The following is a 56,690-nucleotide window of genomic DNA, read 5'->3' as shown; positions in this document are numbered from 1 at the left end:
TCCTGGCCATCGTCGGTGAGGTTGGTCTCGTCAAGCACCTCGGCGGTGTCCTGGGCGTCGTAGTCGGTGTCGGTCGGCATGGCGGCACTCCTGAACTCGCGAAGGACCCCTGCGCCTTCGCCGCCCGGATTCAATCCGCCGCCTGGTTTGATGTTCCGTGACGTTCAGCTGAAAGGTAGCGCGTAGCCCTTGTCAGTCAGGCGCTGGACCATCTGGTCGCGCTTCGCCGGCCAGTCCTCCGCCAAGAGGCCTAGTCCGACGACGTCGGCCGGCGCGCCGTCCTTGATCACGTGATGACGAAACAGCGCCTCACGCTGGAAGCCATAGCGCTCATGCAGCTTCCAGACGCTGTCGTTCGACAGCAGCACCTCGCACCATAGCTTGTCGAAACCCAGAGTCTTGAAGACGTATTCGATGACCCAGAACTCGATATAGGAGCCTACGCCCAGGCCACGAACCGAGGGGCTGGCCAGATAGTAGGCCCAGGCGCAGCGGCGGTTGCGGCGGTCGATGTCGGCGAGATTGGCCAGGCCGACCGGCTGGCCATCGACCTCGATCACCCAGTAACGGCGGCGGCCGTCGCCGACCATGCCGCCGAACCAGCCGTCGTGCTCTGCAGGGCTGATCTGGTGGTCGGAATACATGAAGGCTGCGACTTCTGGGCCGTTGCGCCAGTCCAGCAGCCGCTGACGGTCAGTCTCGACAACGTCGCGGAGCACCACGGTGTGCAAGGCGGTCATGCGCGGCGATCTCCCCCCATTTGGATCAGGTCTGGTCGCCCGGCGACGAACGCGCGCACCTCGTTGGATGTGAAGGCCGGATTGGCGGCGTGGAGGCCATCATACACCGCCCGGACGAAGTCCAGATCGTCGGGGCGATCGACCGTCCAGCGCACGTCGCCGTCGTCGGCCGCCTGTTCCAGGCCCGCGATCTGGAAGCGGCCGGGATGGCGATAGAGGAAGGGGGTGACGTGCTCGCGGTCATACGGATCGACGGTTTGGCCGGCCGCGATCTTCAGGGCCGCCGCCTCGAAGATCTCGACGTCCAGGCCCTTGGGATAGCTGCGGCGAGTGGGGGTGTTGGAGGTGTAATCGGCGCCCGAGCGCAGATGCAGCTTAAGGGTCTCGTCAATCAGTTGGGGATCGGCGAGGGGGCAGTCGGCGGTCAGGCGAACCACCGTGCGCACAGGGCCGAAAGCGTCGATTGCGCCGATGAAACGGCCCAACACGTCATCCAGGGATCCGCGAAACACCGGTACGCCGGCGACTTCAAGGCGGGCGGCCAATGGGTCGTCCGTGGGCTGATCGGAGGTGGCGACCACGATCCGCTGGAGCTGTTCGCATCGCCGCAGCCGCTCGATCTGCCGCAGGATCATCGGCGCGCCCGCGAGATCGGCCAGCACCTTGCCGGGTAGCCGCGTCGACGACATGCGGGCCTGGAGAATGGCGAGCGGCAAGGGCGTTCCCGAACGTGGCCTTGGTCTTGTCGCCAGGGCGCGGTTGTCATCTAGGGGTGAAATACGGTTGGCGTGAGGCAGCTACACCATCGGGAAGCGCGCTTTGAGGGCCACGCCGACCTTCTGCATCGTGGGGTCCCAGTCGTTGTAGTCCGAGGTGATGAAGCAGCGGGTCTGTGGGTACCAAGGATAGGTCTGCGCTCCCAACCGCGTCCAGGACGACGCCCCGGTCAGCATCCAAATCGGCGCGCCGCAGGCTCCGCCCAGATTGGTGGTGGCGTTGGAGAAGCCAACGATCAGGTCCATGGCGCAGCAGAGGGCCGCGACGTCGTCTAGGTCCTGCTTCAGGTCAATGCCCGGCGGCTGCCAGATGTCGACGCCGAACTCTTCCCGGGCCAGGGCGATCTCTTCGGAGCAGTCGCCATATTGCAGGTTGACGAAGGTGACTCCCGGCGTCTCAAACACCGGCCGCCACAGCATGAAGGGCGAAAACTGCCGGGCTCTCTCGCCGTTCAGCTTCAGGCTCTTCCACAGCAGCCCGACCTTTGGACCCTTGGGGGCGTTTGTCAATTCCCGCCGCCAATGCTCGACGCGGGCGGGATCGGCGACCAGGAAGTTGAGACGGTTCGGGAAGGAGGCGACGGTGGGGCGGAAGGTTTCAAGCAGCGTTCCCATGGGCGTCCACAGGTCGATCGCGCTCCAGTCCTCGATTTCTGGCGCACCCCGATAGACCCGGCCTTCGTAGGAGACGGTGCGGTGCGGGGTCACGGTAATCTGCGGGAAGGAACGCTGGAACAGCGGGACCAGACGCCGCTCGACCGCGATCGACAGCTTGCCCTGCGGGCCGAGGGCCTCGATCACGTCGGGCAGCATGTTGGCGAACATCACCTCATCGCCCAGGCCCTGTTCGGCGCAGATCATCAGCGACTTGCTGGCCAAGTCCATGCCGGGTGACCAGCGCTCGCCCTCGATGGTGAAGCGGGGGGCCTCAAGCAGGTCCGCGGAGAAACGTCCCTCATATTCCTTCCAACCTTCCGCCACCCGGCCCAAGGCCAGCAGGATTGTGGCGCGGCCGAACTTCATCGTCGCGAGGTCCTCGGCCGACTCCGCCACGGAGATGGCTAGTTCGCAGTCCGTGAGCGCGCCTTCGACATCGCCGAGGTCGATCTTGGCATAGGCGCGATTGTGGTAAGCCTTGCCAAATTCCGGGGCCAGCCGGAGCGTCTCGTCAAAGAAGGTCACAGCGGTCACGCCGTCGCCCAGGCTGCACATGATCGTGCCCAGGGTGTTCCACAGCAGCGGCTGGGCGGGATGTTCGTTGATCGCCGGACGCAGCACTTCGATGGCGTCTTCGCAGCGATTGAGGTCGCGCAGGGCGCAGGCCAGGTTGTTGACGCCCTCCAAATCACCGGGGCGAGCCTGCAGGTAGTGCATGAAGAACTTGGCGGCGATCTCCGGCATGTCCATCCGGAAGGCCAGGCGCCCTAGGTCGCCAGCCACGGCCCCGTGATTGGGCAGCAATTTGAGCGCCGCTTCATAGCAGCGCATCGAGCCCGCGAAATCGCCGGTCTTCTCGCGGGCGATGCCCAGAACATGCCAGGCCACGCCCAGCTTGTCGTCGCGTTCCAGGGCCTGAAGCGCCAACTTCTCGCCCTTGGCGAAGTCTCGGTTCTGCATGGCATGGATCGACTCGGCCAGCAGGGCGGCGACCTCGCCGTTGCGGACGTCGCTGGTCTGGCGATCGAGACGCGCCAGGGCCTCGGCGGACGCCGAGTCGCCGATCGTCGAGATCCGAAAGCCGAGATTGACGGCCTGGGCCACGGCTTCCTGGGCCATCGCCAGGGCGCTGGCCGAGATCTGCGTGTCGCGACTGAGAGACATGATTGAGGCCTTGGCGATTGGAGAGAGTCATCCTCTGGGTCAGTATGCTTAATTGAGTCCTAAGCTGCGTCGCACGGTCGCAGGCTTGGCAATGAGACGTTAACCGCCTCCGCCTAGCTTCTGGCCTGAAACCGTCATCGCGACGGATAGAGGCGACATGGCAATGCAAGAGGGAGCGGCCCTGTGCCATTGAAGCTGTCGCTGAAACCCGGCGAAAAGTTCGTGCTGAATGGCGCGGTGGTCCAGAATGGCGACCGTCGCGGCGTTCTGGTGCTGCAGAACAAGGCGTCGGTGCTGCGTGAAAAAGACATCATGCAGCTCGACGAAGTCGTTACGCCGGCGCGCCACATCTATTTCCCGGTCATGATGATGTATCTGGACGAGGCCAACGCCGAGCGTCAGTACGAAGAATTCGCGACCCGCCTGAACGAGTTCATGGGGGTCGTGCGCAATCCGGTCGTGTTGAGCGACTGCATCGCTATTTCCAAGCACGTCATGGCGCGCGAGCACTACAAGGCGCTCATGCTGAGCCGCAAATTAATCGAATACGAAGATGAGAGGTTGGGGCATGTCTCTTCGGGCGTACCAGCAGACGGCGACGCGGACTGAAAACCCGCGTGAGATGGAGTACCGTCTGTTCGGCCAAGTGACGCGCGCCCTGATGGCCGCGTCGGAGGCGCCGGTGGACGATCTCGCAACGCGCATCGACGCGCTCGACTGGAACAGGCGCGTCTGGTCGGCGCTGGCGACCGACTGCTCGCTGCCGGAAAACACCCTGCCGATGCAACTGCGGGCCAGCATCATTTCGCTCAGCCTCTGGGTCGGACGCCACTCCAGCGCGATCATGCGCAAGGAGGAGGATTTCGAACCGCTGATCGAGATCAACCGCATGATCATGCAAGGCCTGGCCGGTCGCGCCGACGCGGCCTGAGGCCGGAAGGAGGGTGGTTTGCGCCCCCTCGAAAAAAACGTTCCGGTAAAACCTGCCGCCCGGTGAATTCTGCATTCGCCGGGCGGTTTCGTGTCCAAAGCTTGGCTAGAAAATAACGCTTAAAATCAACGACTTATGATTTTATCGAGCCTGGCGCCAAGTGGCCCACTGCTTGCGATGAGTTCCGTGGGCAAACGCCCGACCGGCAAAACGCCGGGGCACTCCTCCCAAAATGGCGAGCAACCACCATGATGAACTCGATCAACACCAATGCCGGCGCCATGACCGCGCTGCAAAACCTGAACTCAACCAACTCGGAGCTCCAAACCACTCAGCAACGCATCAACACCGGCAAGAAGGTTGGAAACGCCAAGGACAACGGCGCGATCTGGTCGATGGCCAAGATGCAAAGCACGACGTCGCAATCGCTGAATGCCGTGAAGGATTCCCTCCAGCGCGGCCAGTCGACGATCGACGTGGGCCTTGCCGCTGGCGACACCATCACCGATCTGCTCGGCAAGATGAAGGAAAAGGCCCTGGCCGCTTCCGACACCTCGCTGAACACCTCGTCGTTCAACGCCCTGGTTTCCGATTTCACCTCGCTGCGTGACCAGATCACCAAGGCTGCCACCAACGCCAAGTTCAACGGCGTCAGCCTCGTGGACGGCACCACCACCAAGTTGCAGTTCCTCAGCAACTCGGACGGCGTCGCCTACACGGTGAACGCGAAGACCCTGTCGCTCGTCGGCCTGGGCCTCACCGCGACTTCGTCCTTCACAACCGCCGCCGCCGCCAAGACCATGATCGCCACCATGACCACGGCCATGACGACCGCGACGAACAAGTTGGCGAACCTGGGCACCAGCTCTGTCGGCCTGGACATGCACTTGACCTTCGTGGGCAAGCTGCAAGACAGCCTGGACGCCGGCGTGGGCAACCTGGTTGATGCCGATCTGGCCAAGGAAAGCGCCAAGCTGCAGTCGCTGCAGACGAAGCAACAACTGGGCGTGCAAGCTCTGTCGATCGCGAACCAAACGCCGCAGTCGATCCTCTCGCTCTTCAAGTGATCGGCGACTAGGCTCAAGGAAGCGATCAAAGCCGGGCGGCCTTCGGGCCGCCCGGCATTTCTTTTTGAGGGATCAACGGTCGTCTAGTTTCTCCGGCCCAGGCCGCATTTGCCCGGCAAGATTTACCCACTCGGACCTCTTGTAGGCAGATGTTGCCGAGGCAAGACCATGGTAAATAGACTTATAACGCAGGGATTTCATGAGCTTGCGTGGATCTGCCTACCCGGCAGGTTTGGCTCGGTAATTGCTTTCTGTTCCCATGAGCAAAACGCTCCCGGCAGTCAAAATGACGTCGGATGCCTTGAATAGGACGACGACCATGGGTCTCAATAGCATCAACACGAACTCGGGCGCGATGATCGCCCTGCAAAACCTGAACACCACGAACTCGGAACTGCAGGTTACGCAACAACGCATCAATACCGGCAAGAAGGTCGGTAGCGCCAAGGACAACGGCGCGATCTGGGCGACTGCCAAGGTCCAATCCTCGTCCGCCTCCTCATTGAACGCCGTCAAGGACTCGCTGCAACGCGGTCAATCGACGATCGACGTGGCCCTGGCCGCCGGCGACACCGTCACCGACCTGTTGGGCAAGATGAAGGAAAAGGCCCTCGCCGCGTCCGACACCTCGCTGAACACCGCCTCATTCAACGCCCTGGCCGCCGACTTCACCTCGCTGCGCGACCAGATCACCAAGGCCGTCACCAACGCCAAGTTCAATGGCGTGAGCATCGCCGATGGTTCGACCACAAAGCTGACCTTCCTGGCCAACTCGGACGGTTCGGGCTTCACCGTGTCGGCCAAGACCATCTCGCTGGCCGGTCTGGGCATGAGCGCGACGTCGACCTTCACCACCGCCGCGGCCGCCAAGACCATGATCGCTACGGTCACCAACGCCCTGGGCACCGCGGCCAACAAGCTGGCCTCCTTGGGCACCAGCTCCACCGGCCTCGACACCCACCTGACCTTTGTCGGCAAGCTGCAAGACAGCCTGGACGCCGGCGTCGGCAACCTGGTGGACGCCGACCTGGCCAAGGAAAGCGCCAAGCTGCAGTCGCTGCAAACCAAGCAGCAACTGGGCGTGCAGGCGCTGTCGATCGCCAACCAGTCGTCTTCGTCGATCCTGAGCCTGTTCCGATAGGAACGAAGATGGAGGCGGGTCTTCGGGCTCGCCTCCGCCTTTCTCTCGCGCTTCCGCGCTAGGGGAGGGATCACCAGAGGAGCCGCCCTAACCCGGCCGCGATAGGAGTCATGGAAAACAAAGTCGCGTTGACGCCCATTCTATCGGAGTCGTCCACGCCCCCCTCGACTATCGTTCCGACCGTCCCGGCTTTGCCCGCGAGCGGCGTTCTCAAGTCCGCGCCAAAGGAAGCCGCGGCCGTGGAAAAGCTGGCCGTGGCCGATGGTCCCCGACCGGGAGATCTTCGCCTAGTGATCGAGCAGGACGCCAAGACCGGCACCTACATCTACAAGACAGTGGATCGGCGGACTGGCGACATCCTGCAGCAGTTCCCGCGCGAAGACGTCCTGCGCTTCAAGCAGGCCGAGCACTACGGCCCGGGCGAGGTTTTCGACGGCCTGACCTGAAGGGTCACGCCGCCCTCTGTCATGATCGCCGCGACCTGGCGTCGCAGGCGAAACATGGTTTACGCGCGTTAACCATATTCTTACTCCCTGAGCTTCAATCTGGTGGCCGACCTGCTCGGCCGCCGAATCGCGTTCCGAGCCCCATTGGCAAGAACCGCCGTTCGGAGACCGTGATGACGCTTAGCGTGAACACCAATCAGCCCGCGCTGATCGCTCTGCAAAACCTCAACAAGACCAATGACGAGATGTCGGGCGTCCAGAGCCGGATCAACACCGGGCTCGCGATTTCCAGCGCTAAGGACAACGCCGCCGTCTGGTCGATCGCTCAGGACCAGCGGGCCGACCGCTCGGCGCTGTCGGCTGTGAAGATGAGCCTGGACCGCGCCACGTCGATCACCGACGTGGCCCTGGCCGCCGGCGAATCGGTCTCCGACTTGCTGACGCAAATGCGTGAAAAGGTGGTCGCGGCCAAGGACACCTCGCTGTCGACCTCGTCGCGCAAGGCCCTGAACGCCGACTTCCAGGGGCTACTGAAGAACCTGACCCAGGTGGTCAACAGCGCCGCTTTCGACGGCGCCAACATCCTCAACGGCAGCGAACCGGCCAATATCACTTTCCTGGCCGACGCCGACGCTGTGGCATCGATCACGCTGAACCTGCAGAACCTGTCGCTGGGTGGGACGATCAATACACTGGCGGCGACCGACAACATCACCACCACGACCTTGGCCGCCTCGGTGCTGACCAAGCTGGACGCCTCGCTGAGCGCTGTGAACCAGGCCGTCGGCTCGATTGGCTCGCAAGCCAAGCAGATCGACGCCCACAATACTTTCATCTCCAAGCTGAACGACGTGCTGGAAAGCGGCGTGGGCAACCTCGTCGATGCCGACATGGCCAAGGAAAGCGCGCGATTGCAGGCGCTTCAGGTCAAGCAACAGCTTGGCGCGCAGGCGCTTTCGATCGCCAACCAGGCTCCGCAGATTATCCTGTCGCTGTTCAAGTAACGGCGGCTAGGCCGACGCTCCGGACAAAGGTAGAGTTGCCGACGGCTCAGTAGGGGGAATCGGCAGGGCATGATCGAGCTTCGCGATCTGACGGACGGCGATGAGGCCGTCCTGTTCCAGTGGCGGGGCGAGCCCGAGGTCGACCGCTGGATGTCCGACGCGGCCTTTCCCAGCCGCGAGGCGCACGCCGCATGGTTCCAGGATCTCCGCACCGATCCCGACATGCGGGGCTGGATGATCGAACGGGCCGGCGCGCCCTCTGGCCTCCTCACCCTGACGGGCCTGCTGAGCCATCATCGCAGGGCCGGCTGGAACTGGTTTCTCGGTTCGGCCGAGGCTCGGGGCAGGGGCGTGGGCCGCGCCGCCCAGGTGTTGGGCCTGGACCGCGCCTTCGGCGAGCTGGGTCTGCACAAGGTGTTTGCCGAGGTCATGGCCGACAACGACGCGGCCCTGAAGGCGCAGGCCGCTTCCGGCTTTCGCCGCGAAGGCTATCTGCGCGGCCACGTGCTGAAGAACGGCGAGCCGCGCGACGTGGTGCTGCTGGGCATACTGGCCGAGGAATGGCGCGAACTGGGCGGCGCTGTGCGTCGCTCACTCGCCGACGCCCACCTGATCGCGGCCTGAATTCATACCTCTTAACGAAACGTAAGTCCTGATCCCCCACAATGGGACCAAGGGGCGTATTGCGCCCGTTGGAACCCGCTGTGATCAGTTTCGATTCCGGTCTGCTGCTCGGATATTACCAGGCGAAGTCCGCTGGTCAGGCCTCGGGGACGTCCGCGACCGGCGTCTCCTCGTCTTCCGCCTCCAATACCTCTGGCAAGAAGCCGGTGCCCAGCGCGCCCTGGACCGGGAAGGCGGGCGAGCCCAGCGGATTGGTCAAGGCCGCGCTGAACGGCCGTAAGTTCGTCGACGAAGGCGCGGCCCTGGCCGCCGCCCCGACGATCACCGGCGACTACAAGAAACTCTTCGCCACCTACCAGGCGCTCAACACCCTGTCGGCGATCGCCAACCGGTCGGGCGAGAAGAATGTCACCGACAGCGAGATCAAGCGGCTGCAGACGGTGTTCGCCAAGGGCTTGAGCGACGTCAACAGCTACATCCAGAACCTCAGCACCGACGCCATGCGCCTGACGACAGGCGCGGTGATGACCAGTGACAAGTCCAGCGTCGGCGTTCCGAAGAACAATTACGCCTACGTCACCAACACCCTCTACAGCGGCCAGGTCGATGACGAGGTGCCCACTTTCAAGGGCAATGTCAGCTTCACGATGGACGTCAAGAAGTTCGGCGTCACCACGAGCCTGACCATGGATTTGTCGGAGATGGGCGCGACGCCCCGCACGATGTCCAACGTGGTGACCTTTTTCAACAGCAAGCTCGACGCCGCTGGATTTGAAACCACCTTCGCGGTCGAGCGGACGGTGGGGGCCGAGCGGACGACAACCGTCAACGGCCAGAGCGTCAAGTTGCCGCCCACCGGCGACGACTTCGCCCTGCGCATCCGCGGCGATTCGACCGAGGCCCTGACCTTCGCCGCGCCCGCGCCAAAGCCTGCCGTCTACATCACCACGGCGGCTGGCAATCCGGATCCGGACAAGGACACCAAGACCGACGACGCGGTCATCGAAAATACCCTGACCAAGTACGGCCCCGGCACGGCCGGCCAAGTGGGGACCAAGATCTTCTCCGACACGCTGGAAGGCACCGTCTCCACCGTCCACAAGACCATGACTGGGCCCGACGGCTCGCTCTATGTGCTGGCCGATGTCGATGGCGCGACCAGCAGCCAGACGATCAAGGGCGATCAGGACGTCGCGCTGCTGAAATACGATTCCGTCGGCAAGTTGCTCTATGCGCGCACCCTGGGCGCCACCAGCACCGCCACCGGCTACAACATGGCGATCTCCGACACCGGCCAGGTGGCGATCGCCGGCTCGGTCACCGGCAAGCTGTCGGGCGCCGCCGATGGCCCGATCAATTCCGACAGCGCCGGTACGCTGACCGACAGCTTCGTCACGCTCTATAACGCCAAGGGCGATGAGACATGGACGGTCCGTCGTGGCGGCATGCTGGAGGACGAGGCCACCGCCGTGGCCTTCGGCCAGGACGGCGTGGTCTATGTCGGCGGCCGAGCCAAGTCCGACCTGCCGGGTTCGGCCAATGGCGCCACGCAAGGCGGCTATGACAGCTATCTGACCGGATTCGCCGCCGACATCACCGGCGCGCCCAAGGCTCTGTTCACCACCCATTTTGGCGGTGAAAACAACGACACGGTCTCGGGTATCGTCGTCAACGGCACGCAGGTGATTGTCGCCAGCAACGAAGGCAGCGAGGCCATGCTTCGCAGCTTCGACGTCTCCACCAGCATCGTCACGGAAGACCGCACGGCGCTGAATGACAAGGAAGTCTGGGTCACCGCGCCGGTCACCTACACCAAGGCCGCCACTTTCACCGCCGGCGCGACCCGCGACCTGGGCACGCTGCAGGGCGGCAATATCGCCGGCCTGGCGATCGACAACGGCCAGCTCTATATCGGCGGCTCGACCACCAACGGCGCCCTGACGATCAACAACAAGACCGCTGCCGCGTCCGGCGGCTCGGACGGCTTCGCTGCGCGCGTTTCGCTGGACCTGACCAGCACCGCCCAGGACGCCCTGGCCTATTACGGTGGCGCGGGCGACGACACCGTCACCGGCATGGCCGTGTCGAACGGCCAGGTCTGGCTGGTCGGCGCGGCCGGCAAGGACCTCGGCGGCCAGGCGACGGTCGGCGACAAGGACGGCTATGTCGCCCAGTTGGACGTGGCGGCGGGAACGGTCTCCTGGCAGCAGCGCCTGACCGGCAAGGACGGCTACGCCACCCCCACCTCGATCGCGGTCGACGCGTCCGGCGCCAGCAGCCTGGACGCCTTCGGCCTGCCGCGCGGCGTGATGGACTTCACCCAGTCGGACAAGATCGTCTCATCGACCTCGGCGCGGGCAGGCGACACCTTCCAGATCCGCACCCGGGCGCGCGGCGCGCTGACGACAATCAAGATCGACGCCAACGACACCCTCGACACCCTGGCCGACAAGATCCGCAAGGCCTCGGGCTTCGCCGCCAAGGTCGAGTCCGTCAGTTCCGGCAATAGCCGTAGCCTGCGGATCAGCCCGTCTCAGACCACTTCGACGGTCGAAGTCCTGCCCGGCAAGGGCGGCACGGACGTGCTGGAGGCGCTGGGCCTCAAGCCGGGCATCGTGCGCAACACCAAGTCCGACCACGGCCAAACCATCTCGGCCGACGGCAAGGGCCCGATCTACGGCCTGTCGCTGGACACCACCCTGGACCTCAGCGACGACAACGGTCGCAAGGCCGCGTCCGCGGCTATGACCAAGGCCCTGTCGGCCGTGCGCACCGCCTATCGCGAAATGGCTGACACCGCCAACGGGGTGAAGCGCGCCGACGCGACCGCCTCATCGGGCGCGACGACCGGTAAGGTCCCGGCCTATCTGACCGCCCAGGTCGCCAACTATCAGGCCGCCTTGAACCGCCTGACCGGCGGCGGCTAGCGCGAATTCACCGGATCCGAACTGGCTCTTGACCGGTTCCGGGCCGCTTCCATTCGCCTTGGTGCCCCGCCGGACTTGAAAGCGTCATCCTCGCGTCGTAGCCAGGGATCATGGAAGTTCTCAAAGACCGACGCGTGTTGTTGGGCGGCGCCGCCGTGGCTCTGGTGCTGGGCCTCGCCATCGCCTTTGGCGTGATGCATGGCAGCAAGTCCTCGACCGACGATCCCCCCGCCGCCCGCAGTGGCCTGGTCGTCGAGACCGGTCGCGCCGATGAGACCAGACTGGACGCGACCCGCCCGCTGCGTTGCTTTGTCGGCGGTCAGTTCGTCGGCGAGACCACCCTGGCCGAATGCGCCAAGAAGAACGGCGTGGCCACCGGCGCTCTCGACGTCGGCGTCGACGAGACCGGCGCCCTGGCGGCCGCCGACCAGGCCGGCATGGTCCTGACCCCACTGCCGCCGCCCGCCGAGGCCCCGACCGTACCGGCTCCGTCGGCGACCCCCGTCATCCCGATCCCCGTCGCCGCGTCCGGCGCGCCGCTGGCTGTCTGCTGGCGCTATCAAGGCAGCGAGTGGCGCAAGCAGCCGGGCGAGATCACGCTCAACGCCTGCGCCCAGCAGCTCTACAGCGGCAAGTGCGAAAGGCCCGGCGGCGCCACCTATGGCCGTTGGGGCGACGAGACACTTCGCCTGGTGCCGGGCCACGTGGAGTCGTCGTCCGACAACCGCAGCTTCCATCCGATCATCGAACAGGGGCCAGGCTGCTCCATCCCGTCCGCGTAGAGAGACTTAAAGACCATGCGCTTGCTTCCCGTCGCCGCTGTCTCCTTGCTCGCCGCCGCCACGCTGCTGTCCGGTTGCGACAAGCGCACCTCCGCGCCGTTCGAGGCCGGGGTCTGTTTCCACGTCGCCGAGCAGAAGGACGGCACGCTGAAGTACAATCCGGTGGCCAGCAACGTTCCCAGCATGGAGCAGTGCGCCGCCGACCTCGAGGGCATGCGCCTGCGCTTCCTGCGCCTGGGCAGCCAGAACCGCGAGCTGACGGGCGCCTATCAGGGCAAGTTCATCTTCGTCCAGAAGGAAGGCATCTATCTGGGCGACACCTATGAGGGCTCGCGGTTCATGTCGCTGGTCCGCACGGGCGATGGCCGTTTGGCCGTGCCGGGCGCCATTCGCGAAGTCCAATAATGCGGGCTGACGCGGCGAGGCGGTGGATAACCCGCCTCGCTCCACAGGAACGTTTGCAGAACAAAGCTTGATTTTGCTTTCAGGAACTCGTTAACGTTCTCCCCAGATTTCGGCGCATAGGGTCGCCGGGCGAAAAACGGGAACTGCGTCCATGGCAGGCAGCGTCAACAAGGTCATCCTGGTGGGAAATCTCGGGGCCGACCCCGAAATCCGCACGCTCAGTTCAGGCGACCGCGTCGCTAACCTGCGTTTGGCCACCTCGGAAAGCTGGCGCGACCGCACCTCGGGCGAGCGCAAGGAGAAGACCGAATGGCACCGCGTGGTGATCTTCAACGATAATCTCGTGAAGGTCGCCGAGAGCTATCTGCGCAAGGGCTCGACGATCTATATCGAGGGCGCGATCCAGACGCGTAAGTGGGCCGACGCTTCGGGCGTCGAGAAATATTCCACCGAGATCGTATTGCAGAAGTTCCGCGGCGAACTGACCATGCTCGGTGGCAAGGCCGACGGCGCAGGCGCCTCGGGTGGCGGTGACCCGGGCTATGACAGCGGCTACGGCGGCGGCGGCGGTGGTTCGAGCGGCGGCGCGCCGCGCAGCCAGCCCAGCGGCCCGCGCGAGAGCTTCTCGGCCGACTTGGACGACGAAATTCCCTTCTAATTTTCCTCTAGAGTCACGTTGTAATAAGTGGCCGCTTCCCATTGGAATCGGCCACTTTTTTATTGCGTCTGCCCACTTGTAATCAGTCGACTTAGCGTGGGTAAAACCCAGCACGGTCGAGTGTAAATGAAAGGGCTCAACGACCATTTGCGTGTTCGTGCCACAAAGGGGGTGCGAGCGACTCCGGTCGTTCTCGGCCCCGGGCCTAGGCGAGCATGCGCTGGCTCGGCCGGCGATGAACGTCGCTGGCCGAGCCCAGGTGTGGCAGCTGTCGTCGCCCGCCGGGCGACGCGAGAGGATGTCCGGCTCTGTCCTGGGTGACCATCGGTCAAAACCCCGATCTCGCGGCTGGAGGCTTCAAGGCGCCCGCGTCATCCGGCGGGGTTCGCGGGCCTTCGCCGGATCACCAGATTGCGGATTTCAGTCATGTCCTCCATGGCGAACTTGACTCCTTCGCGGCCCAGCCCCGAGTCCTTGACTCCGCCGTACGGCATGTTGTCGACCCGGTAGCTGGGTACGTCGCCGACCAGGATCCCGCCGACTTCCAGCACGTCCCAGGCGCGCATCACCTTGTGGATGTCTCGGCTGAACACGCCTGCCTGGAGGCCATAACGGCTGTCATTGACCTCGCGCAGCGCGTCTTCAAAATCGCTGAAGCGGGATAGCACCGCGACAGGGCCGAACGCCTCCTCGTCCCGGACCTTCAAGCCGGGCCGGACTCCCTCCAGCAGGGTCGCCTGCAGCATCGCGCCTTCACGACCGCCGCCGCAGAGCAGAGTGGCCCCCGCGTCGCGGGCTTCATTGATCCAGCCTTCGAGGCGGCGCGCTTCCTTCTCGTCGATCATCGGGCCGATGAAGACCTTCGGGTCCTGCGGATCGCCAGCGACGAGCACGCGGGTCTTCTCGACGAGGAGGTCGCGCAGGGCGTCGTAGATGTCGTCGTGGATCAGGATGCGCTGCACGCCGATGCAGGACTGGCCTGACTGGTAGAAGGCGCCGAAGATGATCCGGTCGGCGGCGTCCCGCAGGTCGGTGTCGCGGTCGACGATCACCGCCGCGTTGCCGCCCAGTTCCAGCACCACCTTCTTCTTGCCGGCCTTGGCCTTGAGCGCCCAGCCCACCTCGGGCGAGCCGGTGAAGGACAGCAACTTCAGGCGCTCGTCGGTGGTGAACAGGTCGGCCCCGTCGCGGGTGGCGGGCAGGATCGAGAACGCGCCCTTGGGCAGGTCGGTCTCGGCCAGCACCTCGCCAATGATCAGCGCGCCCAGGGGTGTGCGCGAGGCCGGCTTCATCACGAACGGACATCCCACCGCCAGGGCGGGCGCGATCTTGTGCGCCGCCAGATTGAGCGGAAAATTGAACGGCGAGATGAACGAGCACGGCCCGATCGGCACGCGCTTCCACATGCCCTGATAGCCCTTGGCGCGCGGCGAGATGTCCAGCGGCTGGACCTCGCCGGTCATCCGCACCGACTCTTCGGCGGCGATGCGGAAGGTGTCGATGAGCCGGGTCACCTCGCCCCGGGAATCGTTGATCGGCTTGCCCGCTTCGATGCACAGGGCATAGGCCAGTTCGTCGAACCGTTCCTGGAAGCGAGATACGCAATGGGCCAGCACCGCCTGACGTTCATAGGCGGCCATCTCGGCCATGGGCCGGGTCGCCTCGACCGCCGCTGCAATCGCCTTGTCGATGGTCGCCGCGTCGGCCAGGGCGACCCGGGTCGCCACCTGGCCCGAATATTTATCGGTGACCTCCAGATCCTGGTTCGGAGTCTTGGCCTCGTTCGCCAGGTACAGGGGATAGGTCGATTTCAGGGATGGCATGGGTCGCTCCGATGGGTTGGTGCTTAGGTCAACGCTGCAGACCGTCGCCGCGACCCGGACGACATCGTACATTCGGCGGATTTTAACCCAACCGACCCGCCCAGCGTCCAGACTGCATTGTCCTGCTCCGGGTCGCGATCACGGTCAAGATCGTAGGTGCACGGCTTGATGGTCAGGGTGGCGTTGTCGAAGAAGCCGGGCCGCGCCACCGGTCAAGACCCTCGATCCTGTCCTGCTGGTTGGGCTCCTGGTCACCCGGCATCGTTCAGGCCGGCGACCTAGGCGGTCAGCGCGTCGACCACCGTCTCGCACAGCCGGTGGGTCTCCAGCGCGTCCAGCGCCGACAACCGTCGGCCGTCGCGCACCGCGCCGAGGAAGGTGTCGCACAGGTCCTCGAACCCGCGCTGGCGGCCGACCGAGGTCCAGTTTCCGCGTCGATTCAGGGCCTCGGCCGCGCCCAGTTCGACGACCTGGTCAATGTCGATGATCCGGCGCTTCACACCGCTACCAGAGACTTCGAGCGTCTCCTCGCTGGCCCCGCTGGCCCGGTTCATGATCCCGATCGCGTCGCGGCCGCCGCCTGATAGCGACAGCATCACGTGCTTGAGCCGGCCGTCGTTGACCTGGCCGCGCACCGAGGCCTGGTCGGCGCCGGGGGCAAGGAACCGCAGGGTGTCGATGACGTGAATATAGTCGTCGAACACCGCCCGGCGCACTTCGTCCAGTGGGCCGGCGCGGTTCTTCTGCATCACCACCAGCGGCAGGCCGAGAGCGGCGGCGTCGCGATAGGCGGGCGCATGGCGGCGGTTGAAACCGACCATCAGCGACACGCCGCGCGTCTCGGCCAAGTCGACCAGCGCCTCGCTATCGGCCGCATTGTCGGCCAGGGGCTTGTCGATCATCGTGGGCACGCCGACCTCCAGAAGGCGGCGGACGATGCCTGGATGGGCGGCGGTGGCGGCGTGGACGAAGGCCGCGTCCAGGCCGTCGGCAAGGGCAGCGTCGAGGTCTGTATGCAAGCGATCCACGCGCCAGGCCGCACCCAACTCCGCCAGGGTCGCGGCGTCTCGCGTGACAAAGGTCAGGGCGACGTCGGCGCGAGGCCCCAGCACGGGCAGGTAGGCCTTCTTGGCGATGTCGCCCAGGCCGATCATGGCGATGCGCAGGGTCATGGCTGGTAGGCGTCCGTGAGCAGGTGGTCGGCGAGGGCGCCAGCGTCCCAGGATTCCGCGCGCGGCGCGAGGAACAAGGGCGTGGCGCCCAGGAACGGCGTCAGGGCTCGAGCCGTCTGGCTCAGGTCCGGCGCGTCCGGGCTTTCGCTCATCACCACGGCGGCCACGCGCGCTCCGGCGCCGCCCAGGGCGACCAGGGCGGTCAAGACGTGGCTGATCGTGCCTAGATAGGAGCCGGCGACCAGCAGCACCGGCGCGCCGAGCGCGCTAATCATGTCGAGATTGGTCTCGTGGTCGGTCAAGGGCGACATTACCCCTCCGGCGCCTTCCACCAGCAACAGGCCGTCGCGGACCTCGGCGGCGCGGTTCAGCGCGTCGATGACCATGTCGTCCAGGATCAGGGTCTGGCCCTCCAACCGGGCGGCGATGTTGGGCGACAGCGGGGCAAGGTAGCGGCGTGGGGCTATGCGGAACACCTCACCGGGCGCGCCCAACGCCGCCGCCAACCGGGCCGGGTCGCTGCCGGCCGCGTCCCTGGGATCGAAGCCGCTGACCACGGGCTTGAACGCGTCGACGCCCGCGCCTCGGGCCTTCAGGGCGCGGATCAGCGCGCAACTCACATAGGTCTTGCCGATGTCGGTGCCGGTTCCAGTGACGAACAAGGCGGGCATCAGCGCGCCTTCACATAGTGGCGCACCAGGTCGGCAAGGCGCGCGATCTCGGCGTCGGGGTGGTCGGCGCTGAAGGCGATGCGCAGGCGGGCCTGCCCGTCTGGCACGGTGGGCGGGCGAATGGCCACCACCAGGAAACCCTCGGCCTCCAGCGCCTGTGAGGCGTCCAGCGCGGCCTCGGCCTCGCCAAGGATCACCGGCACGATGGGGCTGGCGGCCAGGGGCAGGCCCACGGCGGCGGTGAAGGCGCGGGCCTTGGCTAGGGGCAGGGCGGTCAGGGCCGGCTCGGCCTCGATGATGTCCAGCGCCGCCAGGGCGGCGGCGGCGGCGGCGGGCGGCAGGCCAGTGGTGTAGATCAGGGTGCGAGCGCGAGTCTTGATCAGGTCGACCACGGCCTGGGACCCACAGACATAGCCGCCGTAAGAGCCCAGGGCCTTTGAAAGCGTGCCCATCTGGAACGGGATCTGGGCGTCGGGGAACAGGGCGGCCGAGCCGCGACCCTCGGCCAACACGCCCACGCCATGGGCGTCGTCCGACAGAAGCCAGGCGTCATTGGCCTCGCAAACCGCCGACAGCCAGTCGAGCGGGGCGAGGTCGCCGTCCATCGAGAACACCCCGTCAGTGGCGACGATGGCGTGTCGGGCGCTGGCCCGGTGCTGCGCCAGCAGGGCGGCCAGGTGGTCGGTGTCGTTGTGGGCGAAGGGGATGATCCGCGCGCCCGACAACTGGGCCCCGGCCCAGAGACAGGCGTGGGCCAGTTCGTCGATTAATATGAGGTCGCCCGGGCCGGCGAAGGTGGGGATCAGCCCGGCATTGGCAAGATAGCCGGAGCCGAACACCACGCAGGCCTCGGTTCCCTTGAGTCGGGCCAATCGCGTTTCGAGCTGGGACAGTAGCGGATGGTCGCCGGTCACCAGGCGCGAAGCGCCAGCCCCCGCGCCATGGGTCTCGATCGCGGCTCGAGCGGCGGCCTTGACTTGAGGATGGTGCGCCAAGCCCAGATAATCATTGCAGGAAAACGACAGCAGCCGACGACCGTCGCGTTCTACATAGGCCCCGGTCAGGCGCTGGGTAGGCCTCGGGCGGCGCAGCAGGCTGGCGGCTTCCAAGCGGTCCAGCTTGTCGCCGGCATAGGTGTCGAGGCTGTGCATCAGGGTTCCATTTGCGACGCGACGCCGGACGGCATAGGCAGTGCGCCCCGCCTAAGCAACAGGATCGCGCCATGACCCTCGAAAGCCCAGCCTGGCTGGTCCCATCTTGGCTTGAGAATGGCGCGCCCCATGTCTGGCGGCCCTATTGTCAGATGAAGACCGCGCCGCGGCCGCTGCCGGTGGTGGCGACGCGGGGCTCGCGGTTGATCCTCGACGATGGGCGCGAGCTGGTCGATGGCCTGGCCTCGTGGTGGACGGCCTGCCACGGCTACAACCACCCGCACATCGCCGCCGCCGTCCGCGACCAACTGGAGCGCATGCCGCACATAATGTTCGGCGGCCTGGCGCATGAGCCGGCCTATCGCTTGGCCAGGCGGTTGGCCGATCTGCTCCCTGGCGATCTGAACCACGCCTTCTTCGCGGAGTCCGGCTCGGTGGCGGTCGAGATCGCCATGAAGATGGCGCTGCAGTTCCATATCAATCGCGGCGTCGGTGGCCGCACGCGGTTCCTGTCGTTCCGGGGCGGCTATCATGGCGACACCCTGGCGACCATGACAGTCTGCGATCCCGAGGAGGGCATGCACAGCCTGTTCGCTGGCGTCATGCCCAGCCAGGTGATCGCCGATTTGCCGGTGGACGCCGCCTCCGAAGCCGTCCTCGACGCCCTGCTGGCCCAGCGGAGCGGGGAGATCGCCGCGATCCTGACTGAGCCGCTGGTCCAGGGCGCGGGCGGCATGCTGTTCCACGACCCCGAAGTGCTGCGCCGCCTGCGCCGCCTGGCCGACAAGCATGGCGTGCTGCTGATCTTCGACGAGATCTTCACTGGCTTTGGCCGCACGGGAGAGCTCTTCGCCATGCAGGCAGCGGGGATCGAGCCGGACATCGTCACCCTGTCCAAGGCCTTGACCGGCGGGACCCTGCCGCTGTCGGTGGCTATCGCTTCGACCAAGGTGTTCAAGGCCTTCTGGTCCGACGACCCCGGCGCCGCCCTGATGCACGGGCCGACCTATATGGGCAACGCCCTGGCCTGCGCCGCCGCCAACGCCTCGCTCGACCTGTTCGAGGACGGCGCCTGGCGGGCCGACGTCGCGCGGGTCTCTGCGGCCCTGGCCGAGGGACTGGAGCCCTGCCGCACCGCGCCGGGCGTGGTCGACGTTCGGGTGCTGGGCGCGATCGGCGTGGTGGAGTTCGACCAGCCGGTGGCGGTCGGCGCCCTGTGCGAGGCCTTCGCCGCCGAGGGCGCCTGGATCCGGCCGATGGGAAAGGTCATCTATCTGACCCCGGCCTTCACAACGCCCGATGCCGACCTGGCGCTCCTCACCGCAGCAATCCGCAAGGTCGTGGGCGCCGGCGGGGTTGAAGGAAGCGGCGGGGTCTGATCCAAGCGGCGCCATGTCCTCCACCAGCCCCCAGAGCGGACCTCTTAGCGGCCTCGAGCGCCTGGCGATCCTGGCCATCATCCTGGTCTGGGGCCTGAACAACTGCGCCGCCAAGGTGGCGACGGCGGAGCTTCCGCCGATGATGGTCGGCGCGCTGCGGTTTGGCCTGGCCCTGGCCTTCCTGTTTCCGTTCCTCAAGCCGCCGTTCCCGTGGTCCCGGCGGCTGGTGGCGATCTGCCTGCTGTCGGGACCAATCCATTTCGGCCTGATCTACATCGCCTTCGGCATGGCCAAGTCGCTGAGCCCACTGGTGGTGGCCACCCAACTGTGGATCCCATTCACGGCGCTGTTCGCCTGGAGGATGCTGGGCGAGCGCATGAAGCCGTTGGCGATCGCCGGCCTAGCCGTGGCGTTTGGCGGGGTGGCCTGGATGAGCCTGGACCCGCACGGCGCGGCCGACCTGCCGGCCATCGGCCTGTCCATTATCACCAGCGCCTGCTGGGCCCTGGCCACCGTGCTGGTGCGCCAGACTCCCGGCGCGCCGCCGTTGAAAGTCCAGGCCCTGACCGCCGCCATCGCCGCGCCGGTGCTGCTGGCGCTGTCGTTCGGCTTCGAGCCCCATGTGGTGGAGCGCGTCCAAGCCGCGACGCCCATCGCCTGGGCCTGCGTGGCCTTCGCCGGGGTCGTCTCGACCATCGGGGCCAGCGCCCTGCTGTTCTGGCTGGTCCAGCGCCGCGAGGCCGGGCGGGTGACGCCCTATTTCCTGCTGACGCCCTTGGTGTCGTGCACCATCGGCGTGGCGTTCATGGGCGACAGGCTGACGCCTCAGTTGGTGATCGGGGCCGCCGCGACCATGGCCGGCGTGGCGCTGGTGGCCCTGACAGCGAAGAAGGTGGTCCCGGCCGAGGGCGAGGCGACCTAGCAGCGCCGTGGAAGCGGACGGGGACGCGCGCCTGCGCGCGTCCCCGATCCCGTTAGCCCTACTTCACCACCCCGCACGCCACCCGCGCCCCGGCCCCGCCGATCGGCTGGGTCTTGTAGTCGTCCGGGCTGGCGTGGACGACGATGGACGAGCCGTCGGCGTCGAGCAGGGCCGGGCGGCCGCCGGCGCCGTTCAGCGACACCAGCGGCGAGAACAGCTCGGCGGTCGCCGAGCCGTCGGCCGTTGCGAACAGGTTGGGCAGGTCGCCGTTGTCGTTGCCGGCGGGGTTCAGCAGGCCGTGAACCACGGCGGTGGTCGTGTGGACATGAGCGCCGGCCGACTTGAAGTCGGGCGTCCCGCAGTCGCCCTTCTCGTGGAAGTGCAGGCCGTGCCAGCCCGGCGTCAGGCCCTTGGCCCCGATGCGCAGCAGCACGCCGTGCGGGGCCTCGGTCAGGGTGGCGGTTCCGAGCGTCTTGCCGTCGGCGCCCTTCAGCTCGGCGGTGGCGCCCTGAGCGATGGAAGCATGGGCCGCAGTCGCGGCGGCGATCAGGCCGAACGACAGGGCGAGGGCGGTCAAACGCATGGGAAACTCCTGGAAAGGACCCAAGGGACATGGGGGCTGGGGCCGCGAAGGTGGCGTCTTGATGATGGGAATGCTAACTGTTTCTGACGGTTCCGTGTTCGATTCTGACGGCGAAAAATCCCCTTGAGCGATGATCAAACCACTATCCCCGGCGCACCGGCTTCTCCGGCTGCCCGTGGGGACGTAATTCCCATCAATATCGAGGACGAACTGCGCCGTTCGTATCTCGACTATGCGATGAGCGTGATCGTCAGCCGCGCCCTGCCGGACGCGCGCGATGGCCTCAAGCCGGTTCACCGCCGCGTTCTGTTCTCGATGCACGAGCAGGGCCAGACGCCCGAGCGTTCGTACGTGAAATCGGCCCGCGTGGTCGGCGACGTGATGGGCAAGTATCACCCGCACGGCGACGCCTCGATCTACTTCACCCTCGTCCGCATGACTCAGTCGTTCTCGATGGGCCTGGTGCTGATCGACGGCCAAGGTAACTTCGGTTCGGTCGACGGCGATATGCCAGCGGCCATGCGCTACACCGAGTGCCGCATGGCGCCGCCGGCCATGTCGCTGCTGGCCGACCTCGACAAGAACACGGTCGACTTCCAGGACAATTACGACGGCAAGGAGCAGGAACCCGTCGTCCTGCCGTCGCGGATCCCCAACCTGCTGGTCAACGGCGCGGGCGGCATCGCCGTCGGCATGGCAACCAATATCCCGCCCCATAATCTGGGCGAGATCATCGACGCCTGCCTGCTGATGGTCGACGATCCCAACGTCACCACCGACCAACTGCTCGACATTGTTCCCGGCCCCGATTTCCCGACCGGCGGCGAGATCATCGGCCGGGCCGGTCCGCGCCAGGCGCTGCTGACCGGCCGCGGCTCGGTGATCATGCGCGGCCTGGCCACCGTGGAAGAGATCCGCGCCGGCCGTGAAGCCATCATCATCACCGCCATCCCCTACCAGGTGAACAAGGCCAATCTGGTCGAGTACATCGCCGAAATGGTGCGCGACAAGCGCATCGAGGGCGTGTCGGACATCCGCGACGAGTCCAATCGCGACGGCATGCGCATCGTCGTCGAGCTGAAGCGCGACGCCTCGGGCGAGGTGATCCTCAACCAGCTCTACCGCTTCACGGCGCTGCAGAGCTCGTTCGGCGTCAACATGCTGGCCCTGAACAGGGGGCGGCCCTCGCAGATGGGCTTGCGCGAACTGATCGAGATCTTCGTCAATTTCCGCGAAGAGGTCGTGGTTCGCCGCACCAAGTTCGAGCTGGGCAAGGCGCGCGATCGCGGCCACGTGTTGGTGGGCCTGACCATCGCCGTCGCCAATATCGACGAGTTCATCCACATCATCCGCTCGTCCAAGGATCCGACCGAGGCGCGCGAGCGCCTGGTGGCCAAGGCCTGGCCGGCCGGCGACATGTTGCCGCTGGTCGAGTTGATCGCCGACCCGCGCACCCTGCAGGACGAGGGCGGCCTGATCCGCCTGACCGACGAGCAGGCCCGCGCCATCCTGGCCCTGACCCTGTCTCGCCTGACGGGCCTCGGTCGTGACGAGATCGGCGCCGAGGCAGCCACCCTGTCCGAAGCCATTCGGGACTACCTGGACCTGCTGTCGGACCGAGCCAACATCATGGCCGTGGTGCGCGAGGAACTGGTCGAGGTGCGCGAAAAGTTCGCCATCCCGCGCCGCTGCGTGATCGTCGACGGCGACGCCGACGTGGAGGACGAAGACCTGATCGTCCGCGAGGACATGGTCATCACCGTCACCCTGGGCGGCTACGTCAAGCGCACCCCTCTGGCCGCCTATCGCACCCAGCATCGCGGCGGCAAGGGCAAGTCGGGCATGGCCACCAAGACCGAGGACGCGGTCACCCGCGTGTTCTCGGCCTCGACCCATTCGCCGCTGCTGTTCTTCACCTCGGGCGGCAAGGTCTACAAGATGAAGGTCTGGCGCCTGCCGCAGGGCGTCGCCAACAGCCGTGGCAAGGCCTTCGTCAACCTGCTGCCGATCGAGCCAGGCGAGACCATCACCTCGATCCTGACCCTGCCCGAGGACGAGGCCACCTGGGACGGCCTGGACGTGATGTTCGCCACCCGCTCGGGCAGCGTGCGCCGCAACAAGCTCAGCGACTTCGTCGACGTTCGCCGCAACGGCAAGATCGCCATGAAGCTCGATGAAGGCGACGGCATCATTGGCGTGGCCGTCTGCGACAGCAGCAAGGATATCCTGCTGAACACCGCCGCCGGTCGCTGCATCCGCTTCTCGACCGACGAGGTGCGGGTGTTCGCCAGCCGCGACTCCACGGGCGTGCGCGGCGTGCGCCTGGCCAAGGACGACAGCGTCATCTCGATGAGCGTGCTGCGCAATGTCGACGCCACCCCGGCCGAGCGCGCCGCCTATCTCAAGCACCAGCGCGCCATGGCCCGGGCCATGGGCGAGGAGGGCGAAGACGCCCCGGCGGCGGCTGAAGAGAGCGAAGAAGACGTCGGCGAGGCCAGCCTGACCCCCGAACGCATCGCCGAATTGGGCGCGGCCGAGGAAATCCTGCTGACCATCTCCAGCGAAGGCTTCGGCAAGCGCACCAGCGCCTATGACTATCGCCGAACCGGTCGCGGCGGCCAGGGCCTGACGGCCCAGGACCTGTCCAAGCGCGGCGGCAAGCTGGTGGGCTCGTTCCCGGTTGACGAGACCGACCAGGTCCTGTTGGTCACCGACGCCGGCCAGCTGATCCGCGTGAAGGTTTCGCAAATTCGGGTTGCGGCGCGGAATACTCAAGGCGTAACCATCTTCCGCACGGCGAAGGATGAGCACGTCGTCAGCGTCGAGCGCCTGGCCGAAACCGGCGACGACGATGTGACGGGCGACGAAAACGCGACGGACCAGATCTCGTAGCGCGCAGAGGCGGGCCGATGGTCCCGAGGGCAGGGGCCAACGGGCCGAAGGCCCAGAAGGTTAGGGGAAAGTATGCGGATCGGACTCTATCCGGGCACCTTCGACCCGGTCACCAACGGCCATCTCGACATCATTGGTCGGGCGGTCAAGCTGGTCGACAAGCTGGTGATCGGCGTGGCGGTGAACATCGGCAAGGGGCCGCTGTTTTCCCTCGAAGAACGGGTCGCCACGCTGGAGCGCGAAACCGCGCACCTGACGCGTATCGCGCAGATCGAGGTTCGGCCGTTCGACACCCTGCTGATGTATTTCGCCCGTGAGGTCGGGGCCCAGATGATCGTGCGGGGCCTGCGGGCCGTGGCCGACTTCGAATACGAATTCCAGATGACGGCGATGAACCAGCAGCTCGATCGCGAGATCGAGACCGTGTTCCTGATGGCCGACCCGCGCCATCAGGCCATCGCCTCGCGCCTGGTCAAGGAGATCGCGGCCCTGGGCGGCGACGTGCACAAGTTCGTCCCGCCGGGCGTGGCCGAGCAACTGTTGGCGAAGCTGGCGAAATAGGGCGGCGGGGCCGAGGTCCGGTTACTGGGCGTAGGCGGAGTCTGTTTTCGATCCCTGAGCGGACCAAAGGAACCCCTCTCTCTTCGAGAGAGGGAGGGACCCGCCGCGCAGCGGTGGGAGGGTGAGAGGTTACATCCTGTCTGATCGGAGCACGGCCAGGATGTCGTCCGCCGTGCCGCCGGGATCAGCCAGGACACGCTCGTTGTTGAATCTCAGAACCAGGTATCCGAACAGCTCAAGCGTCTGGGTGCGACGGGAGTCGTAACCCTCGCGTCCCGCGTGGGCGGCGCCGTCCAACTCGATGATGAGCTTGGCGGACTCGCAAACAAAGTCCGCGAAATAGCGGTCGATCGAGACCTGTCGCAGAAACTTGAACCCACCCAGCCGGCGGTTTCGGACAAGTTTCCACATGACCTTTTCGGCCAAGGTCTGGTTTTGGCGAAGACGACGGACGGTGGCGGTCGCATCCATGACGACAGCTTGAGCGGAGGCGTTGGGCGAGTTCAACGAGAGAAATCGGGATTTCCGGATGCGGTGAAACCTCTCACCCTCCCACCGCTTCGCGGCGGGCCCCTCCCTCTCTCAAAGAGAGAGGGGTTCAGGACGACCGACCTCGACCCTTCTCTGACTTTCGGAATGTCTGCTTCCTGGCGACCGCCCGCATCCGCCCCGGATGCGGCCACGCCTTAAAGCCTTAATGGATGGGAACTCTGGCGTCTGACGATGTCAAGGACCGCCTCTGGCGGCCGCGTCGCGGCGGCGCGACGCGCCGTCCTTGACATCGTCAGACGCCAGAGCAAGCTCGCCATCAAGGTTTCAAGGCGCGGCCTCGCCGTTGCGGGCGGTGGGTAAGGGGCCCGAACTTCTTCCATTTCAGAACCGTCATCCCGGGCCTTGTGCCCGGGATGACGGTTGAAAGGTGGGTTGGAAAAGCGGGCTCGCGGGGATCGACGCCCCTCCATCCCCACAATCGCCCGACACAAAACCCAACAAGTTCAACGCCCTATAAAATAATCAGCGTCACGACCGCTGGCGCACCCACCACGGCCTCATACTAACCCCGTCTCCGTCGCGGAGGAGGGCGCTTGGTACCGACCCGAAGCGGCGATGGAGGTGGAACCGAGCGGGGCCGTGCAGGGCCACGCGCGAGGCAGGCATGGGTCTGGAGAAATCCGGGACCCATTAAAACCCCGCCGGGATCTGCGCGGGTCGACGGGGCCGGGAGTCAAACCGGTCTGTTCCAGGATCTGTCGGAGTCGCTGACGGCCCCTTCCGGGCGACTTTGATCCTGCCCGTCCGAGGGGGAACGACGATCGGGATGAAACAAGCCCTCAATCGACGTCCCTTGAGACAAACGGTTTCGCGGAGCGGTCGGTCCACGCCGAAACGCAAACTCTAAACCCACGGTCATCCGGGCTTGGCCCGGCCGCTCCGCGCCTCCTCACCTTCTCAGCGGCCGTCCGCGTGAGACGGCGACGCCGTGCGCCGGAAACTCGCCGGAATCTTCGGCTCTAACCCGCTGCTACTTGTCGTTCGCGTCGCGGCGTTCTACGCCGTCAGCACCAGTCTTTCGGGGATATCCATGAAGCTAGCGTCCCTCGCCGCCGTCATGGCGCTTACTGCGGCTTCCGCCGCCAGCGCCCAAGCGGCTTCCGACTGGCGGACGCCCGATCCGGACAATGTGCTGGTGGTCGACACCAACAAGGGCCGGATCGTCGTCGAGCTGGTCCCGGAGGCCGCCCCCGCCCACGTGGCGCGGGTGCGGGGGCTTGCCAAGGCGCATTTCTACGACGGCCTGACCTTCTTCCGGGTCATCGACAGCTTCATGGACCAGACGGGCGATCCCAAGAACGACGGCACCGGCGGCTCGGACCAGCCGAACCTGACGGCCGAGTTCACCTTCCGGCGCGGCGCCGGTTACGCGCCGCAGGGCAAGGCCGGGCCGGCCGAGATCGGCTTCGTCGGGCCCTTGCCGGTCTGGAGCCAGAACAGCGCCCTGGCGGCCATGACCGCCGACGGCAAGGTGGCCGCCTGGGGCGCCTTCTGTCCCGGCGTGCTGGGGATGGCCCGGGCCGGCGATCCCGACAGCGCCAACAGCCAGTTCTTCTTCATGCGCCAGACCAACGCCTCGCTGGACAAGACCTATACCGCCTTCGGCCGCGCCCTGAGCGGGCTCGAGGCTATCCGCGCCATCAAGGTGGGCGAGCCGGTGGCCGCGCCGCAGGACAAGATGACCACTGTCCGCGTGCTGTCCGACATCCCCGCCGCCCAGCGGCCCAACGTCCAGGTGATGGACACCGCCGGCCCGGCCTTCAAGGCCCTTGTCGACAAGCGCCGTGTCGAACTGGGCGGGGCCTTTACCCCCTGCGACGTGACTATTCCGGTGCAGGTAAAATGATGCGCGCGCCGATCGCCGCCCTCGCGGTTCTGCTGGCCTTCGGTGCGGCCCAAGCCGCGCCGAAGGGGGCCGCGCCCAAGGTCGCGGCTCCGAAAGCCTCCGACTGGCGCACGCCGGCCGCCGACACCGTGGTGGTGATCGACACCACCAGGGGCCGGATCGTCCTCGAACTGATCCCCGAGGTCGCCCCCGTCCACGTGGCGCGCTTCCAGGAGCTGACCCGCGAAGGGGTCTATGACGGCCGCACCTTCTTCCGGGTCATCGACCGGTTCATGGCCCAGACTGGCGATCCGGACGATACGGGAGAGGGCAGCACGAAAAAGCCCAACCTCAAGGCCGAGTTCACCTTCCGCCGCGACGCCAAGACGCCCTTCTCCGTGGTGGCCGCGCCGGCCGGCACGGAGGTGGGGCTGCTCAGGTCGCTGCCCGTGGTCAGCCAGGCCGCGACCTGGTCCGACGCCACGCCCGACAAGAAGGTCTCGGCCTGGGGGACCTATTGCCCCGGCGTGGTTGGCGAAGCGCGCGACGAGGCGCCGGATTCGGCCAACAGCCAGTTCTTCCTGATGCGCCAGCCCTACCCGTCGCTCGACAAGCGCTACACCGCCTTTGGCCGGGTGCTGTCGGGCCTGGAGGTGGTGCTGGCTATCAAGACCGGAGAACCGGTCGCCAAGCCGCAGGACGCCATGCTGAAGGTGCGGCTGCTGTCGGACATCCCGGTGGCTGAGCGGCCCACCGTGCGCGTGGTCGACACCGCCAGCGCCTGGTTCAAGGGCGAGGTGGCCCGCAAGCGGGCCAGCCGGGGCGCGGACTTCTCGGTCTGCGACATCGACCTGCCGGCCGAGGTGAAATAGGACGAGGCGTCCGTGGATCGCATCCCGGCGGTTTCTTGTTTACATCGCACGGGCTAGAAGCTCTTTCGATTCTCCAACCCTTCTTTCAAGCCTCAAGGGATGACCATGTCGGCCGACCTCGAAAACACTCTGCTACTGACGCTCGAGACCGGGCCCGTCACGATCAAGCTGCGTCCCGACCTGGCTCCTGGCCACGTCGATCGCATCAAGGAACTGGTGCGCGAGGGCTTCTATGACGGCGTGGTGTTCCACCGCGTGATCCCCGGCTTCATGGCCCAGGGCGGCGACCCGACCGGCAGCGGCCGCGGCGGTTCGGCCAAGCCGGACATCAAGGCCGAATTCTCCAAGGAAGCCCACGTGCGCGGGATCTGCTCGATGGCCCGCACCCCCGATCCGAACTCGGCCAACAGCCAGTTCTTCATCTGCCTCGACGACGCCTCCTTCCTCGACAACCAGTACACCGTCTGGGGCCAGGTGGTCGAAGGCATGGAAAATGTCGACGCCCTGCCGACCGGCGAGCCACCGCGCACCCCCGGCAAGATCCTCAGCGCCAAGATCGGCTCCGACGCCTAGAGCATCGCGCGGAAAAGTGGCCACCGGTTTTCCGCAAAAGCGATGCGAAAACAAAAGCCTAGAGCAATCCGTGCGATTCCTATATCGCGCGGCTTGCTCTAGGACAACAAGGGCCCCGGGAAACTGGGGCCCTTTTCCTGGTTGGCGCCTAGCGCGTGAGCGTGGCGACCACAGGACGGTGATCCGAGCCTAGGGTTGGTCCACGTTCGACACTTACGGTCTTCCAGGCCTTCCCGGCATAGACGTGATCGATGGGAAAGACGGGGAAGGGCGCGGTGGCCACTCGCGAGAACGCCCCGCTGGGCCAACTGGCCAGCGCCCGCGTCCGCCGATCGAGACCCAAGGCCTTGTCCCGGCGGCGCAGGGTGAAAGACCAAGGCGTGGAATTGAAGTCGCCGGTCACGATCAGAGTGTCATGCGGAAACCGGGCCAACGCCTTCACCAGAGTATCCGTCTGATCTTGTTGCCGACCGGCGGGATAGGGCCACACGAAGTGCGCGCCCGCCACCGTGAAACCGCCGCCCGGATGGCTGAGCGTGGCCCAGGCGCCGGGAAGGCCGAACCCCGACTGTGCGTACTGCCCTGAGGCGGCGATTGGCCAGCGGCTGAAAATCCACGTGTCGCAGCCGTGCTTGGAGGGGCATTTCGTAGAGGCCGGATAGGCTTTGCGCAGACCGGACACCACGGGCCAGGCCCCGCCGCCGCCCTCTTCAAGCACCACCACATCGGCCTTCTGGGCCAGGAGCCAGGCGAGGGTCGTCTGGGGGTCTTCGTTCGACGCCCAGGCGTTGAACTGTATGATCTTCACGGTCGCACCGGCCTTGGCCGGGGCCATCGGCCGCCCTGCGCTCAACAGTTCGGGGATGATCAGCGCGCTGTTGCAGACGATTGCGACGGCCGCCAGGCCCAGGAAAACCTTGCGCTCGGCGTCGCGGGAGAAGGCCGTCGCCAGGGCCAGCGTCGCCAGGCCGCAGAGCAGCCACAAAGGCGCGAAATGGGTCAAGGCGTCCAGCCGGTCGCTGAACATGCCGCCCATGCAGGCCAGGCCAATGACCGCGCCGACTAGGCCGAACATCAGGGTGGTGCCGCGGATGAACAGGCTGGCGAGGTCGAGGATCAAGCGCATGATCGCGCCTTAGCATGGCCTTGTGACACGCGCCGCCGCTTAGTCGCCGCCGAAGTACATCAAGCTGACATTGCGGAATTGTTGGTCGCCCACCTGCAGGTCGCCCTTCAGGACGATCCGAGGCTCGCCAGGGTCCGCCCCCTTGGCGGCCTTCAGCGCGCCCAGGTCGAAGACGCCGGAGAAGGTGAGCTGGCCCAACTTCGGATCGGCGCCGTGGAAGCTGACGGCCTGTCCATCCACCCGGTAGGCCGTCGGCATCACGCGCAGCGAGACTGTGTGATAGGCCTGCCCCATCTCGTTGACGGCCGTCGGACTGGCGACATCCTCGAATTCCAGGAAGATCGGCGCGTAGGTGGCCGGGCGATGTCCAGACTCCCACTCGGCGAAGTCGCTGGCCTGGCCGATGTTCAGCGAGCTCAGTTTCAAGTTTCCGGATTGAACGACGGTGTCGGTGAAATAGTAGCCAAAAACGTCAAGCGCTGGATCGTGGGCGAAGGTCACGGGTTCCGGGATCGTTTTGGCCGGGGCGGCGGTCGGAGCGGCCGCGGTTTCAACCCGCTTGCTCTCGGTGGCCGGTTTGCAGGCGGCCAGCGCCAGGCAGGCGCTCAGGACGCAAAGGTGGCGCAAGGTGACGGTCATGCTTTCCCCGAGATGGTGTCGAACGCTCAGGATGGCGGCTTGGCGCGGGCTTTGTCCAATAAAGCCTCGCCCAGGCCGGAGTGTCTGCGCGCTTGACCTGACGCCCCTGTCGTGGCCTTGAAGCCGCCCCATGCGCCTGTCCGACTTCGACTTTCACCTGCCCGATGCAGCGATCGCCCTGCGGCCGGCCGAACCGCGGGATTCCGCGCGCTTGCTCGTGGTCAGGCCGGGCGAGAGCCTTGAGAACCGGATCGTTCGCGAATTACCCGACTTCCTGCGCCCCGGCGACGCCCTGGTGTTCAACGACACGCGGGTGATCCCGGCCCGGCTGATGGGCCTGCGGGCCGGGCGCGGCACCGGCGGCGGCGACGGATCTCCGGTGGCGGTCGAGGCGACGCTGCACCGCCGCGCGGCGCCCGATCGCTGGACCGCCTTCATGCGACCCGGCAAGCGGCTGAAGGCAGGCGACCGGATCGCCTTCGGCCACGACCATGACCGTGCTTGCCAGGCCGGCATGCTGGACGCCACCGTGGTCGCCAAGCACGACGGCGGCGAGATCGAGCTGGCCTTCGACTTCGCTGGCGTCGATCTGGACCTGGCCATCGCCGCCCACGGCGAGATGCCGCTGCCGCCCTATATCGCCGCCAAGCGGGCCGAGGACGACCGCGACCGGGCCGACTATCAAACGGTCTATGCCCGTGAGGACGGCTCGGTGGCCGCCCCGACCGCCGGCCTGCACTTCACCTCCGACCTGCTGGAGCGCCTGAAGGCCAGGGGCGTTGGCCTGCACTTCGTCACCCTGCACGTGGGGGCCGGCACCTTCCTGCCGGTCAAGACCGACGTGGTGGCTGAGCACAAGATGCACGCCGAATATGGCGAGGTTCCTGCCGCCGTCGCTGCGGCCTTGAACGCCGTCCGCGCCGCCGGCGGACGGATCGTCTGCGTGGGCACGACCAGCCTTCGCCTGTTGGAAAGCGCCACGAGCGAGGACGGCCTCGTGCGGCCGTTCGCCGCCGAGACCGCGATCTTCATTACCCCCGGCTATCGTTTCCGCGCCGCCGACGTGTTGATGACCAACTTCCACCTGCCCAAGTCGACCCTGTTCATGCTGGTCAGCGCCTTCGCGGGCCAGGCGAGGATGAAGGCGGCCTATGAGCACGCGATCGCCACCGGCTATCGCTTCTATTCCTATGGCGACGGAAGCCTGCTGTTCCGCGCTACAACACACAAGAATGGGCCCGAGCAAAGCTGATGGCCGCCTTTCCCTTCGAGATTTCCGCCACCGACGGCGCGGCCCGCACTGGGGTCCTGAAGACCCCGCGCGGCGACATCCGCACCCCGGCCTTCATGCCGGTGGGCACCGCCGCCACGGTCAAGGCCATGACCGTCGATCAGGTGAAGGACACCGGCGCCGACATCATCCTGGGCAACACCTACCACCTGATGCTGCGGCCCACCGCCGAGCGCATCCAGCGCCTGGGCGGCTTGCACAGGTTCATGCGCTGGGACAAGCCGATCCTCACCGACAGCGGCGGCTTCCAGGTGATGAGCCTGTCGGGGATCAGCAAGGTCACCGAGGAGGCCGTCACCTTCTCCAGCCATATCGACGGCTCCAAGCACGTGTTGAGCCCCGAGCGGTCGATGGAAATCCAGGCCGACCTGCTGGGCAGCGATATTGTCATGCAACTGGACGAATGCGTCGCCTGGCCGGCCGAGGAGAAGCGGGCCCGCGAGGGCATGGAGCTGTCGGCTCGCTGGGGCGCACGCTCCAAGGCGGCGTTCGGGACCCGCGACAGCCAGGTGCTGTTTGGCATCCAGCAGGGTTCGACCTTCCGCAACCTGCGCCAGGAGTCATCGCAACGTCTGCAGGAGATTGGCTTCGACGGCTACGCTTTGGGCGGGCTGGCGGTCGGGGAGGGTCATGAGGCCATGTGCGAGGTGCTCGACTATGCGCCGGCCATGCTGCCCGCCGACAAGCCGCGCTATCTGATGGGGGTCGGCAAGCCGATCGACTTGGTCGAGGCGGTCTATCGCGGCGTCGACATGTTCGACTGCGTGCTGCCCACCCGCTCGGGCCGCCACGGCCAGGCCTGGACCTGGGAGGGGCCGATCAACCTCAAGAACGCGCGCTTCGCCGAGGACGACACCCCGCTGGACGCCAACAGCGACTGCCCGGCCAGCCGCGACTATTCCAAGGCCTATCTGCGCCACCTGTTCAAGGCCGAGGAAATCCTGGGTCAGGTGCTGCTGTCCTGGCACAACATCGCCTTCTTCCAGGCCCTCACGGCCGCCATGCGCGAGGCGATCGCACAGGGGCGGTTCGAGGCGTTTCGGCGAGATTTCAAGGCGCGGCATCTGGGCGACCGTTAAGCAGACTCGTCAGGCGTCCGAGAATGTTTAGCTTTCTCAGACACCCGCCCTTGGGGTCAGCCCCGTCGCCGCGCTTGGCGGGCGTCCAAGAAACCTAAACACAGCTGGACCTTGGCTCCGTTACAGAAACCGGACGTTCCAGAGCCTCCGTCAATCTACCAGATCTTGTAGATCGGCCTTTTCTTCTTCTTGGCCGGCGGCTCAGGCGGCGCCTGCGGTGCGTCGACCAGCGGCGCCTCGGCGTCCTTGGGCTCCGCCGCGGGGGCGTCGATCACAGGGGCGTCCTTCATCCACGGGAAGCGCTTTTCCTCGATGGGCGCGGCGGGCTTGGCCAGGTGCTGGGGCGTGGCCGGCGGATTGCAGCCGCGAGATTCACCCAGGCCCTTCAGATAGGCCCGGCGCACCGCGCCTGACGCGATAGCGGACTGCACCAATTGGTCGTGCTTTTCCGCGCCGCTCAACTTTCGGACCCAGCCGCGCATCGGGATCAGGTCCTGGGCGGCGCTGGCCATGGCGCCCAGGGCCGCCGAACCCGCCATGCGCTTGCCGCGATCCATCAGATCCTCGTTGCCGTCGGCCGGCTTGCGGTCCAGGTCTTCGCCGAGCGCCAGGTCCAGCGGCGCGACCATGGCGATCAGGGTGTCGCAGGTGATCTTCGCGCCGGGCGGCCGGGCATAGGCGTCGGCCATGGCCTCCAGCAACACCGGCGGGATCTTGGTGCGCAGCAGGTTCATGTCGCGCAGCGGCGCACTGGCCGCCCCCTCGAAGCCGGCCTTGTTGGCGTCGGAGGTGGTCTGGATCTTCGTTGGCGCCGCCGGCGGCGGCTCGCTTCGGCTCGCGCAGGCGGCCAGGATCGGAAGGGTGGCGGCGATAAGCAACAGTCTGCGCATGGGCTGACCCTAGCGCGCGGCGGGCGCGTTCGTCATCCGTCTCTTATCTATCAAAGCGCGCTTGCGGCTCAGGCGGGCGCCGACTATGTTCCGCGCCGCTTCCACCGGCCTCCCGCCGCGTCGATGCGGGCCGGTAGCTCAGTGGTAGAGCATTCGACTTTTAATCGAATGGTCGTGGGTTCGAACCCCACCCGGCCTACCAAAATCTGCTTGAAATGATTGGCTAAAGTCACCGCCTGGGCGGAGCGCTCGCGGGCGACGGCGGCCTGGCCGGCGCGCCGCCTCCTGATTGTTTCCGAGCGTCAGGCCCGTTGAAGGTTTGTGCGACGCAGGTCGGAGCTCCGAATCGCGTTGCCGGCAAAACGTGCGAAAATCTCCGTACAGCGCAGTTCGTGGCGACACCGAAAGTTGAATGGTCTAGCACTAGCTGTGGGGCAGTCGGGAGTAGGCGTTTGGCGGCGGGGGCAGGGGTTTCGCAGGGCGTATCCGCGCCTGTCTCGCAGCATGCGCCCGACGACTTCGCGCGCGCCCACGCCGCGTTGCTGCACGACAGAGACCTGCAGTTTTCTCCGACCCTCGTGAAGCCGCCGCACGTGCCCGAATGGATGGCCGCCGTCGGCGAGTTCCTGGCGGCGGTCGCGCCCGCTCTGGTCTATGTTTTCTGGGGCCTGCTGATCGTCGGGGCGGCTGTAATCCTGTTCTTCCTGGCGCGGGAGCTGATCGCCACCCGCTGGCCTTCGATCAAGCCCGGCAAGGGGCCAATCCTCGGCGCCGAGGACTGGAGGCCCAGCATCGCCAAGGCCCGCACCTTGCTAGAGGACGCCGATCGCCTGGCCGCCGCCGGCCGCTTCGCCGAGGCCGTCCACCTGATCCTGTTTCGCAGCATCGAGGACATCGAGGCCAAGCGCCCGGACCTGATCCGGCCCGCCTTGACCAGTCGCGACATCGCCGGATTGGACGGCGTGCCCCAAGCGGTGCGCCGCACCTTCAGCCAGATCGCCCGCGTGGTCGAACAGAGCTTCTTTGGCGGTCGGCCGGTCGGGGCCGACGGGTTCGCGGCCTGCCGCAAGGCCTATGAGGGCTTTGCCTTCGCGGAGGCCTGGCGATGAGCGACGCGAGCCTGGAGGGGCCCATCGCGGCGGACGGTGGCGTGCTATTCTCGCCCAAGGTGGTGCTGGGTATGATCCTGGCCGGGGTGTTCGCCTTCTCGACCTTCGCGGTGCTGTCGACCTATGCGCCGGATCTGCAGTCGGGTGACAACGGCCAGGGCCATGCGCTGTCAAAATCGGCGGTAGGCTATGCCGGCTTGGTCCAACTGCTGCGCGCGCGGGGGGATCCGGTGATTGTCAGCCGCCGGAATTTGAGCGGCGAGGAGCCGTCCCTGGTCGTGTTCACGCCCAATATGGGCGGTTCGCGCGACGCCTATCAGAAGGCCCAGCTGTCGTCCCGCACCCTGGTCGTCTTGCCCAAGTGGGGCGCGCCGCCGGATCCCCGTCATCCGGGCTGGGTGGGCGCCTTGGACCTGGCGCCGGACGCCATCATGGCCGACGCGCTGAAGGTGGTCGGCATTCCCAAGGCCGCGCTCGCGGCGCGAAAAGGGCTCGCTAACGCCCGGCTGGTCGGGGTGGCGGGCACGGTGGCGGAGGGCCTTGTGCTGGAGACAGGGCCGATCCGGGATCTCCGCGCCGTCTCTGGTCCCGGCCTTCAGCCCGTGATCGTCGACGCCCAGGGCCGCGCCATCTTGGCCCGGCGTCTGCCGACCGACACCTATTTCCTGGCCGATCCGGACCTGCTCAACACCATGGGCATGAAGGATATCCGCACCGCTCGCAGCGGCGTGGCGATCCTGGACAACCTGCGCAAACCTCAGGGCTCGATGGCCTTCGACGTAACGCTGAACGGCTTCACCCGCTCGCGCACCGCGCTCAAGCTGGCGTTCGAGCCGCCGCTGGTCGGCGCGACCCTGTGCCTGGTGGCCGCCGCCCTGTTGATGGGGCTGCACGCCGCCGCCCGGTTCCGCGCCGTCCGGCGCGGCGAGCGGGCCCTGGCCCTGGGCAATGGCGCCCTCATCGACAATTCCGCAGGCCTGATCCGGATGGCCAAGCGGGAGCCGGCCATGGCCCCGCGCTATGCCGAGCTGCAGCGGGCCGCCGCCGTTCGCGCCATGGGCGGCTCGCGCCTGAGCGGCCAGGCCCTCACCGACTTTCTGGACCGCCAGGGGTCGCGCTTCGCCGCGACCGACAGCGTCTCGAGCCTGGATAACGAGACCCGGGCGGTCCGTTCCCCCAGCGACCTGATGAAGGTCGCCGCCAAATGGTATCAGTGGAGACTGGAGATGACCCGTGAACGTCGCTGAGGTGCAGGCGCTCGCCGGCAAGATCCGAGCCGAAACGGCCAAGGCCGTGGTCGGCCAGAACGACACCATCGACCTGATGCTGACGGCCCTGTTCGCCGGCGGTCACGTGCTGCTGGAAGGTCCGCCCGGCACGGCCAAGACCTTCCTGGCCCAGTGCTTCGCCCAGGCGGTGAACCTGCAGTTCGGGCGTATCCAGTTCACGCCCGACCTGATGCCGGGCGACATTCTGGGCGCCAATCTGTTCAACTTCCAGACCAGCGCCTTCACCTTGGTCAAGGGGCCGATCTTCTGCGAGCTGCTGCTGGCCGACGAAATCAACCGCACCCCGCCCAAGACCCAGGCGGCGCTGCTGGAAGCCATGCAGGAGCGCAACGTCACCCTGGACGGCGTCCGACACCCGCTGAGCGACCGCTTCATGGTGGTGGCCACCCAAAACCCGCTGGAGCAGCAGGGCACCTATCCGCTGCCCGAGGCCCAGCTGGACCGCTTTCTGTTCAAGCACGTCCTGGCCTATCCCAGCCTGGCCGAGGAGACGGCCATCGTCTCCACCCATGGCAGCCGCACCGGCCAGCCGTCGCCAGAGGGGTTCGGCGTTAATCCAGCTGGTGACAGCGCGACGATCGCCGAAGCCGTCGCGGCGGTGGCGACCGTGCGCCTGACCGACGACATCGTCCGCTACATCGTCGGGGTGGTGCGGGCGACCCGCGACACTGGCGAGCTGTCGGGCGGCGCCTCGCCACGCTGCGCCGCCATGCTGGCGGTGGCCTCCCGGGCCCGCGCGGCGCTGGAAGGCCGCGACTATGTGATCCCCGACGACGTCAAGGCCCTGGCCCTGCCGGCCCTGCGCCACCGGGTGATCCTGTCCCCGGCCGCCGAGATCGAGGGCCGCAAGGTCGATGACGTGGTGCGCGGCCTGGTCGACCAGGTCGAGGCCCCGCGGTGAGCCGGGTGGAATAGGACCAGGCCTTGCGGACCTATCCCACCGCCAGAGCGATCCTGCTGATGGTCCTGGGCGCGCCCCTGGCCCTGATGCTGGCGCTCGTCTCGGCGCGGCTATGGTTGCTGGGCCCCGCCTGGATCGCGTTGGTCGCGGCGCTGCTGTTCATCGACGCCCTGCTGGCCCCCGGCCGCCGGAAGATGCAGCTGACCCTGACCGCGCCCGCGTCGCTGGCCAGCGGCGCGACCCAGCAGGCTCTGTTCCAGGCGGTGTTTCCGCGCGGCGTGGCGCCGTTCAGCGTGGAGTTCGCCGTCGATCTGAATGACCGGCTGGAAGCCTCGCCGGCCCACGGGCGGGCTCGGGTGCGCGATCGCCAGGCCGGCCTGCGCTTCGACCTGACGGCGACCCGGCGCGGGGAAGGGATCGTCCATCGCCTCTCGGCCCGTTGGCGGGGCCCGCTGGGCCTGATGTGGAAACAGCGCGACGACCGGCTGGAACGGGTGATCCCGGTCACCCTCGACATCGCGGGGATCAAGGAAGAGGCCCTGCGCCTGTTCTCCCGCGAGGCCTCGATCGGCCATCGCCTGCAACTGGACCTGGGCGGCGGCAGCGACTTCCACGCCCTGACCGATTTTCGGCCCGGCATGAACCGCCGGGCGATCGACTGGAAGCAGTCGGCCCGGCACGGGGCCTTGCTGGCCAAGGAATTCCACGTCGAGCGTAACCACCACATCGTCGCCGCCATCGACACCGGGCGGCTGATGAGCCAGCCCTTGCTGGGGCGGCCGCGCCTGGACCACGCGCTCAACGCCACCCTGCTGCTGGCCTATGTGGGCCTGAAGATGGGCGACAAGGTCGGACTCTTCGGCTTCGACGCCCGGCCCAATGTAATCAGCGGCGTGACCTCCGGCCCCAACGCCTTTCCGGCCCTGCAACGCCTGGCCTCGGCGATCGACTATTCGGCCGAGGAGACCAACTACACCCTGGGCCTGACCCAGCTGGCGGGCCAGCTCAGCCGCCGCTCGCTGATCGTGGTGTTCACCGACATCGCCGATTCCACCAGCGCGGAGCTGATGCTGGAAAATGTCGGCCGCCTGTTGCGCCAACATCTGGTGCTGTTCGTGATGATGCGCGATGAGGAGCTGGAGGCCATCGAGCGCAAGCCGCCAGAGAGCCCCGACGACGTGTCCAGCGCCGTCGTCGCCGCGTCGCTGATGCGCGAGCGCGAGCTGGTGGTCGGCCGCCTGCGCCGCATGGGCGTCGAGATCGTCGAGGCCCCCGCCGACCAGGTCGGCCCGGCCCTGTTGGCCAGCTATCTGGACCTCAAGCGTCGGGATCTACTGTGATGGAACAGCTGCAGCTGAAAAGCTCCCGCTTCCGCGCCGAGCGCGAGGACGACTGGCGGCGGCTGGAAAAGCTGCTGGCCAAGGTCGGCAAGGGTTCGGCCCGGGCGCTGAGCGACGAGGAACTTTTGGCCATGCCGGTGCTCTATCGCCAGGCTCTGTCGTCGCTGTCGGTGGCCCGCGCCACCTCGCTGGACCAGAGCCTGGTCGACTATCTGGAAAGCCTCAGCACCCGGGCCTATTTCTTCGTCTACGGCACGCGCTCCAGCTTGGTGGAGCGGCTCAGCGGCTTTTTTGCGCGCGAGTGGCCGGCGGCCGCCAAGGCCCTGTGGCGCGAGACCCTGTTCAGTTTTGCCCTGACCCTGATCGGCGTTGCAGCGGCCTATTATCTGACCATGCACGACACCGAGTGGTTCCACGCCTTCGTGCCCGAGAGCCTGGCCGGCGGGCGCGGTCCGGCGGCCACGACCGAGGCGATGCGGGCCACCCTCTATGACAAGGGCGGCGACCATTCGGGCCTGTCGGTATTCGCCGCCTTCCTGTTCACCCACAATTCCGGCGTGGCGATCTTCGCCTTCGCACTTGGGTTCGCCTTCTGCCTGCCGACCGCCATGCTGATGACCTATAACGGCGCCATGCTAGGGGCTTTCCTGGCCGCCTTCATGATGCGCGGCCTGGGCTTCGAGGCCGGCGGCTGGTTGGCCATCCATGGCGTGACCGAGATCTCGGCGGTCATCCTGGCCGGGGCTGCCGGCCTGCGGATCGGCTGGACCCTGGCCTTCCCCGGCGACCAGAGCCGACCCGCTGCGATGGCGCAGGCGGGCCGCCAATCGGCCACCCTGATGGCCGGGGTGGTGGTGATGCTGTTCTGCGCCGGCATCTTGGAAGGCGTGGGGCGGCAGGTGATCCAGAACGACTTTGCCCGCTATGGCATAGCCCTGGCGACCCTGATCCTTTGGCCGGCCTATCTCTACCTGCCGCGCCGCAGAAAGGCCGGGTCGTGAAGCTCAAGCGCGCGAAAAAGGCCCCCACCACCGTAGTCGCGTCGCCAGGCGACCTGTCGGCGCACGACGCGCGGCGGTCCAGGTCGCTGGTGACGCCGGAGGGCGTGGACCTGCACCTGCGACTGGGCGACGCCGGCGAACGGGCCGCGGCCCTGCTGATCGACCTGGCGATCATCGTGGGCGTGTTGATCGCCTTCAGCCTGGTGACCCTGCTGGCCTTTTTCGGAGCGAAGGGCAAGGGCGGCGACGTCATAGCCACGGTTTGGATGCTGGTGTTCTTCGTGCTGCGGAACCTCTATTTCGTCATCTTCGAGCTGACGCCGGGGGCCGCGACGCCGGGCAAGCGGGCGATGGGCCTGCGGGTGGCGGCGCGCAACGGCGGACGCCTGACAGCCGACGCGATCTTCGCCCGTAACGCCATGCGCGAGATCGAGCTGTATCTGCCGCTGAGCTTCCTGATCGTCAACAACAGCCAGGTCGGCGCCTGGATCAGCCTGGCGGGCCTGCTCTGGTGCGGGGTTTTCCTGCTGTTCCCGCTGTTCAACCGCGATCGCTTGCGCGTGGGCGACCTGGTGGCTGGAACCTGGGTGGTCAAGGCCCCGCGCCGCAAGCTTGTCCCGGACCTGGCGCGGACTTCGCGCCCGTCACCCGGACGCTTCGCCTTCACTCAGGCGCAGCTCGACGCCTATGGGGTCAAGGAACTGCACGTGCTCGAGGATGTGCTGCGCCGCTACGAGACCAAGACCATCGCCCTGGTGGCCGCCCGCATCCGCCTGAAGATCGGCTGGAAGGTCGCCCCCGAAGAGTCGGACGGCGACTTCCTGGCCGCCTATTACGCGGCCCTGCGCGGGCGGCTGGAGTTGCGGCTGCTGCTGGGCAAGCGCCGCAAGGACAAGCACGACCAGTCTTAGCCGTGGATCGGCTGGGGACACACACTCATGCCTCGCCTTGCGCCAAGATCACAACGGTCGTGGGATGACTGTCTGTCCCCAACTTCGCACGCTGTTTTGGGCTAGGCTGCTGATCTTGCTGAGCTAAATCTTTATCCCCAGCAGTCACTCCCGGCGCCCGTATCCTCATCTCACCTCGTCGCATGGAAAGGGCGCATGGCCAGCGACCGATGCGGCGGCGGGGGGCGATCGAGCGGGGCTGGGCGTGAGGGGGTTACTCACGCGTGTCCGGGGACTTCCATCGTTGGGGGAGCCCGCCCGCCGTCGGCGTCGACGGGGAACCAGCGTGCGTGTCTTGATGATCCGCGCCCCCGTCACCGGAAACCGTCGGAAACGACGGGGTCCGGATCCGGCTAGGCCTTAACAGGGCCGCCCACCGGACGCGGACGGATAACGATGGCGCGGAGCGATCGGCTTCGTCGAAACGGTACACACTAGACAACACTCCGGACGATGTCCGGCGCTCCGCGACCCTTTCCACCTCTTCAGCGGCCGTCCGCGTGAAGTCCTCCCCCCGTGGCGGAGATGTCGGCGAAGCCGACGGTGGGGGGGAGGGATCGGATGTCGGCCATACCTATGATTGCCGACCCCGACACTCCCCCCACCGGTCGCTGCGCGACGACCTCCCCCCGTGGGGAGGACTTAGCCAGCGCTTTCGTTTCCGCCGCTCACCTTCTATATGCAACCGCTCCTCGACTCCCCCGGAAGACCCATGTCGCGCATCCTGATCACCTCCGCCCTGCCGTACATCAACGGCATCAAGCACCTGGGCAATCTGGCGGGATCGATGTTGCCGGCCGACGTCTATGCGCGGTTCCAGCGGGCCCGGGGTAACGACACCCTCTACATCTGCGCCACCGACGAACACGGCACCCCGGCCGAGCTGGCCGCCGCCGCCGCTGGCCAGGACGTGGCCGAATATTGCGCCGAGCAGCACGTGATCCAGCACGACATCGGCCGGGCCTTCGGCCTGTCCTGGGACCATTTCGGCCGCTCGTCCTCGCCGCAAAACCATCGCCTGACCCAGCACTTCTGCGAGGTGCTGGAAGCGCGCGGCCTGATCGAGGAGCGGGTCGACCAGATGGTCTATTCCATCGACGACGCGCGCTTCCTGCCCGACCGCTACATCGAGGGCACCTGCCCGCACTGCGGCTTCGAAAAGGCTCGCGGCGACCAATGCGACAACTGCGGCAACCTGCTGGACCCCACCGACCTGAAGGATCCCTATTCGGTGATCTCCGGCTCGCGAAACCTGGAGGTGCGCGACACCCGCCACCTCTACCTTCTTCAGACGAAGGTGGCCGACCGGATCCGGGCCTGGATCGACACCCGCCGGGACTGGCAGCTGCTGGCCAAGTCCATCGCCTACAAGCACCTTGACGAGGGCCTGATCGACCGGGGCATCACCCGCGACCTGGCCTGGGGCATCCCGGTGACCAAGGGCGAGTTCCCGCGTCCGGGCTTCGAGGACAAGGTCTTCTATGTCTGGTTCGACGCCCCGATCGAATATATCGCCGCCACCCAGGAATGGGCCGACCAAGGCGCGGGCCGCGACTGGAAGTCGTGGTGGCGCACCGATGCGGGCGCTGACGACGTTCGCTACGTCCAGTTCATGGGCAAGGACAATGTCGCCTTCCACACGGTCAGCTTTCCCGCGACCATCCTCGGCTCGGAGGAGCCCTGGAAAAGCGTCGACATGCTCAAGGCCTTCAACTGGCTGAACTGGTACGGCGGCAAGTTCTCGACCTCGAACAAGCGCGGCGTGTTCATGGACGCGGCCCTGGAGATCCTGCCGCCCGACTTCTGGCGCTGGTACCTGACCTCCAATGCGCCGGAGAGCAGCGACACCGCCTTCACCTGGGAGCAGTTCGCCAGCGCCATCAACCGCGACCTGGCCGACGTGCTGGGCAATTTCGTCAACCGCATCCTGAAATTCACCGAAGGCAAGTTTGACGGCGTGATCCCCGACGGCGGCGCGCCTGGGCCGCTGGAGGAGAAGCTGTACGCCGATGTCTCCGCCCGCCTGGCTGACTTGACCGAGCAGATGGACGCCATCGAGGTGCGCAAGAGCGCCCAGGCCCTGCGCGCGCTCTGGGTGGTCGGCAACGAATATCTGCAGGAAGCCGCGCCTTGGACGGCGATCAAGACCGACCGCGATCGCGCCGCGGTGATCGTCCGCACCGCCCTGAACCTGGCGGCGCTGTATGCCCGGATCTCGGCGCCGTTCATCCCGTTCGCGGCCGAGAAGATCGCCGAGGCGTTCCAGCTTTCGTGGCCGCCCGAGTGGCCGACCACCGACGCGGCGGCCGAGCTGTCGATCCTGCCCGTCGGCCTGTCGGTGCGGGCGCCGGAGGTGCTCTTCAAGAAGATCGAGGACGACCAGATCGCTGAATGGACCGAGCGGTTCGGCGGGGCGGAGTAATGTCGTCCTTCTCCCCTTTCGGGAGAAGGTGGTCTCGCGGAGCGAGGTCGGATGAGGAGCTGACGGACGGGTCCGCCGCGAGCGGGCAGGGCGGCGCGCCCCCTCATCTGTCAGCTTTGCTGACACCTTCTCCCGCAAGGGGAGAAGGGATTTGAAGGCGGCGTCCCAAACCCGCCTGGGCCTGTTCTACGTCGTCTCCTATCTTGGCACCGGCGTCAGCCTGCCGTTCATCGCCACCTATTTCCATTCGCGCGGCCTGACGGGCGCCCAGATCGGGTTGACCCTGGCCCTGCCGATGCTGATCCGGCCGTTCACCGGTCCAGCCCTGGCGGTGTGGGCCGATGGCTTCGCCCTGCGGCGCACGCCCCTGGCCTGGCTGGCTCTAGGGGCGGGTGCTGGCTATCTCGCCTTGCTGGCCGCCCCGGGGTTCCCGGCTCTGCTGCTTTGCTGGCTGGTCGCCATGACCTGCCTGACCACCCTGACCCCGCTGATCGACGTCATCACCCTGCGGCGCTCGAGGCTGGAGGGCTTCAACTACGGCGTGCCGCGCGGCGCGGGCTCGGCGGCCTTCATCGTCGGCAACCTGGCCATGGGCGCATTGCTGGCGGTGGCGGCGCCGAGCATCATCCCGATCTGGATCGCCGTGGCCGTGCTGGGTTGTGGCTTGGTCGCCCTGACGATCCTGCCGCCCGACCGGGTGCACGAAACTCAGGTGGCGCCGGACAAGTCGATGCGCTGGAAGGGGCTGGGCACGCTGCTCCGCGACAAGACCTTCCTGCTCGCCGTGGTGACCGCCGGCCTGATCCAGGGAACCCACGCTTTCTACTATGGCTTCTCGACCCTGCTCTGGCGGCGCGAGGGAATTTCCGAACCGATGATCGGCGTGCTCTGGGGCGTCGGCGTGGCGGTCGAGGTCGGCTTCATGTGGTTCGCCGAGCCCTGGCGGCGCAAGGTCGGGCCCGAACGACTGCTGGTGCTGGGCGGGGCGGCCGCGGTGATCCGCTGGACGGCCCTGGCGTTCGCCCCGCCGCTATGGCTGCTGTTTCCGCTGCAGGCCCTGCACGCCCTGACCTTCGCGGCCAGCTTCATGGCCTCGCTGCGCCTGATCGAGCGCTTGGCCCCGCCGCAGAGCGCCTCGGCCGCCCAAGCGATCAACTCGGCCCTGTCGGCTGGTTTCATGCTCGGGGTGGCTACCCTGGCGTCTGGCCCGCTGTTCGACGTCTTCGGGGTGAGGGGGTATCTGGTGATGGCGGTGATGGGCGCGCTGGGGCTGATCGGGGCGTTGAGGCTGACGGGGCTGGCGGGTCGCTAAGTCGGGTTGGGGACCACGCACAAGCGCATGTCCCCGTCAGAGACCCGGCCGGGGACATGCACTTGTGCGTGTCCCCATTCGCGACTGCGGTCTAGATCTCGTAATCCAGCTCGCCCTCAAGCCAGGCGACGATCAGTTCAGCGGCCGCGACGGGGTCCATTTTCGTGGTGTCGATCCGCAACTCCGGCGCTTCCGGCGCTTCGTAGGGGCTGTCGATGCCGGTGAAGTTCTTCAGGTCGCCGGCTCGGGCCTTCTTGTACAGACCCTTGACGTCGCGTTCCTCGGCCACCGCCAAAGGCGTATCGACGAACACCTCGACGAACTCGCCATCCTGCAGGATCTCGCGCGCCAGGCGGCGCTCGGCCCGGAACGGCGAGATGAAGGCGGTCAGCACGATCAGGCCGGCATCGACCATCAGCTTGGCCACCTCGGCGACCCGGCGGATGTTCTCGACCCGGTCCTCCTCGGTGAAGCCGAGGTTCTTGTTGAGGCCGTGGCGGACATTGTCGCCGTCCAGCAGATAGGTGTGGCGGCCCAGGGCGTGCAGCCGCTTCTCGACCAGGTTGGCGATCGTCGACTTGCCGGCGCCCGACAGGCCGGTGAGCCAGACGACCCGGCCGCGCTGGCCCTTCAGGGAGGCGCGCGAGGCCTTGCTAACGTCGGTGTGCTGCCAGTGAATATTGTCGGCCCGGCGCAGAGCGAAGTTCAGCATGCCCGCACCGACGGTGCGGTTGCTGATCCGATCTATGAGAATGAAGCCGCCCAGATCGCGATTGACGCTGTAGGGCTCGAACGGGATGGCCTGGTCGAGCGACAGGTTCACGAGGCCGATCTCGTTCAGCTCCAGCTTCTTGGCGGCCAGGTGCTCCAGCGTGTTGACGTTCACCCGATGCTTGATCTCGGTGACGCTGGCCCCGACCATCCGCGTGCCGATCTTCAGCAGGTACGAACGGCCCGGGGGCAGGGGCTCGTCGTCCATCCAGACGACGGTGGCCTCGAACTGGCCGGCCACGGCGACGGGGTCGTCCGCGGCCACCAGGATGTCGCCACGGCTGACGTCGATCTCGTCGGCCAGGGTGATCGTCACCGACTGGCCGGCGAAGGCCTGGGGCAGGTCGTCGGGCAGGGTGACGATGCGGGCGACGGTGCTCTCGCGGCCCGAGGGCAGCGACTTGACCTTGTCGCCCGGCTTGACCGTGCCGGCGGCGATCTGGCCGGAGAAGCCCCGGAAGTCGAGGTTGGGGCGGTTGACCCACTGCACCGGCATGCGGAACGCCTGGCTTCGCAGATCGTCCTCGACCTCCACGCCCTCCAGCCAGTCCATCAAGATCGGCCCGTCGAACCACGGCGACTCCTCGCCCCGGCCGGCCATGTTGGCGCCGGTCAGGCCCGAGATTGGGATCGGGGTGAAGACCTGCAGGCCGATCTGGTCGGCGAAGGCCCGGTAGTCGGCGACGATCTCGTCGAACCGCGCCTGGTCCCACCCGACCAGGTCCATCTTGTTCACAGCCAGCACCACGTGGCGGATGCCCAGCAGCTGGACGAGATAGGAGTGACGGCGGGTCTGGGTCAGCACCCCCTTGCGGGCGTCGATCAGGACCACGGCCGCATCGGCGGTCGAGGCGCCGGTGACCATGTTGCGGGTATATTGCTCGTGACCGGGGGTGTCGGCGACGATGAACTTGCGCTTGTCGGTGGAGAAGAACCGGTAGGCGACGTCGATGGTGATGCCCTGCTCGCGCTCGGCGGCCAGACCATCGACCAGCAGAGCGAAATCGATCGCTCCACCCTGGGTCCCGACCCGCTTGGAGTCAGCCTCGAGGGCGGCCATCTGATCCTCGAAGATCATCTTGCTGTCGTACAGCAGGCGGCCGATCAGCGTCGACTTGCCGTCATCCACGCTGCCGCAGGTAATGAAGCGCAGCAGCGACTTGTGCTGGTGGGCCAGCAGATAGGCGTCGATGTCCTCGGCGATCAGGTCGGAGGGCTTGTAGACCGTGTTCACGGAAGCGGGGGCCATCTAGAAATACCCTTCCTGCTTCTTCTTTTCCATCGAGGCCGACTGGTCGTGGTCGATGGCCCGGCCTTGGCGCTCGCTGGTGGTGGTCAGCAGCATTTCCTGGATCACCTCGGGCAGGGTCGAGGCCGTGCTCTCGACGGCCCCGGTCAGCGGATAGCAGCCCAGGGTACGGAACCGCACGCTCTTCATCCGGGGGACTTCGCCCGGACGCAGCCGGAAGCGATCGTCATCGACCATGATCAGGCTTCCGTCGCGTTCGACCACTGGCCGCTCGGCCGCGAAGTAGAGCGGGACGATCGGGATGTTCTCCAGGTGGATGTATTGCCAGACATCCAACTCGGTCCAGTTGGAAATCGGGAAGACTCGCAAGCTTTCTCCGGGGTGCTTGCGGGTATTGTAGAGCTTCCACAGTTCGGGCCGCTGGTCCTTGGGGTCCCAGCGCTGCTCAGAGGTGCGGAAGCTAAAGACGCGTTCCTTGGCGCGGCTCTTCTCCTCGTCGCGGCGGGCGCCGCCGAAGGCCGCGTCGAAGCCATGCTTGGCCAGCGCCTGCTTGAGGCCCTCGGTCTTCCAGAGGTCGGTGTGGAGGGCGCTGCCGTGGTCGAACGGATTGATGCCGCGCGCCTCGGCCTCGGGATTCTTGTGCACCAGGAGTTCAAAGCCCAACTGGTTGGCGATGGTGTCGCGCAGGTCGTACATCGCCCGGAACTTCCAGGTTGTGTCGACGTGAAGCAGCGGGAAGGGCGGCTTGGACGGATAGAAGGCCTTGGCGGCCAAGTGCAGCATGACGGCGCTGTCCTTGCCGACCGAATAGAGCATCACAGGCCGTTCGCACTCTGCGGCGACCTCGCGCAGGATGTGGATGCTCTCGGCCTCCAGCCGCTGAAGATGCGTCAGGCGCTCGGGAGTCACGCGAGCCGAAGTCAGCGCACTCATGGACGTGTCCGCAAAGGCGTCGTGCGACAAGGAGGCGACTGGGCTAGGGGGCAAAACGCATGTCCGCAAATGGTAAAGCGCCGCCGCCATGCCATGGGCGCGGCGCCGACCGGTGATCCTGGGACTGCACCTAGGTGCGGCGGAACAGCGGGGCAAGGCGGAGAAAACTGCAGACGCTGTGAGCTTCGATGGGAGGCGCGACCACGGTCGCTGCCTTTCATGACCAAAAGTTCATTCGAGCTTGGGCGCAAACTGTCGCATAACGCCGGTATCGGATTGTGGGCTCACCGATGTCATCCCTGGCTGAATTCATCGCTGCGATCATGCTCTGGCTATCGGCCATGGCCCTGTGCCAGTTCGGCGTGGTCGTCGAGCATCAGGTCAAGGCCCCGTCCAAGGCCGAGCGCACCGTTGCGCGGTCGCCGCGCCAGCAGGCCGTGCAAAGCACCATAACTTGCGCTCATCGCCAGCTTGCCGCGGTTCGCGCCTAGGCCTTTCACGAGCAGGCTTCGCGGCAAGTTCACCTCTGACGGGAAAACCGCCGGAACCCGCTATGCGCGCGGGCTTTTCGCCGTTAGGTTTGAGCGTTGCGCGAGGGTGGGGCGCCCGCGCGGCGGTGTTCATCCGGCCCTACGCCGTTCGCTCTGGGACCATGGCTGCGTATGAAGCCTAAGAAGCGCCAACCGCTTGATTTCTCCGGCATCGCGATGGAACCGCCGGTCGAGGACGTCGGCCGTCAAGTCGAGCCCCAGGCCGATGCGCCGGTCAGCGAACCCGACCTGGATCTGGACATCGCCGCTGTGCCAGAAGCCTCGCCGCCGCCGACGCTTGATCGTGGCCCGCTGAACCCCGAACCCACGCCGATCGTGGAGACGCCAAGGACCGCCGCCCGTAGGGGTTTCTTTGCATCGACGCCAAAGGAGCGTCCAGCCGAGGCCGCGTCCAAGGCCGAAGTCGAAAGGCCATTGCCCGTAGCGCCCCACTCGACCGATCCTGGGGCCGATGATCCGATTCCCGCCTTTGCGGCCTATACGCCACCGCGCCCCAAGCGGAACGCCCAGGTCGAGGCCGAGCCGTTCGCACCGCTGCCCTCCTTCCTGACCGCCTCGGCTGTGCAGTCGCCGGCCCCGGTCGTGGAGCCGGAGGCGCCGGCAAAACGGTCGGAAGCCGCCGTCGCGAAGCCGCGCCAAACCCCGCCAGCGCCGCGGACCGAGCCCACCATCACACCCTTGTCCGCCACCTACGATGACAAGAAGCCGATGCCGGACCCGCTCTATTGGAGCCTCGCCGTCGCCGCCGCTGCACTGTGGGCGCTGGCGCCGATCGCCTTTGCCCTGGGCTATGGCGCTGGTGTGCCCGCGCTGAAGGTCGATCAGTTCGCCTTGGCGGTGTTCGCCGCCCTGGCGATCGGTCCCGCTCTCCTGACCCTGCTGGGCGCCTACATGCTACGCCAGGCCTTGGCCGTCTCGGCGGAGCTGAAGCGCAATCGCGTGATGACCGACCGCCTGGTGACCCCTGCGGCCCTGGCCTCGGCCGGCGTGACCAGCGCCGTCGAAGGCATTCGCGCCGAGATCGACGCCGCCGCAGCCGCCGCCGAGGACGCGCGCGCGCGCGTCCAGGCCCTGCGTGAGGCCTTGGCCGAAGAGACCCTCGCCTTGGCCCAGACCACCAGCGAGTCGGCGCGGATGGTCAAGCAGCTGTCCGACGGACTGGGGCACGAACGCCAGGCCATGCACGCCCTATCGACGACGCTGGACGCCCAGTCCACCGCCGTGGTCGACGCCATCGGCAGCCAGGCGCGGATGGTCGCCGAGGCTTCCGACCTGGCCGAGACCCAGCTTCGCGAAGCCGAAGCCGCGCTCGCCGCCCGAGCCGCCGACCTTGCCGCCGCCGCCTCCGAGGCGTCCGACGCCGCGCGGGTTGGGGCAGAGGACCTCTCGCGGCAAATTGCTCGGCTGGAGACCGCCGGTCAGGGCGTGGGCGACCAGATGGCCGCTGTTGAGCGCAACCTGGCCCAGCAGCGCGCCGTGCTGGTCGCGGCCAGTCAGTCGCTGCGCGCCGACCAGGAAGACTTCGCCGGCGAGGCCGAGACCCGAACCGCCCAGCTCACCGAATTCATCGGCCACACCCGCGCCGGCGCCACCGAGATGGGCGACATGGCGGCCATGGGGGCCGAGGTGCTGCGCGGCCTGATCGGCGCGGCGGCCGACCAATTGCGCGAAGTGGCCGAGACCGCCCGCGCCGAGCGTGAGGCCCTGGCCGCCGAAACCTCCAGCGCGATCACCGCCCTGGCTAGCGCGGCCGGCGGGCAGCGCAGCGATTTAGAGAGCGCGCTCAACGACGCGCTGGATGCCATGGCCGCCGCCGCCCGCAAGGCCAGCGAAGGCGTGGAACAACGGGTCGAGACAGCGCGGGGTCGTGTCGACCAGCTCAATGAGATCGCCTTCGCTGCGGGCCAGAAGGCCGACACGGTGTTTGAGTCGCGCATGGACGAGGCCCGCGATCTGATCGAGCAATCGGCCCAGGTGGTCGAGCAGGCTGGCGCCCGTACGGCCCTGAAATTGGCCGAGAGTGTCGAGACGGCCCGGGCCACCATCGCCGAGATGGAGTCGATGCTGGAGGACGTCGGTCGTCGCACCGCCGACCTGCCGGCCGAAGCCCTGGCCCGCGCCAACGAGGTCCGCGCCCAGATCAACCACGGCATCGAGTCCTTGCGTCTGGCCGCTCGCCAGACCGCCGAGGAGACCGCCGCGATCGACCAGGCGTTCCAGGAGCGGGTTCGTCGCAACTATGACATGCTCAGCGAAGCGGTCAGCCGGATGGGCGTGGCGGGCGCGCCTCAGCCGCCGCCCGCATCGCGGGGAGCCGCGGGGCTAGTGCGTCCGCCTCAAGCCGCCGCCCCGCTGGCGCCGCCCGTGGTCCAGCCGGTCAATGAGCCGAGCGCCGACGAGATCGGCCTGCGCCCCCGCCTTCGCCTGACCCCGACCGCCTCAGATGACGAGTTCCGCTCGATCTTCGACGCCGCCGGTGGCCGCAACGCCGCGCCGCCGCCCGCCCAGCCCACCGAGCAGGCCGAGCCGCCGGGCGGCTGGTCGTGGCGCAATATGCTGTCGGGCCTGGAAAGCGCCGCGCCGGGCGACGCCGCCCTGGGCGAGAAGATGGCCGCCGAGATCCTGGCCATGGGCATAGACCCGACGGCCCTGCTGCCGCGCGGTCGCATCGACGAGATCGCCGCCACCATCCAGACCCACGACAGTGAGGGCGCCCGTGAGGTGGTCAAGAAACTGGCTCCAGCCGCCATTCGCCGCCTGGTGCGCCGACTGTTCTCCGACGCGGCATTGCGCGCCGACGCCGACCGCTTCCTGCGCCGCTATTCAGGCATGATGGACGAGGCGGCTGATCAGGACCGCGAAGGCTTCTTGGTGGCCGCCCTCTTGTCCTCCGACGCTGGACGCGCCTACCTGCTGCTGGACGCGGCTTCCGGCGACCTGGTCTAGGCCGTGAAGCGTCTGTTCGACGTGGCGGCCTCTGGCGGAGCGCTGCTGGTGCTGGCTGTCCCGCTTCTGGTGCTGGCGGGGGTGGTGCGCCTGACCTCGAAGGGGCCGGCGCTCTATTGGTCGCAACGAGTAGGGCGCGGTAACGCGCTGTTCGCGATGCCCAAGTTCCGCACCATGAGGATCGACACGCCGGAGGTCGCCACCCATCTGCTGGAAAGCCCCGATCGCTGGCTCACCCCCTTGGGCGGCCTCCTGCGCAAGACAAGCCTCGACGAATTGCCGCAGCTATGGAGCGTGCTGGTCGGCGACATGAGCCTGGTCGGGCCCCGGCCGGCGCTGTTCAATCAGGATGACCTCGTGGCGCTCCGGACGGCCGCCGGCGTCGAGACGCTGCGGCCCGGCGTCACCGGATGGGCCCAGATCAACGGCCGCGACGAGATCGCCACACCAGCGAAGGTGGCTTTGGACGCCGAATATTTGCGGCGCCAGGGGTTCTGGTTCGACCTGCGGATTTTGCTCGCCACCGTGCTGCCCGTCATGACGGGCATGGGTGTAACGCGATAGGGATGCAGTCCTCCCCCCGTGGGGGAGGTGGTCGCGCAGCGACCGGTGGGGGAGATTTACGACGCTCGATCTTGTCCGTGCCTACCTGCCGATTACTCCCCCCTCCGTCGGCTTCGCCGACACCTCCCCCACAGGGGGAGGACTTGTCAGGATAGCGCTGCGTAGGCCTTCTCCAACGCCGCCACGAACGCCGCGTTGCTCGCCAACTCCCGGCTGAACATCGGCTCCAACTTCAGGAACGACGCCACATCGGTCGAAGCGTCGCCGGTGCAGGCGGCCGCCGTCTCGACCAAACGCTCAGCCAAGGGATCGACGATCTTCACGCCCTCGGCGGCGCGGCGGCGGATGACGTGCATCCAGGCGGCCAAGGGCAGGGCCAGGCGGTCGACCGAGCGGCCGGCCTCCAGCGCATCGACCACCGTGCCCAGGATACGGAACGGCAGTTTTTGAGAGCCGTCCCAGGCGATCTGGCTCAGCAGGTGGCGGATTTCGGGATTGCGGAACCGGGCCAGGATGGCCTGGGCGTAGGCGGCCAGGTCCAGGCCGCGCGGGGCGGTCAAGGTGGGGATGATGTCCTGGACCATCAGGTCCTCGGCGATCTGGGCCAGATCCGGATCGCTGATGGCCTCGAACACCGTTTCATGACCTTTCAGCAGGCCGGCATAGGCGATGGTCGAGTGCACGCCGTTCAGCAGCCGCAGCTTGGCGCGTTCGAAGCCGCGAACGTCGTCGGTCAGGGTGACGCCGACCGACGCCAGGTCGGGCGCGTCGTCTCCGAGCACGTCCTCGACAACCCACTGGGTAAATGCTTCGCGTTGGATCGGCCAGGCGTCGGACAGGCCGGTGGCCTTCTCGACCCGCTCGCGCAGAGCGTCGTCGGTGGCCGGGGTAATGCTGTCGACCATGGTGCGCGGGAAGCGGCCCTCGGTCTCGATCCAGGCGGCGAGTTCCGGATCAATCGCCTCTGCGAAGGCGACGGTCGCCGCCTTCAGCCGCCAGCCGTTGTCTCCGAGGTTGTCGCAGGCCACCACGGCATAGGGCGGCAGCCCGGCCAGATGGCGACGGCGCAGGCCCTCGACGAGATAACCCACGGCGCTGACCGGCTCGCGCGGATGGGCCAGGTCATGGACAATGTCGGGATGGGCGGTGTCCAGCTTGCCGTCGCCGGTTAGGCAATAGCCCTTTTCGGTCACCGTCAGCGTGACCATCCGGGTCATCGACGCGGCCAGGCGGGCGAAGACGGCGGGCGGATCCTCGGGCGCGACCAGCACTTCCAGGATCGAGCCTACGATGCGGAAGGTGGTTTTGGCGTCCAACTGGGCCAAGGTGTAGAGACCGTCTTGCGGCTCCAACGCGTCGCGGACGCCCGGGCTCTTCAGCGAGACGGCGCAGATCCCCCAGCGCGGGTCGCTGTTCAGAAGCTGGTCGAAATAGCAGGCCTGGTGGGCTCGGTGAAACGCGCCTGGCCCGAAGTGCACGACGCCGACGGTCACCTTGTCGCGATCATAGGCCGGCTGCGCGACGCTCGGAATGGTGGCGGGATAGCTGACGGCGTTGAGGCGCAGCGGGCGAGAGACGGTGTCGGTCAAAGGGTCACGCCTTGTTTCCAGATGGCGATTTCGCGCTCGCCGTTGAGTTCAGCCTTGGTCTGCTGGCCCGAGGCCGTGGCCACCACCAGGTCCATCAGGGAGTCGGCCGCCGCGTCCATGGTCACGCCCGCCAGCACGACCCCAGCGTCGAAGTCGATCCAGCCCGGCTTTCGCGCGGCCAGAGCGCTGTTGGACGCGATCTTCAGGGTCGGGGCGGGAAAGCCGAGTGGCGTGCCGCGACCGGTGGTGAACAGGATCACCGTCGCACCCGCCGCGGTCAGGGCGGTGGACGACACGGCGTCATTGCCGGGCGCCTCTAGCAGGGTCAGGCCGTGCGGCCCGACCTGATCGCCATAGCGCAGCACCTCGACCAGCGATGAGCGGCCGCCCTTCTGCACCGCGCCGAGGGACTTCTCCTCAAGGGTGGTGATGCCGCCGGCGATGTTGCCGGGCGAGGGGTTCTCGTAGATTGGCTGGTGGTTATCGATGAAGTAGCGCTTGAAGTCGTCGATCACCCGCACCGCGCCGTCAAACACGGCCCGGCTGGCCGAGCGCGACAGCAGCACCTGCTCGGCGCCGAATACCTCTGGAATTTCGGTCAAGACCGGCGTGCCGCCAGCGTCGGAGACCTTGTCTGCGATGCGGCCGACCAGCGGATTGGCGGTGACGCCGGAAAAGCCATCAGAACCGCCGCACTTGAGGCCGACAACCAGGTCCGCCAGCGGCGCGGGTTCGCGGTGGTCGCGCTCGGCGATCTCGATCAGGGCCTCGATGGCGGCCAGGCCGTCTTCCTGTTCGTCATCGACCATCTGGGTGGTGAACGAGCGCAGGCGTTCGGGATCCAGGCCCGGCGCGGACTCCAGCAGCGCCTTCAGCTGATTGTTTTCGCAGCCCAGACCCAGGATCAGCACGCCGCCGGCGTTTGGATGGGCCGCCAAACCGGCGATCAGCTTGCGGGTGTGGATCAGATCGTCTCCCAACTGCGAGCAGCCGAACGGGTGAGGGAAGGCAAAGACCCCATCCACCCGGCCGGCAAAGCGCTCATTGGCCTTCTCGGCGATCCGCCGGGCGGTGTTGGCCACGCAGCCAACCGTGCATAGCACCCAGATCTCGTTGCGGGTCCCGACCCGACCATTCTTGCGGCGATAGCCCAGGAAGCTTCCTGGCGGCGAAGCGAGGTGGTCATCCGGTGTCGCAACGGCGTAGGTGAAGTCCTCGACGCCCGACAGCCGGGTTTCGACATTATGGACATGGACGTGATCGCCGACGGCGATCTCCACCGTGGCCCGGCCAATCGGCCAACCGTATTTCAAGACGTCCTCGCCTTTGGCCGCGGCTCGCTGAGCGATCTTGTGGCCCTTGGGAATGTCGGCGCGAGCGATGATCGACTGACCATGCAGGTCGAGCGTCTCGCCCGCCACGAGGTCGCGAAGCGCCGTGGCGACGTGGTCGCGTGGATCGACGCCGTGGATCGATTCGGTGGCGGCGGAGGGCGGGTCACTCATCAAACTGTTGGTCATTGGGACATTTCGTGTTGCCATCCCCGTCAACGAGGTGGGGAAACCGGTGTCAGCATAGGCCAATTACGCCTGTCCGCGCATCTGTAGCGACGCCTTCTTGCGTAGAGTATGACAAAACAAACCAACGATCGCTGCATGGAAACGCTTTGACCTCGTCCAACACCCCCCTGACGGACAACGATGGCCCGGAACCCGAGTCTGGCCTCGAAGGTGGTCGCAAGCGCGCCACCATCAACGACATCGCCCGCCTGGCGGGGGTGTCGAAGAAGACCGTCTCGCGCGTCATCAACCAGTCGCCCTTCGTGCGCGACGAGACCCGCGAGCGTATCGAGGCGGTGATCGCCGAGTGGGGCTACGCGCCCGATCCCCAGGCGCGGGGCCTGGCGTTCCGCCGCTCGTTCCTGATCGGCATGATCTACGACAATCCTAACCCGCAATATGTCGTCAACATGCAACTGGGCTTGCTGGATGGTATCCGGGGCTCTGGGTTTGAGCTGGTGGTGCATCCTTGCGATCGTTCCAGCCCGACCTTCCTGCAGGATGTACGCACCTTCGTCGAGCGCCAGAAGCTGTTTGGAGTGGTGCTGCCGCCGTCGGTCTCGGAAGACGAACGGGTGGCCAAGCTACTACGCGAGATCGGCTGCGAATATATCCGCATCGCCTCGGTCGAGCTGGACAAGCCCGAGCATATGATCGTCGGTCACGACCGATTGGGCGGCGAGGCCATGGGCGCCCACCTGGTCGAATTGGGCCATCGGCGGATCGGCTTCATCAGCGGCTTGCCAAGCTTCCGTTCGTCGCACGAGCGGCGAGGGGGTTTGGAGGACGCCCTGAACAAGGCCGGCCTGAAGCTCGAAGACGACTACGTGGTCCAAGGCGCCTACACCTTCGAGTCGGGCCTGGCCTGCGGCGAGACCCTGCTGGCGATGGACCCGCGTCCAACGGCGATTTTCGCCGGTAACGATGAGATGGCCGCGGGCGTTCTGCAGGCGGCGCGACGGGCGGGCCTGCAGGTTCCCGCCGACCTGACGGTGGTCGGGTTCGACGACTTCCAGATCGCCCAGGCCGTCTGGCCGCCCTTGACGACGATCCATATTCCGACCCGCGAAGTGGGACGGATCGCCGCCGAGAAACTGATTAACGCCGCAGTTCGTGAGAAGCGTGATCCGAACAGCCCGATCCCCTATCTGGTCGTTCGGGAGTCGTCGGCCCCACCATCCTCGGTGTAGGGTCGGCCGCGCCGCCGTGGCTTGCATAGCTTCATGACACCGGTTACCAAGCGCGTCGAAGCGGCCAGTCAACGCCGTCGGCGGATTAAGGAGTAGGAGACGCCAATGGCTCGGCCTCTGATATTTCACGATGACCGCCTGTTCCCGGCAGACGAGCGCACGCGGGGCATCGCCCGTACGCTGTATGGCCAGGTCAAGGATCTGCCGATCATCAGCCCGCATGGTCACACCGACCCGTCCTGGTTCGCGACCAATGCCCCTTTCGAGGACGCCACCGACCTGCTGCTGGCGCCCGACCACTACCTGTTCCGCATGCTCTACAGCCAAGGGATCAGCCTCGACTCGCTGAAGGTCCGCTCCAAGGCCGGCGTGCCGGCGACCGACCCGCGCGCCGCCTGGCGGCTGCTAGCCGAGAACTTCCACCTGTTCCGCGGCACGCCGTCCTGGATCTGGCTGAACCACGTGTTCAGCAAGGTGTTTGGGTTCGAGGTCTTCCTGGGCGCCGACACCGCCGATCTCTATTTCGACCGGATCAACGAAGCGCTGGCCACGGAGGCCTTCCGACCCCGCGCCCTGTTCGACCGCTTCAACATCGAGACCCTCGCCACCACCGAGGGTCCTCACGATAGTCTCAAGCATCACCACGCCATCCGTGAGAGCGGTTGGGGCGGCCATGTGATCACGGCCTACCGTCCCGACGCCGTCATCGATTTCGAGGACGAGCGTTTCGGCTGGTCGTTCGACCGCTTCGCTGAAGTGTCAGGCCAGGACGTCACCAGTTGGCGCGGTTATCTCGAAGGCCACCGCATCCGCCGCGCCGCCTTCATCGACGCAGGCGCCACCTCCAGCGATCACGGCCATCCGACCGCGGCCACCGCCGACCTCAGCGACGTCGAGGCCGAGGCCCTGTTCCAGAGCCTGCTACAGGGCGAGGTGACGCCCGCCAAGGCCGAGCTGTTCCGCGCCCAGATGCTGACCGAGATGGCCAAGATGAGCCTGGACGACGGGCTGGTCATGCAGATCCACCCCGGCTCGCACCGCAACCACAACACCGGCCTGCTGGACAGCCACGGTCGCGACAAGGGCGCCGACATCCCGATGCAGACTGAATATGTCAGCGCCCTCAAGCCGTTGCTCAGCAAGTTCGGCAATGACCCGCGCCTGTCGATCATCCTCTTCACGCTGGACGAGACGGTCTACAGCCGCGAATTGGCCCCTCTGGCCGGCCATTATCCGGTGCTGAAGCTGGGTCCGTCCTGGTGGTTCCACGACAGCCCAGAGGGTATGATGCGGTTCCGCGAGCAGGTCACCGAGACGGCGGGATTCTACAATACCGTCGGCTTCAACGACGACACCCGCGCCTTCCTGTCGATCCCGGCCCGCCACGACGTGGCCCGCCGCGTGGACAGCAGCTTCCTGGCCCGCATGGTCGCCGAGCACCGCATGGACGAGGTCGAGGCCGCCGAGCTGATCGTCGACCTGACGTACAAACTCCCTAAGAAGGCCTACAAACTCGACCAACCGCGGACCGTCCAACCGACGCCCGCCACACAATACGCCGCCGAATAGATTTCCCGGAGCTCCAAGATGTTCGCCAAGACCTACCACGCCACCCACCCCGACATGATGTACGCGGTCAGCAATGACGACCTGCGCGATCGTTACCTGATGCAGGGTCTGTTCGCGGCCGA

51 protein-coding genes and 1 tRNA gene (2 of these 52 only partly in view) are annotated in these 56,690 nt (G+C 66.8%); 35 read left to right on the top strand and 17 right to left on the bottom strand.

All coding sequences use genetic code 11. The features are described from left to right. The 4 genes from ACP694_RS10360 to ACP694_RS10345 all read right to left on the bottom strand — a co-directional run. Window positions 1-80, bottom strand: partial view of a primosomal protein gene (locus ACP694_RS10360; RefSeq protein WP_426012122.1) — the start only. Its footprint begins 307 nt before the window's first position; only the first 80 of its 387 coding nucleotides appear in the window; it begins with the start codon at window positions 78-80; the stop codon falls past the left edge of the window. A gap of 84 nt (window positions 81-164) precedes the next feature. Beyond that, window positions 165-740 carry a UDP-4-amino-4,6-dideoxy-N-acetyl-beta-L-altrosamine N-acetyltransferase gene (gene pseH, locus ACP694_RS10355; protein ID WP_426012120.1) on the bottom strand — a complete coding sequence of 192 codons (576 nt, stop codon included), beginning with the start codon at window positions 738-740 and terminating at the stop codon, window positions 165-167. Next, window positions 737-1,456, bottom strand: a complete 720-nt coding sequence (locus tag ACP694_RS10350) for a cytidylyltransferase domain-containing protein (RefSeq protein WP_426012118.1) — start codon at window positions 1,454-1,456, stop codon at window positions 737-739. The genes pseH (ACP694_RS10355) and ACP694_RS10350 overlap by 4 nt, the downstream gene beginning before the upstream one ends. Window positions 1,457-1,537: 81 nt before the next feature. Continuing rightward, a complete protein-coding gene (locus ACP694_RS10345; protein ID WP_426012116.1) occupies window positions 1,538-3,337 on the bottom strand; it encodes a tetratricopeptide repeat protein in 1,800 nt (599 codons plus the stop codon). Window positions 3,338-3,520: 183 nt separating this feature from the next. Between ACP694_RS10345 and flbT the strand changes: the two genes are divergently transcribed. The 11 genes from flbT (at window position 3,521) to ssb (ending at window position 13,322) form a co-directional block, all read left to right on the top strand. Continuing rightward, on the top strand, window positions 3,521-3,946 hold the full coding sequence (flbT, locus tag ACP694_RS10340; protein WP_426012114.1) for a flagellar biosynthesis repressor FlbT: 426 nt from the start codon (window positions 3,521-3,523) through the stop codon (window positions 3,944-3,946). Then, window positions 3,906-4,268: a flagellar biosynthesis regulator FlaF gene (gene flaF / locus ACP694_RS10335; protein WP_426012112.1), complete on the top strand. Its 363-nt coding sequence runs from the start codon at window positions 3,906-3,908 to the stop codon at window positions 4,266-4,268. Before flbT ends, flaF begins: the two co-directional genes overlap by 41 nt. 248 nt (window positions 4,269-4,516) lie before the next feature. Then, entirely contained in the window at window positions 4,517-5,335 is an 819-nt protein-coding gene (locus tag ACP694_RS10330) for a flagellin (protein WP_426012110.1), read from the top strand. A 319-nt stretch (window positions 5,336-5,654) separates the two neighbouring features. Beyond that, window positions 5,655-6,476: a flagellin gene (locus ACP694_RS10325; RefSeq protein WP_426012109.1), complete on the top strand. Its 822-nt coding sequence runs from the start codon at window positions 5,655-5,657 to the stop codon at window positions 6,474-6,476. Between the two features lie 239 nt (window positions 6,477-6,715). Next, a complete protein-coding gene (locus ACP694_RS10320) occupies window positions 6,716-6,922 on the top strand; it encodes a hypothetical protein (RefSeq protein ID WP_426012107.1) in 207 nt (68 codons plus the stop codon). A gap of 173 nt (window positions 6,923-7,095) precedes the next feature. After that, a complete protein-coding gene (locus ACP694_RS10315; RefSeq protein WP_426012105.1) occupies window positions 7,096-7,926 on the top strand; it encodes a flagellin in 831 nt (276 codons plus the stop codon). A gap of 69 nt (window positions 7,927-7,995) precedes the next feature. Continuing rightward, window positions 7,996-8,550 carry a UDP-4-amino-4,6-dideoxy-N-acetyl-beta-L-altrosamine N-acetyltransferase gene (pseH, locus tag ACP694_RS10310; RefSeq protein ID WP_426012103.1) on the top strand — a complete coding sequence of 185 codons (555 nt, stop codon included), beginning with the start codon at window positions 7,996-7,998 and terminating at the stop codon, window positions 8,548-8,550. An 80-nt stretch (window positions 8,551-8,630) separates the two neighbouring features. Further along, entirely contained in the window at window positions 8,631-11,477 is a 2,847-nt protein-coding gene (locus tag ACP694_RS10305; protein WP_426012101.1) for a hypothetical protein, read from the top strand. A gap of 110 nt (window positions 11,478-11,587) precedes the next feature. Next, window positions 11,588-12,259 (top strand): hypothetical protein, encoded by a 672-nt coding sequence (locus ACP694_RS10300; RefSeq protein ID WP_426012099.1) that lies wholly within the window; start codon window positions 11,588-11,590, stop codon window positions 12,257-12,259. A 15-nt stretch (window positions 12,260-12,274) separates the two neighbouring features. After that, the gene (locus ACP694_RS10295; protein WP_426012097.1) at window positions 12,275-12,664 is read left to right on the top strand and encodes a hypothetical protein; all 390 of its coding nucleotides are present in this window, start codon (window positions 12,275-12,277) and stop codon (window positions 12,662-12,664) included. A gap of 151 nt (window positions 12,665-12,815) precedes the next feature. Beyond that, window positions 12,816-13,322: a single-stranded DNA-binding protein gene (gene ssb, locus ACP694_RS10290; protein ID WP_426012096.1), complete on the top strand. Its 507-nt coding sequence runs from the start codon at window positions 12,816-12,818 to the stop codon at window positions 13,320-13,322. Between the two features lie 371 nt (window positions 13,323-13,693). On the opposite strand, the gene ACP694_RS10285 is transcribed toward ssb, so the two are convergent. The 4 genes from ACP694_RS10285 to bioF form a co-directional block, all read right to left on the bottom strand. Next, complete coding sequence (locus ACP694_RS10285; RefSeq protein WP_426012093.1) at window positions 13,694-15,145, bottom strand: aldehyde dehydrogenase family protein; 1,452 nt, start codon at window positions 15,143-15,145, stop codon at window positions 13,694-13,696. A 278-nt stretch (window positions 15,146-15,423) separates the two neighbouring features. After that, on the bottom strand, window positions 15,424-16,317 hold the full coding sequence (locus ACP694_RS10280) for a Gfo/Idh/MocA family protein (protein WP_426012091.1): 894 nt from the start codon (window positions 16,315-16,317) through the stop codon (window positions 15,424-15,426). Then, the gene (gene bioD, locus ACP694_RS10275) at window positions 16,314-16,988 is read right to left on the bottom strand and encodes a dethiobiotin synthase (RefSeq protein WP_426012089.1); all 675 of its coding nucleotides are present in this window, start codon (window positions 16,986-16,988) and stop codon (window positions 16,314-16,316) included. Before bioD ends, ACP694_RS10280 begins: the two co-directional genes overlap by 4 nt. Further along, entirely contained in the window at window positions 16,988-18,139 is a 1,152-nt protein-coding gene (gene bioF / locus ACP694_RS10270; protein ID WP_426012087.1) for an 8-amino-7-oxononanoate synthase, read from the bottom strand. The genes bioD and bioF overlap by 1 nt, the downstream gene beginning before the upstream one ends. A 71-nt stretch (window positions 18,140-18,210) precedes the next feature. On the opposite strand from bioF, the gene ACP694_RS10265 reads away from it, so the two are divergent. Next, the gene (locus ACP694_RS10265; protein WP_426012085.1) at window positions 18,211-19,518 is read left to right on the top strand and encodes an adenosylmethionine--8-amino-7-oxononanoate transaminase; all 1,308 of its coding nucleotides are present in this window, start codon (window positions 18,211-18,213) and stop codon (window positions 19,516-19,518) included. 13 nt (window positions 19,519-19,531) lie between these two features. Further along, a complete protein-coding gene (locus tag ACP694_RS10260; RefSeq protein ID WP_426012083.1) occupies window positions 19,532-20,440 on the top strand; it encodes a DMT family transporter in 909 nt (302 codons plus the stop codon). A 58-nt stretch (window positions 20,441-20,498) separates the two neighbouring features. Here ACP694_RS10260 and sodC read toward each other — a convergent pair whose 3' ends face one another. Further along, on the bottom strand, window positions 20,499-21,023 hold the full coding sequence (gene sodC / locus ACP694_RS10255) for a superoxide dismutase[Cu-Zn] (protein WP_426012081.1): 525 nt from the start codon (window positions 21,021-21,023) through the stop codon (window positions 20,499-20,501). A 123-nt stretch (window positions 21,024-21,146) separates the two neighbouring features. Here sodC and gyrA point away from each other — a divergent pair, with 123 nt between their 5' ends. Next, window positions 21,147-23,915, top strand: coding sequence for a DNA gyrase subunit A (gyrA, locus tag ACP694_RS10250; protein WP_426012079.1), 2,769 nt, complete (start codon window positions 21,147-21,149; stop codon window positions 23,913-23,915). Window positions 23,916-23,987: 72 nt separating this feature from the next. Continuing rightward, window positions 23,988-24,476 carry a pantetheine-phosphate adenylyltransferase gene (gene coaD / locus ACP694_RS10245; RefSeq protein WP_426012077.1) on the top strand — a complete coding sequence of 163 codons (489 nt, stop codon included), beginning with the start codon at window positions 23,988-23,990 and terminating at the stop codon, window positions 24,474-24,476. Window positions 24,477-24,605: 129 nt separating this feature from the next. Here the strand turns inward: coaD and ACP694_RS10240 are convergent, their stop codons facing one another. After that, the gene (locus tag ACP694_RS10240; RefSeq protein WP_426012075.1) at window positions 24,606-24,947 is read right to left on the bottom strand and encodes an endonuclease domain-containing protein; all 342 of its coding nucleotides are present in this window, start codon (window positions 24,945-24,947) and stop codon (window positions 24,606-24,608) included. A gap of 1,111 nt (window positions 24,948-26,058) precedes the next feature. On the opposite strand from ACP694_RS10240, the gene ACP694_RS10235 reads away from it, so the two are divergent. From ACP694_RS10235 to ACP694_RS10225, 3 genes are all read left to right on the top strand, one after another. After that, entirely contained in the window at window positions 26,059-26,874 is an 816-nt protein-coding gene (locus ACP694_RS10235) for a peptidylprolyl isomerase (RefSeq protein WP_426012073.1), read from the top strand. Next, window positions 26,871-27,725: a peptidylprolyl isomerase gene (locus tag ACP694_RS10230; RefSeq protein WP_426012071.1), complete on the top strand. Its 855-nt coding sequence runs from the start codon at window positions 26,871-26,873 to the stop codon at window positions 27,723-27,725. The genes ACP694_RS10235 and ACP694_RS10230 overlap by 4 nt, the downstream gene beginning before the upstream one ends. Before the next feature lie 105 nt (window positions 27,726-27,830). Then, window positions 27,831-28,298, top strand: a complete 468-nt coding sequence (locus tag ACP694_RS10225; protein WP_426012070.1) for a peptidylprolyl isomerase — start codon at window positions 27,831-27,833, stop codon at window positions 28,296-28,298. A 148-nt stretch (window positions 28,299-28,446) separates the two neighbouring features. Here the strand turns inward: ACP694_RS10225 and ACP694_RS10220 are convergent, their stop codons facing one another. Further along, entirely contained in the window at window positions 28,447-29,424 is a 978-nt protein-coding gene (locus ACP694_RS10220) for an endonuclease/exonuclease/phosphatase family protein (protein WP_426012068.1), read from the bottom strand. Window positions 29,425-29,463: 39 nt separating this feature from the next. Then, window positions 29,464-30,063 carry a hypothetical protein gene (locus ACP694_RS10215; protein ID WP_426012067.1) on the bottom strand — a complete coding sequence of 200 codons (600 nt, stop codon included), beginning with the start codon at window positions 30,061-30,063 and terminating at the stop codon, window positions 29,464-29,466. A gap of 130 nt (window positions 30,064-30,193) precedes the next feature. Here ACP694_RS10215 and queA point away from each other — a divergent pair, with 130 nt between their 5' ends. Then, window positions 30,194-31,315: a tRNA preQ1(34) S-adenosylmethionine ribosyltransferase-isomerase QueA gene (gene queA, locus ACP694_RS10210; RefSeq protein ID WP_426012065.1), complete on the top strand. Its 1,122-nt coding sequence runs from the start codon at window positions 30,194-30,196 to the stop codon at window positions 31,313-31,315. After that, entirely contained in the window at window positions 31,315-32,433 is a 1,119-nt protein-coding gene (tgt, locus tag ACP694_RS10205; RefSeq protein WP_426012063.1) for a tRNA guanosine(34) transglycosylase Tgt, read from the top strand. The genes queA and tgt overlap by 1 nt, the downstream gene beginning before the upstream one ends. A 155-nt stretch (window positions 32,434-32,588) precedes the next feature. On the opposite strand, the gene ACP694_RS10200 is transcribed toward tgt, so the two are convergent. Then, window positions 32,589-33,323: a hypothetical protein gene (locus tag ACP694_RS10200; RefSeq protein ID WP_426012062.1), complete on the bottom strand. Its 735-nt coding sequence runs from the start codon at window positions 33,321-33,323 to the stop codon at window positions 32,589-32,591. Window positions 33,324-33,450: 127 nt separating this feature from the next. On the opposite strand from ACP694_RS10200, the gene ACP694_RS10195 reads away from it, so the two are divergent. The 9 genes from ACP694_RS10195 to ACP694_RS10155 all read left to right on the top strand — a co-directional run bounded on the left by ACP694_RS10195 (window position 33,451) and on the right by ACP694_RS10155 (window position 43,647). Further along, window positions 33,451-33,525: transfer RNA gene (locus ACP694_RS10195), tRNA-Lys, on the top strand. 250 nt (window positions 33,526-33,775) lie between these two features. Beyond that, window positions 33,776-34,432 carry a hypothetical protein gene (locus tag ACP694_RS10190; protein ID WP_426012060.1) on the top strand — a complete coding sequence of 219 codons (657 nt, stop codon included), beginning with the start codon at window positions 33,776-33,778 and terminating at the stop codon, window positions 34,430-34,432. Then, a complete protein-coding gene (locus ACP694_RS10185) occupies window positions 34,429-35,679 on the top strand; it encodes a hypothetical protein (RefSeq protein WP_426012058.1) in 1,251 nt (416 codons plus the stop codon). Before ACP694_RS10190 ends, ACP694_RS10185 begins: the two co-directional genes overlap by 4 nt. Next, on the top strand, window positions 35,666-36,622 hold the full coding sequence (locus tag ACP694_RS10180; RefSeq protein WP_426012056.1) for an AAA family ATPase: 957 nt from the start codon (window positions 35,666-35,668) through the stop codon (window positions 36,620-36,622). Before ACP694_RS10185 ends, ACP694_RS10180 begins: the two co-directional genes overlap by 14 nt. A 23-nt stretch (window positions 36,623-36,645) precedes the next feature. Then, on the top strand, window positions 36,646-37,962 hold the full coding sequence (locus ACP694_RS10175) for a DUF58 domain-containing protein (protein WP_426012054.1): 1,317 nt from the start codon (window positions 36,646-36,648) through the stop codon (window positions 37,960-37,962). Next, window positions 37,962-38,963, top strand: coding sequence for a stage II sporulation protein M (locus ACP694_RS10170; RefSeq protein ID WP_426012052.1), 1,002 nt, complete (start codon window positions 37,962-37,964; stop codon window positions 38,961-38,963). The genes ACP694_RS10175 and ACP694_RS10170 overlap by 1 nt, the downstream gene beginning before the upstream one ends. After that, window positions 38,960-39,874, top strand: a complete 915-nt coding sequence (locus ACP694_RS10165; protein WP_426012051.1) for an RDD family protein — start codon at window positions 38,960-38,962, stop codon at window positions 39,872-39,874. The genes ACP694_RS10170 and ACP694_RS10165 overlap by 4 nt, the downstream gene beginning before the upstream one ends. A gap of 751 nt (window positions 39,875-40,625) precedes the next feature. Then, the gene (gene metG / locus ACP694_RS10160) at window positions 40,626-42,335 is read left to right on the top strand and encodes a methionine--tRNA ligase (protein WP_426012049.1); all 1,710 of its coding nucleotides are present in this window, start codon (window positions 40,626-40,628) and stop codon (window positions 42,333-42,335) included. 151 nt (window positions 42,336-42,486) lie between these two features. Next, window positions 42,487-43,647, top strand: a complete 1,161-nt coding sequence (locus ACP694_RS10155) for an MFS transporter (protein WP_426012047.1) — start codon at window positions 42,487-42,489, stop codon at window positions 43,645-43,647. Between the two features lie 91 nt (window positions 43,648-43,738). Here ACP694_RS10155 and cysN read toward each other — a convergent pair whose 3' ends face one another. Together cysN and cysD are read right to left on the bottom strand one after the other, a co-directional pair. Continuing rightward, a complete protein-coding gene (gene cysN, locus ACP694_RS10150) occupies window positions 43,739-45,667 on the bottom strand; it encodes a sulfate adenylyltransferase subunit CysN (protein ID WP_426012046.1) in 1,929 nt (642 codons plus the stop codon). Further along, window positions 45,668-46,600, bottom strand: a complete 933-nt coding sequence (cysD, locus tag ACP694_RS10145) for a sulfate adenylyltransferase subunit CysD (protein ID WP_426012044.1) — start codon at window positions 46,598-46,600, stop codon at window positions 45,668-45,670. 290 nt (window positions 46,601-46,890) lie between these two features. On the opposite strand from cysD, the gene ACP694_RS10140 reads away from it, so the two are divergent. The 3 genes from ACP694_RS10140 (at window position 46,891) to ACP694_RS10130 (ending at window position 50,661) form a co-directional block, all read left to right on the top strand. Then, complete coding sequence (locus ACP694_RS10140) at window positions 46,891-47,091, top strand: hypothetical protein (protein WP_426012042.1); 201 nt, start codon at window positions 46,891-46,893, stop codon at window positions 47,089-47,091. 171 nt (window positions 47,092-47,262) lie between these two features. Next, window positions 47,263-50,097 carry a polar localization protein TipN gene (locus tag ACP694_RS10135; RefSeq protein WP_426012040.1) on the top strand — a complete coding sequence of 945 codons (2,835 nt, stop codon included), beginning with the start codon at window positions 47,263-47,265 and terminating at the stop codon, window positions 50,095-50,097. 3 nt (window positions 50,098-50,100) lie between these two features. After that, the gene (locus tag ACP694_RS10130) at window positions 50,101-50,661 is read left to right on the top strand and encodes a sugar transferase (RefSeq protein ID WP_426012038.1); all 561 of its coding nucleotides are present in this window, start codon (window positions 50,101-50,103) and stop codon (window positions 50,659-50,661) included. 146 nt (window positions 50,662-50,807) lie between these two features. Here the strand turns inward: ACP694_RS10130 and ACP694_RS10125 are convergent, their stop codons facing one another. Both ACP694_RS10125 and ACP694_RS10120 read right to left on the bottom strand, forming a co-directional pair. Next, a complete protein-coding gene (locus tag ACP694_RS10125; RefSeq protein ID WP_426012036.1) occupies window positions 50,808-52,250 on the bottom strand; it encodes a mannitol dehydrogenase family protein in 1,443 nt (480 codons plus the stop codon). Beyond that, window positions 52,247-53,755, bottom strand: a complete 1,509-nt coding sequence (locus ACP694_RS10120; protein WP_426012564.1) for a UxaA family hydrolase — start codon at window positions 53,753-53,755, stop codon at window positions 52,247-52,249. Before ACP694_RS10120 ends, ACP694_RS10125 begins: the two co-directional genes overlap by 4 nt. A gap of 161 nt (window positions 53,756-53,916) precedes the next feature. On the opposite strand from ACP694_RS10120, the gene ACP694_RS10115 reads away from it, so the two are divergent. The 3 genes from ACP694_RS10115 to kduI all read left to right on the top strand — a co-directional run. After that, entirely contained in the window at window positions 53,917-54,999 is a 1,083-nt protein-coding gene (locus ACP694_RS10115; protein ID WP_426012034.1) for a LacI family DNA-binding transcriptional regulator, read from the top strand. 105 nt (window positions 55,000-55,104) lie between these two features. Beyond that, window positions 55,105-56,568: a glucuronate isomerase gene (uxaC, locus tag ACP694_RS10110; RefSeq protein WP_426012032.1), complete on the top strand. Its 1,464-nt coding sequence runs from the start codon at window positions 55,105-55,107 to the stop codon at window positions 56,566-56,568. Window positions 56,569-56,586: 18 nt separating this feature from the next. After that, a protein-coding gene (gene kduI / locus ACP694_RS10105; RefSeq protein WP_426012030.1) for a 5-dehydro-4-deoxy-D-glucuronate isomerase crosses the window boundary here: on the top strand, window positions 56,587-56,690 show its beginning. It continues 745 nt past the right edge of the window; 104 of the gene's 849 nt are visible here — the first part of the coding sequence; it begins with the start codon at window positions 56,587-56,589; the stop codon falls past the right edge of the window.

The sequence above is a fragment of the Caulobacter sp. DWR2-3-1b2 genome (genome assembly GCF_049896345.1).
Taxonomy (GTDB): domain Bacteria; phylum Pseudomonadota; class Alphaproteobacteria; order Caulobacterales; family Caulobacteraceae; genus Caulobacter.
This window is presented reverse-complemented; position numbering and strand designations above follow the sequence as displayed.

Excerpts from the sequence above, each read along its gene's own strand:
- pseH (WP_426012120.1), bottom strand. The coding sequence starts at position 740 with ATGACCGCCTTGCACACCGTGGTGCTCCGCGACGTTGTCGAGACTGAC.
- ACP694_RS10345 (WP_426012116.1), bottom strand. The coding sequence starts at position 3,337 with ATGTCTCTCAGTCGCGACACGCAGATCTCGGCCAGCGCCCTGGCGATG.
- flaF (WP_426012112.1), top strand. The coding sequence starts at position 3,906 with ATGTCTCTTCGGGCGTACCAGCAGACGGCGACGCGGACTGAAAACCCG.
- ACP694_RS10330 (WP_426012110.1), top strand. The coding sequence starts at position 4,517 with ATGATGAACTCGATCAACACCAATGCCGGCGCCATGACCGCGCTGCAA.
- ACP694_RS10325 (WP_426012109.1), top strand. The coding sequence starts at position 5,655 with ATGGGTCTCAATAGCATCAACACGAACTCGGGCGCGATGATCGCCCTG.
- ACP694_RS10315 (WP_426012105.1), top strand. The coding sequence starts at position 7,096 with ATGACGCTTAGCGTGAACACCAATCAGCCCGCGCTGATCGCTCTGCAA.
- pseH (WP_426012103.1), top strand. The coding sequence starts at position 7,996 with ATGATCGAGCTTCGCGATCTGACGGACGGCGATGAGGCCGTCCTGTTC.
- ACP694_RS10300 (WP_426012099.1), top strand. The coding sequence starts at position 11,588 with ATGGAAGTTCTCAAAGACCGACGCGTGTTGTTGGGCGGCGCCGCCGTG.
- ACP694_RS10295 (WP_426012097.1), top strand. The coding sequence starts at position 12,275 with ATGCGCTTGCTTCCCGTCGCCGCTGTCTCCTTGCTCGCCGCCGCCACG.
- ssb (WP_426012096.1), top strand. The coding sequence starts at position 12,816 with ATGGCAGGCAGCGTCAACAAGGTCATCCTGGTGGGAAATCTCGGGGCC.
- ACP694_RS10285 (WP_426012093.1), bottom strand. The coding sequence starts at position 15,145 with ATGCCATCCCTGAAATCGACCTATCCCCTGTACCTGGCGAACGAGGCC.
- ACP694_RS10280 (WP_426012091.1), bottom strand. The coding sequence starts at position 16,317 with ATGACCCTGCGCATCGCCATGATCGGCCTGGGCGACATCGCCAAGAAG.
- bioD (WP_426012089.1), bottom strand. The coding sequence starts at position 16,988 with ATGCCCGCCTTGTTCGTCACTGGAACCGGCACCGACATCGGCAAGACC.
- bioF (WP_426012087.1), bottom strand. The coding sequence starts at position 18,139 with ATGCACAGCCTCGACACCTATGCCGGCGACAAGCTGGACCGCTTGGAA.
- ACP694_RS10265 (WP_426012085.1), top strand. The coding sequence starts at position 18,211 with ATGACCCTCGAAAGCCCAGCCTGGCTGGTCCCATCTTGGCTTGAGAAT.
- ACP694_RS10260 (WP_426012083.1), top strand. The coding sequence starts at position 19,532 with ATGTCCTCCACCAGCCCCCAGAGCGGACCTCTTAGCGGCCTCGAGCGC.
- sodC (WP_426012081.1), bottom strand. The coding sequence starts at position 21,023 with ATGCGTTTGACCGCCCTCGCCCTGTCGTTCGGCCTGATCGCCGCCGCG.
- coaD (WP_426012077.1), top strand. The coding sequence starts at position 23,988 with ATGCGGATCGGACTCTATCCGGGCACCTTCGACCCGGTCACCAACGGC.
- ACP694_RS10240 (WP_426012075.1), bottom strand. The coding sequence starts at position 24,947 with ATGGATGCGACCGCCACCGTCCGTCGTCTTCGCCAAAACCAGACCTTG.
- ACP694_RS10235 (WP_426012073.1), top strand. The coding sequence starts at position 26,059 with ATGAAGCTAGCGTCCCTCGCCGCCGTCATGGCGCTTACTGCGGCTTCC.
- ACP694_RS10230 (WP_426012071.1), top strand. The coding sequence starts at position 26,871 with ATGATGCGCGCGCCGATCGCCGCCCTCGCGGTTCTGCTGGCCTTCGGT.
- ACP694_RS10225 (WP_426012070.1), top strand. The coding sequence starts at position 27,831 with ATGTCGGCCGACCTCGAAAACACTCTGCTACTGACGCTCGAGACCGGG.
- ACP694_RS10220 (WP_426012068.1), bottom strand. The coding sequence starts at position 29,424 with ATGCGCTTGATCCTCGACCTCGCCAGCCTGTTCATCCGCGGCACCACC.
- ACP694_RS10215 (WP_426012067.1), bottom strand. The coding sequence starts at position 30,063 with ATGACCGTCACCTTGCGCCACCTTTGCGTCCTGAGCGCCTGCCTGGCG.
- queA (WP_426012065.1), top strand. The coding sequence starts at position 30,194 with ATGCGCCTGTCCGACTTCGACTTTCACCTGCCCGATGCAGCGATCGCC.
- tgt (WP_426012063.1), top strand. The coding sequence starts at position 31,315 with ATGGCCGCCTTTCCCTTCGAGATTTCCGCCACCGACGGCGCGGCCCGC.
- ACP694_RS10200 (WP_426012062.1), bottom strand. The coding sequence starts at position 33,323 with ATGCGCAGACTGTTGCTTATCGCCGCCACCCTTCCGATCCTGGCCGCC.
- ACP694_RS10185 (WP_426012058.1), top strand. The coding sequence starts at position 34,429 with ATGAGCGACGCGAGCCTGGAGGGGCCCATCGCGGCGGACGGTGGCGTG.
- ACP694_RS10170 (WP_426012052.1), top strand. The coding sequence starts at position 37,962 with ATGGAACAGCTGCAGCTGAAAAGCTCCCGCTTCCGCGCCGAGCGCGAG.
- metG (WP_426012049.1), top strand. The coding sequence starts at position 40,626 with ATGTCGCGCATCCTGATCACCTCCGCCCTGCCGTACATCAACGGCATC.
- cysN (WP_426012046.1), bottom strand. The coding sequence starts at position 45,667 with ATGGCCCCCGCTTCCGTGAACACGGTCTACAAGCCCTCCGACCTGATC.
- cysD (WP_426012044.1), bottom strand. The coding sequence starts at position 46,600 with ATGAGTGCGCTGACTTCGGCTCGCGTGACTCCCGAGCGCCTGACGCAT.
- ACP694_RS10140 (WP_426012042.1), top strand. The coding sequence starts at position 46,891 with ATGTCATCCCTGGCTGAATTCATCGCTGCGATCATGCTCTGGCTATCG.
- ACP694_RS10135 (WP_426012040.1), top strand. The coding sequence starts at position 47,263 with ATGAAGCCTAAGAAGCGCCAACCGCTTGATTTCTCCGGCATCGCGATG.
- ACP694_RS10120 (WP_426012564.1), bottom strand. The coding sequence starts at position 53,755 with ATGAGTGACCCGCCCTCCGCCGCCACCGAATCGATCCACGGCGTCGAT.
- uxaC (WP_426012032.1), top strand. The coding sequence starts at position 55,105 with ATGGCTCGGCCTCTGATATTTCACGATGACCGCCTGTTCCCGGCAGAC.